This window comes from Vreelandella indica (assembly GCF_037070225.1).
GTDB classification, from domain to species: domain Bacteria; phylum Pseudomonadota; class Gammaproteobacteria; order Pseudomonadales; family Halomonadaceae; genus Vreelandella; species Vreelandella arctica.
In genome coordinates this window covers 284,895-338,493 of sequence record NZ_JBANSO010000001.1, presented here as the reverse complement: position 1 = coordinate 338,493, position 53,599 = coordinate 284,895, and the positions used below count along the sequence as shown (strand labels likewise).

54 protein-coding genes (1 of these 54 running past the window's edge) are annotated in these 53,599 nt (G+C 54.8%); 28 read left to right on the top strand and 26 right to left on the bottom strand.

All coding sequences use genetic code 11. The features are described from left to right. Positions 1 to 177: 177 nt before the first annotated feature. Entirely contained in the window at positions 178 to 954 is a 777-nt protein-coding gene (locus V8L71_RS01620) for a hypothetical protein (RefSeq protein ID WP_336273026.1), read from the top strand. Positions 955 to 1,059: 105 nt separating this feature from the next. Continuing rightward, positions 1,060 to 1,548 (top strand): CreA family protein, encoded by a 489-nt coding sequence (locus V8L71_RS01615; RefSeq protein WP_101146555.1) that lies wholly within the window; start codon positions 1,060 to 1,062, stop codon positions 1,546 to 1,548. Positions 1,549 to 1,563: 15 nt separating this feature from the next. Here the strand turns inward: V8L71_RS01615 and V8L71_RS01610 are convergent, their stop codons facing one another. Both V8L71_RS01610 and V8L71_RS01605 read right to left on the bottom strand, forming a co-directional pair. After that, positions 1,564 to 2,127, bottom strand: a complete 564-nt coding sequence (locus V8L71_RS01610) for a CAP domain-containing protein (RefSeq protein WP_332870634.1) — start codon at positions 2,125 to 2,127, stop codon at positions 1,564 to 1,566. After that, positions 2,120 to 2,608, bottom strand: a complete 489-nt coding sequence (locus V8L71_RS01605) for a pyridoxamine 5'-phosphate oxidase family protein (protein ID WP_101146553.1) — start codon at positions 2,606 to 2,608, stop codon at positions 2,120 to 2,122. The genes V8L71_RS01610 and V8L71_RS01605 overlap by 8 nt, the downstream gene beginning before the upstream one ends. 194 nt (positions 2,609 to 2,802) lie before the next feature. On the opposite strand from V8L71_RS01605, the gene V8L71_RS01600 reads away from it, so the two are divergent. The 4 genes from V8L71_RS01600 to V8L71_RS01585 all read left to right on the top strand — a co-directional run bounded on the left by V8L71_RS01600 (position 2,803) and on the right by V8L71_RS01585 (position 6,379). Continuing rightward, positions 2,803 to 2,898 (top strand): DUF333 domain-containing protein, encoded by a 96-nt coding sequence (locus tag V8L71_RS01600; protein WP_232774878.1) that lies wholly within the window; start codon positions 2,803 to 2,805, stop codon positions 2,896 to 2,898. A gap of 130 nt (positions 2,899 to 3,028) precedes the next feature. Beyond that, complete coding sequence (locus V8L71_RS01595) at positions 3,029 to 4,141, top strand: RNA-guided endonuclease InsQ/TnpB family protein (RefSeq protein WP_101146552.1); 1,113 nt, start codon at positions 3,029 to 3,031, stop codon at positions 4,139 to 4,141. Positions 4,142 to 4,337: 196 nt separating this feature from the next. Further along, on the top strand, positions 4,338 to 5,306 hold the full coding sequence (locus tag V8L71_RS01590; RefSeq protein ID WP_336273025.1) for a GlxA family transcriptional regulator: 969 nt from the start codon (positions 4,338 to 4,340) through the stop codon (positions 5,304 to 5,306). 206 nt (positions 5,307 to 5,512) lie between these two features. Beyond that, complete coding sequence (locus V8L71_RS01585; RefSeq protein WP_336273024.1) at positions 5,513 to 6,379, top strand: ABC transporter substrate-binding protein; 867 nt, start codon at positions 5,513 to 5,515, stop codon at positions 6,377 to 6,379. 68 nt (positions 6,380 to 6,447) lie between these two features. On the opposite strand, the gene V8L71_RS01580 is transcribed toward V8L71_RS01585, so the two are convergent. The 4 genes from V8L71_RS01580 to V8L71_RS01565 are packed head-to-tail and all read right to left on the bottom strand — an operon-like array spanning position 6,448 to position 9,582. Then, positions 6,448 to 7,269 (bottom strand): alpha/beta hydrolase fold domain-containing protein, encoded by an 822-nt coding sequence (locus V8L71_RS01580; protein ID WP_101146549.1) that lies wholly within the window; start codon positions 7,267 to 7,269, stop codon positions 6,448 to 6,450. 14 nt (positions 7,270 to 7,283) lie between these two features. Continuing rightward, positions 7,284 to 7,739 (bottom strand): thioesterase family protein, encoded by a 456-nt coding sequence (locus V8L71_RS01575; RefSeq protein WP_336273023.1) that lies wholly within the window; start codon positions 7,737 to 7,739, stop codon positions 7,284 to 7,286. Further along, positions 7,739 to 8,692 carry an L-carnitine dehydrogenase gene (locus V8L71_RS01570; RefSeq protein ID WP_336273022.1) on the bottom strand — a complete coding sequence of 318 codons (954 nt, stop codon included), beginning with the start codon at positions 8,690 to 8,692 and terminating at the stop codon, positions 7,739 to 7,741. Before V8L71_RS01570 ends, V8L71_RS01575 begins: the two co-directional genes overlap by 1 nt. Then, on the bottom strand, positions 8,689 to 9,582 hold the full coding sequence (locus tag V8L71_RS01565) for a beta-keto acid cleavage family enzyme (RefSeq protein WP_336273021.1): 894 nt from the start codon (positions 9,580 to 9,582) through the stop codon (positions 8,689 to 8,691). Before V8L71_RS01565 ends, V8L71_RS01570 begins: the two co-directional genes overlap by 4 nt. Before the next feature lie 284 nt (positions 9,583 to 9,866). Here V8L71_RS01565 and V8L71_RS01560 point away from each other — a divergent pair, with 284 nt between their 5' ends. Together V8L71_RS01560 and V8L71_RS01555 are read left to right on the top strand one after the other, a co-directional pair. Further along, positions 9,867 to 11,144, top strand: a complete 1,278-nt coding sequence (locus V8L71_RS01560; protein ID WP_336273020.1) for a PQQ-dependent sugar dehydrogenase — start codon at positions 9,867 to 9,869, stop codon at positions 11,142 to 11,144. Between the two features lie 112 nt (positions 11,145 to 11,256). Beyond that, positions 11,257 to 11,574: a c-type cytochrome gene (locus tag V8L71_RS01555; RefSeq protein ID WP_336273019.1), complete on the top strand. Its 318-nt coding sequence runs from the start codon at positions 11,257 to 11,259 to the stop codon at positions 11,572 to 11,574. Positions 11,575 to 11,624: 50 nt separating this feature from the next. On the opposite strand, the gene V8L71_RS01550 is transcribed toward V8L71_RS01555, so the two are convergent. From V8L71_RS01550 to V8L71_RS01525, 6 genes are all read right to left on the bottom strand, one after another. Then, positions 11,625 to 12,812, bottom strand: coding sequence for a lipocalin-like domain-containing protein (locus V8L71_RS01550; protein ID WP_336273018.1), 1,188 nt, complete (start codon positions 12,810 to 12,812; stop codon positions 11,625 to 11,627). Between the two features lie 10 nt (positions 12,813 to 12,822). Continuing rightward, positions 12,823 to 13,881, bottom strand: a complete 1,059-nt coding sequence (locus V8L71_RS01545) for an ABC transporter permease (RefSeq protein ID WP_336273017.1) — start codon at positions 13,879 to 13,881, stop codon at positions 12,823 to 12,825. Further along, positions 13,787 to 15,304 (bottom strand): ABC transporter permease, encoded by a 1,518-nt coding sequence (locus tag V8L71_RS01540; RefSeq protein ID WP_336273016.1) that lies wholly within the window; start codon positions 15,302 to 15,304, stop codon positions 13,787 to 13,789. The genes V8L71_RS01545 and V8L71_RS01540 overlap by 95 nt, the downstream gene beginning before the upstream one ends. Next, a complete protein-coding gene (locus tag V8L71_RS01535; RefSeq protein WP_336273015.1) occupies positions 15,301 to 15,966 on the bottom strand; it encodes an ABC transporter ATP-binding protein in 666 nt (221 codons plus the stop codon). The genes V8L71_RS01540 and V8L71_RS01535 overlap by 4 nt, the downstream gene beginning before the upstream one ends. Positions 15,967 to 16,012: 46 nt before the next feature. Next, the gene (locus V8L71_RS01530) at positions 16,013 to 17,572 is read right to left on the bottom strand and encodes a sensor domain-containing diguanylate cyclase (protein ID WP_336273014.1); all 1,560 of its coding nucleotides are present in this window, start codon (positions 17,570 to 17,572) and stop codon (positions 16,013 to 16,015) included. A gap of 482 nt (positions 17,573 to 18,054) precedes the next feature. Then, on the bottom strand, positions 18,055 to 18,834 hold the full coding sequence (locus V8L71_RS01525; RefSeq protein ID WP_336273013.1) for an OBAP family protein: 780 nt from the start codon (positions 18,832 to 18,834) through the stop codon (positions 18,055 to 18,057). 228 nt (positions 18,835 to 19,062) lie between these two features. Between V8L71_RS01525 and V8L71_RS01520 the strand changes: the two genes are divergently transcribed. Further along, positions 19,063 to 20,271 carry an amino acid deaminase gene (locus V8L71_RS01520; protein WP_336273012.1) on the top strand — a complete coding sequence of 403 codons (1,209 nt, stop codon included), beginning with the start codon at positions 19,063 to 19,065 and terminating at the stop codon, positions 20,269 to 20,271. A gap of 20 nt (positions 20,272 to 20,291) precedes the next feature. Here the strand turns inward: V8L71_RS01520 and V8L71_RS01515 are convergent, their stop codons facing one another. The 5 genes from V8L71_RS01515 to V8L71_RS01495 form a co-directional block, all read right to left on the bottom strand. Further along, entirely contained in the window at positions 20,292 to 20,972 is a 681-nt protein-coding gene (locus V8L71_RS01515; RefSeq protein ID WP_336273011.1) for an HAD family hydrolase, read from the bottom strand. Further along, positions 20,969 to 21,943 (bottom strand): 2-hydroxyacid dehydrogenase, encoded by a 975-nt coding sequence (locus V8L71_RS01510; RefSeq protein WP_336273010.1) that lies wholly within the window; start codon positions 21,941 to 21,943, stop codon positions 20,969 to 20,971. The genes V8L71_RS01515 and V8L71_RS01510 overlap by 4 nt, the downstream gene beginning before the upstream one ends. Before the next feature lie 47 nt (positions 21,944 to 21,990). After that, entirely contained in the window at positions 21,991 to 22,974 is a 984-nt protein-coding gene (locus tag V8L71_RS01505; RefSeq protein WP_336273039.1) for a sugar kinase, read from the bottom strand. Positions 22,975 to 23,066: 92 nt separating this feature from the next. Next, positions 23,067 to 24,077 (bottom strand): LacI family DNA-binding transcriptional regulator, encoded by a 1,011-nt coding sequence (locus V8L71_RS01500; protein ID WP_431313159.1) that lies wholly within the window; start codon positions 24,075 to 24,077, stop codon positions 23,067 to 23,069. A 72-nt stretch (positions 24,078 to 24,149) separates the two neighbouring features. Then, positions 24,150 to 25,889: an HD domain-containing phosphohydrolase gene (locus V8L71_RS01495; RefSeq protein ID WP_336273008.1), complete on the bottom strand. Its 1,740-nt coding sequence runs from the start codon at positions 25,887 to 25,889 to the stop codon at positions 24,150 to 24,152. A gap of 289 nt (positions 25,890 to 26,178) precedes the next feature. On the opposite strand from V8L71_RS01495, the gene V8L71_RS01490 reads away from it, so the two are divergent. The 5 genes from V8L71_RS01490 (at position 26,179) to V8L71_RS01470 (ending at position 30,701) form a co-directional block, all read left to right on the top strand. Further along, complete coding sequence (locus V8L71_RS01490; protein WP_336273038.1) at positions 26,179 to 27,003, top strand: methyltransferase domain-containing protein; 825 nt, start codon at positions 26,179 to 26,181, stop codon at positions 27,001 to 27,003. Continuing rightward, positions 27,000 to 28,004, top strand: coding sequence for a methyltransferase (locus V8L71_RS01485; RefSeq protein ID WP_336273007.1), 1,005 nt, complete (start codon positions 27,000 to 27,002; stop codon positions 28,002 to 28,004). Before V8L71_RS01490 ends, V8L71_RS01485 begins: the two co-directional genes overlap by 4 nt. Before the next feature lie 192 nt (positions 28,005 to 28,196). After that, positions 28,197 to 28,937 carry an SDR family oxidoreductase gene (locus V8L71_RS01480; RefSeq protein ID WP_336273037.1) on the top strand — a complete coding sequence of 247 codons (741 nt, stop codon included), beginning with the start codon at positions 28,197 to 28,199 and terminating at the stop codon, positions 28,935 to 28,937. Positions 28,938 to 28,958: 21 nt separating this feature from the next. Further along, a complete protein-coding gene (locus V8L71_RS01475) occupies positions 28,959 to 29,801 on the top strand; it encodes a fumarylacetoacetate hydrolase family protein (RefSeq protein ID WP_336273006.1) in 843 nt (280 codons plus the stop codon). A 171-nt stretch (positions 29,802 to 29,972) separates the two neighbouring features. Next, entirely contained in the window at positions 29,973 to 30,701 is a 729-nt protein-coding gene (locus tag V8L71_RS01470; RefSeq protein ID WP_336273005.1) for an SIMPL domain-containing protein, read from the top strand. Between the two features lie 43 nt (positions 30,702 to 30,744). Here V8L71_RS01470 and greB read toward each other — a convergent pair whose 3' ends face one another. Further along, the gene (gene greB, locus V8L71_RS01465; protein WP_008957606.1) at positions 30,745 to 31,275 is read right to left on the bottom strand and encodes a transcription elongation factor GreB; all 531 of its coding nucleotides are present in this window, start codon (positions 31,273 to 31,275) and stop codon (positions 30,745 to 30,747) included. A gap of 171 nt (positions 31,276 to 31,446) precedes the next feature. On the opposite strand from greB, the gene V8L71_RS01460 reads away from it, so the two are divergent. The 6 genes from V8L71_RS01460 (at position 31,447) to cysN (ending at position 36,734) form a co-directional block, all read left to right on the top strand. After that, on the top strand, positions 31,447 to 32,106 hold the full coding sequence (locus V8L71_RS01460) for a hypothetical protein (protein WP_336273004.1): 660 nt from the start codon (positions 31,447 to 31,449) through the stop codon (positions 32,104 to 32,106). 72 nt (positions 32,107 to 32,178) lie between these two features. Next, complete coding sequence (locus V8L71_RS01455; protein ID WP_336273003.1) at positions 32,179 to 32,898, top strand: NUDIX domain-containing protein; 720 nt, start codon at positions 32,179 to 32,181, stop codon at positions 32,896 to 32,898. Between the two features lie 2 nt (positions 32,899 to 32,900). After that, complete coding sequence (locus tag V8L71_RS01450) at positions 32,901 to 33,347, top strand: DUF1249 domain-containing protein (RefSeq protein ID WP_101146519.1); 447 nt, start codon at positions 32,901 to 32,903, stop codon at positions 33,345 to 33,347. Then, positions 33,347 to 34,093 (top strand): metallophosphoesterase, encoded by a 747-nt coding sequence (locus tag V8L71_RS01445; RefSeq protein ID WP_336273002.1) that lies wholly within the window; start codon positions 33,347 to 33,349, stop codon positions 34,091 to 34,093. Before V8L71_RS01450 ends, V8L71_RS01445 begins: the two co-directional genes overlap by 1 nt. A gap of 161 nt (positions 34,094 to 34,254) precedes the next feature. Then, entirely contained in the window at positions 34,255 to 35,292 is a 1,038-nt protein-coding gene (cysD, locus tag V8L71_RS01440) for a sulfate adenylyltransferase subunit CysD (RefSeq protein ID WP_336273001.1), read from the top strand. Next, entirely contained in the window at positions 35,292 to 36,734 is a 1,443-nt protein-coding gene (gene cysN, locus V8L71_RS01435) for a sulfate adenylyltransferase subunit CysN (protein WP_336273000.1), read from the top strand. Before cysD ends, cysN begins: the two co-directional genes overlap by 1 nt. Before the next feature lie 81 nt (positions 36,735 to 36,815). On the opposite strand, the gene V8L71_RS01430 is transcribed toward cysN, so the two are convergent. The 3 genes from V8L71_RS01430 to V8L71_RS01420 are packed head-to-tail and all read right to left on the bottom strand — an operon-like array spanning position 36,816 to position 39,111. Beyond that, a complete protein-coding gene (locus V8L71_RS01430) occupies positions 36,816 to 37,625 on the bottom strand; it encodes an ABC transporter substrate-binding protein (RefSeq protein ID WP_336272999.1) in 810 nt (269 codons plus the stop codon). Positions 37,626 to 37,678: 53 nt separating this feature from the next. Then, positions 37,679 to 38,410 carry an ATP-binding cassette domain-containing protein gene (locus tag V8L71_RS01425; protein WP_336272998.1) on the bottom strand — a complete coding sequence of 244 codons (732 nt, stop codon included), beginning with the start codon at positions 38,408 to 38,410 and terminating at the stop codon, positions 37,679 to 37,681. Next, complete coding sequence (locus V8L71_RS01420) at positions 38,407 to 39,111, bottom strand: ABC transporter permease (RefSeq protein ID WP_336272997.1); 705 nt, start codon at positions 39,109 to 39,111, stop codon at positions 38,407 to 38,409. The genes V8L71_RS01425 and V8L71_RS01420 overlap by 4 nt, the downstream gene beginning before the upstream one ends. 138 nt (positions 39,112 to 39,249) lie before the next feature. Between V8L71_RS01420 and V8L71_RS01415 the strand changes: the two genes are divergently transcribed. Next, entirely contained in the window at positions 39,250 to 40,137 is an 888-nt protein-coding gene (locus tag V8L71_RS01415; protein ID WP_336272996.1) for a substrate-binding domain-containing protein, read from the top strand. A gap of 62 nt (positions 40,138 to 40,199) precedes the next feature. On the opposite strand, the gene tnpA is transcribed toward V8L71_RS01415, so the two are convergent. Further along, a complete protein-coding gene (gene tnpA / locus V8L71_RS01410) occupies positions 40,200 to 40,613 on the bottom strand; it encodes an IS200/IS605 family transposase (RefSeq protein WP_336272995.1) in 414 nt (137 codons plus the stop codon). Between the two features lie 56 nt (positions 40,614 to 40,669). Between tnpA and V8L71_RS01405 the strand changes: the two genes are divergently transcribed. From V8L71_RS01405 to V8L71_RS01390, 4 genes are all read left to right on the top strand, one after another. Then, positions 40,670 to 41,845, top strand: a complete 1,176-nt coding sequence (locus V8L71_RS01405; RefSeq protein ID WP_336272994.1) for an RNA-guided endonuclease InsQ/TnpB family protein — start codon at positions 40,670 to 40,672, stop codon at positions 41,843 to 41,845. A gap of 121 nt (positions 41,846 to 41,966) precedes the next feature. Continuing rightward, a complete protein-coding gene (locus V8L71_RS01400) occupies positions 41,967 to 42,530 on the top strand; it encodes a type 1 glutamine amidotransferase domain-containing protein (protein WP_336272993.1) in 564 nt (187 codons plus the stop codon). Continuing rightward, on the top strand, positions 42,530 to 43,648 hold the full coding sequence (locus tag V8L71_RS01395; protein WP_336272992.1) for an App1 family protein phosphatidate phosphatase: 1,119 nt from the start codon (positions 42,530 to 42,532) through the stop codon (positions 43,646 to 43,648). The genes V8L71_RS01400 and V8L71_RS01395 overlap by 1 nt, the downstream gene beginning before the upstream one ends. Positions 43,649 to 43,794: 146 nt before the next feature. Continuing rightward, positions 43,795 to 44,469, top strand: coding sequence for a zinc metallopeptidase (locus tag V8L71_RS01390; RefSeq protein ID WP_176304163.1), 675 nt, complete (start codon positions 43,795 to 43,797; stop codon positions 44,467 to 44,469). Positions 44,470 to 44,533: 64 nt separating this feature from the next. On the opposite strand, the gene V8L71_RS01385 is transcribed toward V8L71_RS01390, so the two are convergent. The 4 genes from V8L71_RS01385 to cmoA form a co-directional block, all read right to left on the bottom strand. After that, positions 44,534 to 45,130, bottom strand: coding sequence for a cyclodeaminase/cyclohydrolase family protein (locus V8L71_RS01385; protein WP_336272991.1), 597 nt, complete (start codon positions 45,128 to 45,130; stop codon positions 44,534 to 44,536). Between the two features lie 54 nt (positions 45,131 to 45,184). Further along, entirely contained in the window at positions 45,185 to 45,499 is a 315-nt protein-coding gene (locus tag V8L71_RS01380; RefSeq protein WP_336272990.1) for a thioredoxin family protein, read from the bottom strand. 64 nt (positions 45,500 to 45,563) lie between these two features. Then, positions 45,564 to 46,589: a tRNA 5-methoxyuridine(34)/uridine 5-oxyacetic acid(34) synthase CmoB gene (gene cmoB / locus V8L71_RS01375; RefSeq protein WP_336272989.1), complete on the bottom strand. Its 1,026-nt coding sequence runs from the start codon at positions 46,587 to 46,589 to the stop codon at positions 45,564 to 45,566. A 2-nt stretch (positions 46,590 to 46,591) separates the two neighbouring features. Further along, the gene (gene cmoA, locus V8L71_RS01370) at positions 46,592 to 47,335 is read right to left on the bottom strand and encodes a carboxy-S-adenosyl-L-methionine synthase CmoA (RefSeq protein ID WP_336272988.1); all 744 of its coding nucleotides are present in this window, start codon (positions 47,333 to 47,335) and stop codon (positions 46,592 to 46,594) included. Between the two features lie 159 nt (positions 47,336 to 47,494). Between cmoA and pgi the strand changes: the two genes are divergently transcribed. The 3 genes from pgi to parC form a co-directional block, all read left to right on the top strand. Beyond that, on the top strand, positions 47,495 to 49,177 hold the full coding sequence (gene pgi, locus V8L71_RS01365; RefSeq protein WP_336272987.1) for a glucose-6-phosphate isomerase: 1,683 nt from the start codon (positions 47,495 to 47,497) through the stop codon (positions 49,175 to 49,177). Positions 49,178 to 49,471: 294 nt separating this feature from the next. Continuing rightward, the gene (parE, locus tag V8L71_RS01360) at positions 49,472 to 51,367 is read left to right on the top strand and encodes a DNA topoisomerase IV subunit B (protein ID WP_336272986.1); all 1,896 of its coding nucleotides are present in this window, start codon (positions 49,472 to 49,474) and stop codon (positions 51,365 to 51,367) included. Between the two features lie 6 nt (positions 51,368 to 51,373). Next, positions 51,374 to 53,599, top strand: partial view of a DNA topoisomerase IV subunit A gene (parC, locus tag V8L71_RS01355; protein WP_336272985.1) — the 5' portion only. Its footprint extends 30 nt past the window's final position; the window shows 2,226 of its 2,256 coding nt (coding positions 1-2,226); it begins with the start codon at positions 51,374 to 51,376; the stop codon falls past the right edge of the window.

Genomic DNA, 53,599 nt, shown 5'->3' with positions numbered 1-53,599 from the left:
GAACCCATCGGAAACGTTCCACCAGCAGAACGAGAAAGGACGTATTATCGTCAATTGGAGGAGTCGGGTGAAGCTGCCTGACTCAAACAAACCGGTCTCCGGAATAACCGGGGCGGTTCAATACTACTTATATTTATCCTCTTGTCTTCAATTAGCGAGGTCTTTGCGCAGGTGCAATTGCAGCATCCTGACCAATTTTACACAAACGGCGATAAAACCGATGGCTGGACCCGTGATTCAGAAAAAAGACTCAGGTCGACGTTTTGGTTCGCGAAGAACCCAGAAAATAGCCTTGAGTACCAACAACAAATTGTGATTGTTTATGATGACGCCCCAGATAAAGCGTACTACTTCGATTCGACTACCAAGAAATTCATTGGTCGATTTGATTTGGCATCCGAACAATATTCGCTCCTCCGCCCAGAATATCGTCGGGGGCGAATCGAGGAAATCGATGAGTCGTGGTTCCCCCCGCCAAGCAATTTACCGACTATTGGCGAAATGTTTGAGCCTCCCCCTGTGTGTGTGCAAGAACATTTTCTCTGCTTGATTGAGACTGACAACGAAATTAACCCAGCTACAGACGTACGGCCAAGTTCAATAAAAATGATGATGCCGCCACCCACTGCGAAGTTCCCGCGGCTTCATGAAAGCTCCTGGGATACGAGTTATACAACTGACGATGGCAGTCATGTTCGAGCACGTGTGGATTTTAAAGGCAGTAGAGGTGCTTACCGGTTGGCTGGCAGTGAAGCCGTTGGAGATCTTTTCAATATACAGTACAGCAGTGGGCAAGACGCGATTTCCATCACAGGGCAGTGGTCGCTCAGTAATAATGGTGGCTATTTTTTATTTAGCGTTCCAAAGGATAACATGGATGTTTTCTGGGGAGAGTGGGGCTTTGTGCGTCATAGTATTTATGGCACTTGGAGTGGTATACGCAGACCACGGTAAGGTCAGCCCCCGTTATCTAAATACTATAAGGAAGCATTTTATGTTGCCTCAGACATACTCCTCTCCTGCCCACCATTAGGCTAATTATTGCAAAGGAAGCTAACCATGTTTTTTTCTAAACGCGCCACTTTCAGGGCGCTCATTCTTATGTCTGCATTGTTCCCACCCGCGCTGCTCGCTCAGGATGCTCACATCGGTAGCGTGCGAACCGAGTTCAAGCTGCTTGGCCCGAACAATACGATCGAAGTGGAGCGCTTCGATGATCCGAAAGTGCAGGGCATCTCCTGCTATCTTTCCTACTCTCAAATTGGTGGGATCTCGGGCGCGGTAGGGCTTGCTGAGGAGGCGAGTGAAGCTAGCGTAGCGTGTCGGCAGACGGGGGAGATTGTGTTTGACCCCGCTGAGGTAGATGAGCAAGAAGTAATTTTTACACAGCGGCGCTCGGCACTGTTCAAAAATATGCGCGTTGTCCGGATGCACGATACCGAAACGCAGACTTTTGTGTACCTCACCTACAGCACCAAACTGGTAGATGGCTCGCCTAAAAATGCGATTACGGCCGTCCACTATGGTGGGTTAGGAGGCGGCCAGTAATTGACTCGTGTGTGCTTAGCGAGGGTTGCCGAGTGTTTGTGTCCAGTAGATTGAATAGCGCGATTCTGAATCTTTGGCTTTCGCCATGCCCATCTCGGTAAAGGCGTCATTCATGATGTTGCGGCAATGGCCGGGACTCTCTAGCCAGCCTTCCACTGCTGCGGACACCGAGGTATGGCCAGCGGCGATATTTTCACCCACGGCTTGCCATGCGTAATTCTGATTATTGACGCGTTGCTCAATTCCCGCGCCATCCGGGCCTGTATGGCTAAAGTAGTCATTCTCGGCCATGTCCTGGGAGTGGCTCTTGGCCGCTGCTTCCAGCTTGCAGCTCCAAACTAACGATCCCACGGCCTCAAACCGTTGATCGCCGCATTGCCGCTGCTGGCTGCGCGCCTCGTTAATCAGCGTGAGCATTTCCCGCTCTTGATCGGTGAGTTCACACTGATCTTGCACGCTGGCCTTATCGCTCTGGGATTCGTCAGTTGCCCATGCGCTATTTGAGCCCATGAGCATGACAAGCATTAGGCTGAAAAGCGCCCCGGCAGTAGGGCGCTTCTTGGTAAGGAGGTTAGCCACCGAATTTTTCATTCTCGCCTAGGTCTGGAGTGGCGTCCTTTTTGAGATTAGCTTTGGCGATCTCATAGAGCTGAAAGGTTTTACTCTCTTTGGCTTTCCAGTGCTCACCCATCTGGACTTTAACTTCAAGCAGTGCGACGTCTGGATCATCCTTGCCTTCAGGAAACCAAGCGCCGACGAAAGGGTTCCAGTATTTTTCGATCAGATCACGGTTATCGATCAGGTTGGCTTTGCCCGAAAGCGAAACGTACACGCCATCTTCCTGATCAGAAAAACTGAGACAAACATCATGATCACTCTTGGTTTCAAACACTTTTTCAGCACTGCGGCGAGTAAAGAACCACAGGGTGCCATCATACTCTTCCTGCACTAAGTGCATCGGCCGAGCTCGCGGCATATCGTGATCCAGCGTAACGAGCATGCCAACTTTAATGTCTTTGATCATCTTCCAGATCTTTTGCTTATGTTCAGGGCTGGACATAGCTTCACTCTCCTTATGAATTAAGTATTGCGAATAGCCATCGACAATGCTTGTACGTCGATGTTGCTAGCTACAGCCTAGCTACCATTGTCGACATCAGCAAACGCCAAATAGTGCAGGTAAGGTGGTTACTAATGCCGTGCAGGATTAAAGTGGATGGCTACACGCTTTAATGTTGATAGCAGGAGGCTGCCATGTGGTTGGGTACCGGACGCTATTGCCACTTGCCGGATGGCCGGGTCGAGAACCAGTGGCGGCTATACCGTATGGAGCGGCTCGACAACGACTAGGGCTTTATTGAAAAGCGCGGAGCACCCCATCCAAGGCACGTTTTGGGCGTAGATGGATAGCACGGCGTCCGAAAGGACGCCTTGTTTCTAATGCTTGCGATCTTACATAAATGCATATAAGTTGTAAGAAATGAAAACCGAACGCGCTTTCAAATACCGCTTTTACCCCACGCCCGAGCAGGCAACCTTGCTGGCACGGACGTTTGGATGCGTGCGGTTTGTCTGGAACGCGGTGCTGCGCTATCGCACCGATGCGTTCTATCAGCGTCAGGAAAAGATCGGCTACAATGACGCTAGCGCATTTCTAACGCAGTTGAAAAAGCAGCCTGACACCGCGTTCCTGGCCGACGTCAGTTCGGTGCCGTTGCAGCAATGCCTGCGGCATCAGCAAATGGCGTTCAAACACTTCTTTGCCAAGCGGGCTCGCTATCCGAGCTTTAAATCCAAAAAGCATCGCCAATCCGCCACCTTTGCTAGTTCGGCATTTTCGTACCGTGACGGACAGATCACGCTGGCCAAGTGCAGCGAACCGCTGAACATTCGCTGGAGCCGCGATCTACCTTCTACCCCTAGCACCGTTACGGTATCCAAAGACGCGGCTGGTCGCTACTTCGTTAGCTGTCTGTGCAAAGTGGAGGCCGACACCCTGCCGATCACGCCGAAGATGGTGGGCATTGATCTTGGGCTGAAAGATTTATTCGTCACCAGTGACGGAAAGCGCGTTAATAATCCGCGTCATACGGCGCGCTATGCCCGCAAGCTGGCGCGGGCGCAGCGGCAATTGAGCCGCAAGCAAAAAGGCTCCAACAACCGCGCCAAGGCGCGGCTAAAGGTTGCTAAATGCCACGCTAAAATTGCCGGTAGTCGGCTTGACCACCTCCATAAACTCACCCGCCAGATCGTCAACGAGAACCAAGTGATCGCGGCGGAGAGTTTGCAGGTTAAGAATATGGTCAAAAACCGACATCTATCCAAAGCCATAAGCGATGTTGGCTGGGGCGAGCTGGTGCGCCAGCTTGACTATAAAGCGGCCTGGGCGGGACGGCAGTTCGTCCAAATCGACCGCTGGTACCCCAGCAGCAAACGCTGTTATGGCTGTGGCTTTGTGATGGCCTCACTACCACTGAATGTCCGCACCTGGGACTGCCCAGACTGCGGCACCCAAGGCATTGATCGTGACCTCAATGCCGCCCGCAATATTCTACAAGCAGGCACCGCGTTGTTAGCCGGTGCCGAGAGTTGAAGTAAATACCGAAGGGCATTCGGGAATTTACGCCTGTGGAGTTTGTGTCAGACCGGCAATGCCAAGGTATTGAAGGCGGCGAACACCGAAGCAGGAACCAGGAAGGTAACAACTTGGGAATCCGCCACTATCATCTCTGATTTAGTGGTCGGAGGATGTCAATGAACGCTTTCCATGACTGATATCGAGCACGAATATGCGTCTTAGTTATACAGGCCCACTACCGGAAATGGTGGGCTTTTTATTGTTGCCCCAGTATTCGATGATGGCATTCTTTGCGGCGGTAGAGCCGCTGCGGATCGCTAATCGCATTGCCAACCGTCCGCTGTTCGATTGGACCTTGATCAGCGCTGATGGTGGGCCGGTGACGGCATCTAACGGTATGACGCTGATGGCGGATCAAGCAACGGCGGATGTCCATCACTTGCCTTCGCTGGCGGTATGCAGCGGGTTTACGCCGGAAGCCCATCTCACTCGACCATTAATGGCCTGGCTTCATCAGTTGGATCAAGCGGGCTGCTGCTTGGGCGGTATTGATACCGGGGCATTTTTGCTCGCGGCCACTGGGTTGCTAAAACACGAGCGGGTGGCGCTGCACTGGGAGAGTTTGCCTGCATTTCGTGAACGCTTTCCGGGTATTGAGACCACGGATGAGCTGTATGAGCTGGGGGAGCGGCGCTTCTCCTGTGCGGGTGGGGCGGCGGCCATGGATATGGCCCTTGAGGTGATCGCGCGCCGGCATGGCGCGAAGCTGGCCATCGATGTGTCTGAGCAACTGATTCATGACCGAATTCGCACTCGCAGCGACCAGCAGCGCATGGCGCTGGTGAAACGCCTTGGCACCCACAACCGGCGCGTGGTTGAGGCGGTGGCGCTGATGGAGCAGAACCTTGAAGAGCCGCTTTCCCTTGAAGAGGTCGCGAGCCGTTTAGAAGTGTCAGTTCGCCAACTTCAGCGCTTATTCGAGCAGGAGCTAAACGTTACCCCGCGGCAGTGGTACTTGCAGCTGCGCATCAAGCGCGCCCGGCGACTGTTAGCGGAAACAGATCTTGCCGTGCTGGCGGTGGGATTAGCCTGCGGGTTTAACTCGTCATCTAGCTTTGCGCGTTCATTTCGTATGTATTACGGCTATTCGCCGCGGCAAGTACGCGAGGAAAACGTTTAAGGCCTAGTGTTCGTCGTGTTATGTCTGGTAAGCGTCGCCTAGTGCCTAGTAGTGGTAAGGCAGCCGCGCATACTAACTAAACCCATCTAATAAGAGGTTTAGCCATATGTCTGTCACTACTAATTCTGGCACTACTCTCTGCCACTACCAAGTCATTGTCGCTGAAAGCGGGGTTTCTACTCTCTGCGTTCGTTGCCACGCCTGCTATGGCAGAGCTCGATGAGCTGCGTTTTGGGGTGCCGCCGTGGCCGGGGGTGACGGTTAAGTCTGAAGTGGCTGCCCAGCTGGTTGAAGTGATGGGCTATGAGACGCGCCAGCAAGATCTGGCCGTGAGCGTCATTCTGGAAGGCCTGTCGAGCAACGACCTGGAAATCTATCTGGGCGGCTGGTACCCGGTACAGACTGATATGGTCGAGCCGCTGGTAGCGGATGGCAAAGTCGAGAAGGTGGTTTCCAATATCAGCGGGGCCAATTCCGGGCTGGTGGTTCCCCAGTATGTCTACGATGCCGGCGTGACCACGGTGGCTGAATTAGCAGCGCATCGCGATCAGTTCGACGGTGAGATCCAGGGGATAGAAGCGGGCACCGGGATCAATGAGGCCATTCTCAACGCCATCGATAACGACCTGGCAGGTCTGGGGGATTGGCAGCTTCGTGAAAGCTCGACCTCGGCCATGCTTGCCCAGGCGGAGCAAAAAATGGCTGACGAGGAATGGGTCACGTTTGTCGGCTGGGAACCTCACTGGATGAACGTGAGCTTTGATTTAGCCTATTTAGCCGACAGCGATGATGCGGGCGTGGCATCCATTGAAAGCACCGTGTGGACTATTACCCCGGCAAGCCTTGCCGATGAGGCACCACAGGTGCACCGCTTCCTGTCGCAATACGTGGTGGCGATCGAGGACCAGAACGAGTGGGTGCACGAGTACAGCTACGAAGAGCGCCCGGCGGATGAAGTGGCGAACGAGTGGATTGGTAACAACCTGGATACCGTTGCCGAATGGTTAGACGGTGTTGAAACCCGCGATGGCAAATCCGCTATTGAGCAAGTGCGGGCCCAGTTTGATTCTTAATAGCTCGGCTCTTAATAGCTCGACGCTTAAAAGCACGTTTTTTACGAACTGAACGACGAAACGGCGCCTTAATGATTAAGGCGCCGTTTTAGTGTGTGGCAAAAGTCCTGCCAAGCGGCACTCATGTCGGGTAGCTGAGTGTGGGCGTGAAGCGCGCCATGTACCATCTGCGGCGCACAGCGGTAGCCAATGGACGCCCCCGCTTGCTGCCAGAGCACCACCGCCGTTTCGACAGGCCGCGTTAACGGGTCGTGCTCCACGGTGAGCACTTCGATGCTGCTCGCAGGAGGGCTACAATCCCGCTGGGTGGCGATAATCTCAGGGCACTGTTGACGAATACTGAGCACATCGCTGCGTGACAGTAGTGGTGCTTCCTCCCCAAGGCAGCTAGTTGAAAGTTCGCCGACCGGTGGGTAGATCAATCCGAGCGGCGGTGCTTCATTAAGCTGATGGGCAAGGTCGATAGCCAGTCGTCCGCCCGCGCTGTCACCCACCAGCGCAACAGGATGAATCGCTTCTAACACCGCTTGGCAGTCTGCCAACATGGCGGGGTAAGCCACCTCTGGCGCCAGCCGATAGTTAACGCTCACCACTTCACGCTCAAGGGTTTGTGCCAAGCTGGCGGCGAGGCCGTGGTGGCTCTCCGCTGAGCCGATCGTAAAACCGCCGCCATGGATAAACAGCACGCAGCCTGGCGTTCGCCGTTGGGGGATAAAGCGGCGCACGCTAACACCCTCACAAATGCTATTGTCGATCCGCATTCCTGCCGGGTCGGGTGGGGCGACGGTGCGACAAAGCTTATCGTAGGCACGCCGCGATTGAGGCAAGGGTAGTTCCTCCATCATGGCCAGCCCTGCGCTAAAGCGTTGAATAAAGGCGTCTACGTTCATCTTTGATGTCACCCTCAGCGTCGAATACCGATGGTGCGGCCAGCAAGCTCCGGCCAGGCATCGCTCTCTGCCCGCGGCAGTGCCGCCACATGATTTGCGACCGTTTCGGGAAACGGGCTTGGTCGCCCGGAAGCTTGCTTCATGCCCATCAGCATCTGTTCGCTGGTTGCCAGCAGGTTGCCTTCGTCATCGAACATGGCGAAAAATACGTGCAGGCGTTTTGCATCGCTATCGAGCAGCGTTAGGTCAATATTGAGCGGCTGACCTTGGTGCGCCTCGCGGCGATAGCAGAGGTGGGTTTCCAGCGTATAGATCGTGTAGCCATAGTGCTCACGGCCTGCTTCGTCTAAGCCTATCTGGTCAATCAGTGCTTCGCAGGCCTGGGAAAAGACGCGGGCGTACTCCGCGTCGTTCATGTGCCCGTTGTAGTCGACCCACTCGGGGGCGACGTGGGTTTCATGGATGATCATTAAATGCGTCCCTTTAGACCTTCGGCTTCCGGCCAGTATTTTTGCACTACTTCCAGCAGCTCGACTAAAAAGTCATCCCGGCGCCGGTCCAGCGTGGCCACTGAACGCCCCGCGGCCTGGTGCTCACAGCCTTCGACCACTTTGTCGATGAGTTCGTCGGTGAGTTCGGGGGCTTCCAGCTTGGTCCAGGGTAGTTTTAATGCGGGGCCAAACTGCTCCAGCATATGACGCATGCCAGGCTCGCCGCCCGCCAAGTGGAAGGTTAAAAAGGTGCCCATCAATGGCCAGCGGAGCCCGCAGCCGTAAACCACCGCCGCGTCGATCTCTTCGGTGGTGGCCACGCCATCGTTGACCAGGTGCAAGGCTTCACGCCACAGCGCTTCCATCAAGCGGTCGGCGATATGGCCCTCTATTTCACGGCGCACCACCAACGGCCGCATGGCGAGCGACTGATACAACTCTTGGGCGCTGGCGATTTGGGCGGGCTGGGTGGCCTCACCGCCAACAAGCTCTACCAATGGCAGCAAATACACCGGGTTGAAGGGGTGAGCGACGATCACCCGCCCAGGTGCTTGCTGGCACTGCTGCTGCAGGTCGGTGGGTTTGAAGCCGGAAGTCGACGAGCCAATGATGACGTCCGGTGCGGCGGCAGCATCGATAGCGGCTAAAATTTCTTGCTTTAGCGGTAGGCGCTCGGGCACGTTCTCCTGAATCAGGTCCGCGCCGTTCACAGCCTCTTCAATCGTGGTCGCAAAGGTTAACCAATCAGGGCTAGCACCGGGCGCAAGGCCAAGCTGGGTTAACGAAGCCCAGGCATTGTCGATAAACGATTGGGTGCGCGCTGGCGCGTTGGGATCCGGGTCGAAGGCGACGACGTCCCACCCTTGAGCGAGGGCGCGGGCAATCCAACCGTTGCCAATCACGCCAGTACCAATCACGGCTAAGCGGCTCATACAGCATCTCCTGACGGGTTACGTAACTTCAGATGTGCCCGGGTTTCTGCAGGTGTCATTACTCGGGCGCCGAGGTTTTCAATGATGGTTGACGCTTTCTCGACCAGTTGGCCGTTGTTAGCCAACACGCCTTTTTCTAAAAACAGGTTATCTTCCAACCCGACCCTTGCGTGGCCACCCAGCAGCACGGCTTGGGCGACCATGGGCATTTGATGGCGACCAATGCCAAAAGCGGCCCAGTTAGCGTTGGTAGGTAATTTGTTACGCATGGCCAGCATGGTTTCGGTGTCCGCTTCGGCGCCCCAAGGAATACCCAGGCAGAGCTGGTAGAGCGGGTCGCCATCGATCAATCCCTCTTGCTGAAGCTGGCGAGCAAACCAGACGTGGCCCAGATCAAAGCACTCCAGCTCCGGTTTAACACCTGCGGCTTGAACGAGGCGGGCGTGCTCGCGCAGCCAGTCAGCGGGGTTGACGTAGACCATGTCGCCAAAGTTGAGGCTGCCGCAATCCAGCGTGCACAGCTCGGGGAGCAGCTCGCCGACCGGGGCGTGACGTTCGGCGGGCGTTTGGATATCGGTGCCAGGGCCACCGCGTGTTGGGTCTGTGGCATCGGGGATCCAGTCGCCGCCGCCGCCCGCGGTGATGTTCATGACGATATCCACATCGGCCTCGCGAACGCGCTCCATTACTTCGCGGAACTGCTCAGAAGAGTGGCTGATGCCGCCGGTCTCTGGGTCGCGAACATGGATATGCGCGATGCTGGCCCCGGCGCGAGCAGCTTCAATGCAGGAGGCCGCGATGGCCTTGGGTGTCACGGGAACGCTGGGGTTTTTGGCGGTAGTATCCCCTGCGCCGGTAACGGCACAGGTGAGAATGACATTGCGGTTCATGGCGTGCTCTCTAGTCAGCAGTTTATTCGCTTACTAGTGTGTCGCGGTGTGCAGACATTGGTTGTCATAAAGCGACATTCGCTATACACAGGGTGCGGTTTTTGATCTCCATTGGTGAATTGACTCCTCCTCACTCCCCACAATGGGGATTGCTCAATTCGCAATGTGCTGATTAGAAACTTGGTTCACGGTAAATATTGACCGCCATGGTTGCCGATCTAAACTAAATAAGCGCGTGCAATGTAAATAAAAATTACAAACAACTTAAGGAAGGAGAGCTTGCCATGTCCCCCAAAACCACTCTGCGACCGCTATGTGCAGCCATCGCCTCTGCGGTTATCGTCGGCTTCCCAGCGGTCACGACTGCCAATGAGCCTGAACTCAGCCAGACTGAGGTGTTAACCGGTCTTGAAAATCCTTGGGATATGGCCTTTCTGCCCGATGGGACGATGTTTTACACCGAACGCTGTCGTGGGCTTTCGGTACGGCTCCCCGATGGTGAGGTAGAGCATCTGCTAGGCATGGAAGGCACGGAGGAGTACGCCACCACTGCCGATGATCTTGTTTGCGAAGGTCAGGCCGGGATGAACGGTGTGGCCATCGACCCCGATTTTGACGAAAACCGCACGGTCTACGTTTACTCTGCCTCCAACATGTCTGAGCCACGCACTAACCGTGTGCTGCGCATGACAGTCAACAGTGAGTTTACTGAGGTATCGGATCGCACCGACATTGTCGAGGATATTCCGTACAAGCCCGCCGCCACCGACCACCCGTTCGGCGATGCTGGCGCACACAATGGCGGACGTATCCGCTTCAGCCCGGAGGATGGCTACCTGTATGTGACCACTGGCGATAACCATAACAGTGAGATACCGCAGTCACCGAAGCTTCTTGGTGGCAAGGTGCTGCGTATCGACCGGGATGGTAAGGCTGCCGAGGGTAATGAACCGCCTGAGGGCTTCGATCCTCGCATCTATACTTATGGGCACCGCAACGTACAGGGCATTACCTTCCACCCAACTACTGGACAACCGATTGTGACGGAACACGGCCCCTGGCATTCGGATGAGATCAATGCGCTAGTTAATGGTGGTAATAGTGGCTGGGATCCGAAACCCAACATGGCGGGCCGTGGCGACTGCCCGGACGATTATTGCGGTTATGAGCCCAATCAGACCGAGGGGATGGATCCAAAAGAGCGTGCGGCCTATATGCCGGTGACCGACACCGAAACCTACCCTGACGCTATGCAGCCCGCTTGGCAGAACGATGGGCTTTCTCAAGGTATCTCGTCTGCCGAGTTTCTTGTCGGCGAGCAGTGGGGCGATTGGGACGGCCGTTTGGTTGTCGGTTTTATGGGCATCGGTTTCGGCGGTACGCCGGTGGGGCAGCGTATTAACCTGATTGATATCGCGGAGGATGGTCTTTCGGTAAATGACGTTGCCGAAATGCCGGTGCCTATGGGAGCGGCTCGCTTCCGTTCGGTGGTACTGGGCCCGGAGGGTGATCTTTATACAGCGGTTGATGAAGGCAGCATTTACCGCATCACTCCGGAATAAGCTAATGGCAGCCGCACTGGCATAGCTCCTGGCATAGCTCAGTGCGGCTGCGCGCTCACCCACACCAACTCATGCTTTTTGATCAAGACCACTCTACTGGGAAAAGGTCACTATGAAGGTATCGCTGTTTTTCATTATTACGATGGCGCTGGCGATGGGGTCGACAAGTGGTCAGGCGGCAGATAAGTCCGCCGGAGAAGCGCTATTTGCCGACGCATGTGCCCAATGTCACGGCCCAAAAGGGAAGGGAATGGCTAGCTTTCCTTCACTTAGCGGGCGGGATGCGGAGTATATTACTTCCCGCCTTGAAACGTACCGAGCTGGTGAAAAGGTGGGATCAAACTCTTTCTTGATGATCCCCAATGCTACCGATTTATCGGATGATGATATTGCTAATCTAGCTGCTTTTATCACAGAGAGCGCCGAGTGACATGGCTGTTTAAAAGAGCCGCATTAATTACGCCACTTGCTTATTGCTTATTAATACCCGGTCATTTCCAGATGTCCGTCGCCAAGCGGCCCGCCGCTGGCGCGGTCACTGATCTCCACTTCGCCCTCCCAGTACGGCACGCTGGTACTCATCCAGCGGTTGGCGTGGGGCGCTTCGACGTTGATATCGACACCTGCTGATGGCACTTCCAGCCGCCAGCGGGTGGGGATTTCTCGCCCGGCGACAGTCGACGTTGCCAGCGGGGTCATGATGATGTCGGTATTTGCTAATGGAGTGGGTTCACCTTGCGGAGTAATCCAGGTGCCCGAGCGGTAGTCAGCGCCTTGCTCTTGATCAGTGTTGTCACCACCGCCCCGTAGTTGAAACGCCATCAGCTTGTGACCGTCGTTAAAATGCAGCGATAGCCAATCCCAACCTGACTGTCGAGCATCGAGTAGCTGGCTGCTCCATTCGCGATCGAGCCAGCCACGACCACTGACGGCTTGGGTCTCGCCATTGAGGGTTACATCGCCTTCAATTCTCCAGAAGGGCTGGCTGTAGTACATAGAGCCCTGGCCATTGGTGGCTTTCTGGCTGAACCCTTGTTCCCCATGCAAAACCAGTGGCCCTTGGGCGGTAAGCGTTAACGTATAGCCAAAGCGCGACTCGCCTTCGCCGCTGTAGGCGGTGAGCGTTAAGGGGCTGAAATCGCTGCTGCCGGCCTCTTCGCTTGCTTTAAGCTGCCAATCATCTAACCAGGCATGGAAGGGGCTGGAGATGATGCCTGCTTGGCTATCCTGGGGAACGCTCAGGTCGGCCTGAGAGTGGCTGCGCCCGAAACGCTCGGCCACTTCGTGTTGTTCTCCTTGGGAGATCGCCATATGGGCCATCCAGAGTTGGTCAGCCGCCCAGGGTGTAGGAGCAGGGCGCTCGCTCGGCGGCGTTAACGCTTGACGAAAAAGTGTCCACTGCAGGCCAAGTGGCTCGCCAGAGGCATCTTCTAAGTTGGCAGTTAAGTACCACCACTCGATGCGGTAATCCGGGTGTGCAGCGTGATCAGTTGGGAATGTAAGCAACTGGTTTGGCTCGGCATGTTGAAAGCCATCAGCCTCCTGGCCCAGCCCGGCAAAGCCTGTGTCAGCAGGCGACGTTGATTCTTCTGAACTGCAGCCGTGAAGCATCAGCGTCGCGGTGAACGCAAGTAGAAGACGGAAGTTTTGCAGTCGACTTAAACTCATTGATTTAGGCTCACTGATTGGCCTCTTCTGCTAGTAACGTGCGCGGTGAGGCACGCCAAAAGCGCAGCGCAGGCAGTGCTGCAGATAACAGCGCCACGGCAACCGCGGTCGCCAAGGTGACAGCCATTTCCCAAGGGAATAGATAGAGCGGTAGGCGCCAACCAAAGGCAGCCACATTAATGATCGCCACCAAGCCCCAGGTGATCGCGATACCCAGTGGCAGTGCCAGCAGGCCGGTGACCAATGCCGCACCCCCCAGCTGCACCAAGCTGAGCTGGGCTAGCTGTGCCCTAGGAACACCCAGCGCCCAAAGCGGTGCTAGCTGTTGGCGTCGGCTGCGTGCCTGGGCAAGAAGGCTAGCCAGCAGTGCCAGGGCCGCGACCGCTAAGGTCAGTACATTCAGGGCACGGGTGATGGTAAAGGTGCGCTCGAAAATCTCGGTGGCGATGCGCTTGATCTCGCGTTGGTCGCTAAGGGCATCGCTGCCCAGGCCAAAGCGCTCGGTAAGTGCTTCACGCAGGGCATCCACATCGGCGTTGGGATGCAGCACCACGCCCATCGAGCTAGGCGGGGCATCAAAACGCGCGGCAAGCTGGGGCGATGCCATGAGAATCTGCCCGCTGGGATTACCGTAATCAGGGTAAGTCGCGGCGATGGTCAGCGTTTCATTGGCGCCCGGCGCGCGAAGGGTTAGCTGGTCGCCGGGGGAAAGATTCTCAGCAGTAGCGAGTTGTTCGTTAATAAAAGCCGCGCCATGTTCAAAGGCTGCCCAGGCAGCGTCGCGGTCTTGCTGGGTCGTCAGGAGAGGCCAGTGAGGTGTCAAAGATTCGCCTGGCGTAATGCCATAAAGCTCGATAGGTGTGCCCAAAGTGCGACTGCCTTTGTGCGTGATGATGGACTCGAGTATGGCCTCGCTTCGCCGAGTGAGCAGGCGATCTGAGACGCCAGGGCGGTCAGCCAGCCAAGCATCAATATCAGTATATTGCTCGGCGGGAGCATTCAAATAGAGGGGGGCGACCAAGCGCTGATCCAGCCACTCTAAAAAGGTGAGACGAAAACCACCGACCATACTGCCGACCCCTAGATTGGTCGCCAGGGCGATGAGTAGGGCCATCATGGCAAGCGAGAGCTTGGGTAGCTGAAGCTGCATATCCGCCAGTGCCCAATGAACTAGCGGGCGTCGTCGGGCGAGATGTGTCAGCACTTTCAATACGAGGGCTAGCAAGGGGGGGGAGCCACAGTGCGCTGGCCAGAAGTAACGCGGCAACCAGCGCAAAGCCTGCCACTAAGCCATCGCCCGGGGGCTGAAAGCGAAGCCAAATATGCAAAGCTAGCGAAACGCCCACTGCGAAAGCGCCGCCGATACTCATCAACATTAACTGTCGACGGTAACCACTTCGCCAAGCCTGCATCTGGCCTAATTCCAGCATGTTTAAGCGCGCAGCGCGCCACAGCACGCCGCCGCCCGCCAGCAGTAGCCCGCCAAGGCTAACCGCTAGCCCGCCGACCCAGTAATGCCAGGGTAAGTTGAGCTCTCTACCAACGCCTGCGCCATACAGCGAGCCTAGGGTGGCCGCTACATCGGGCAGTAATAGGCGTGCCAGCCATACGCCGCTGGCGATGCCAGCAGCGGCACCTATCAGGCCAAGCAGGATGAGTTCTACGCCGAGCGCTAGAACCAGACTACGCCCTGAGACCCCCAGTACTCGTAGGGTACGCAGCATGCCCAAGCGTTGTTCCAAAGCCAGACCTAGCGCGGCCTGCACGATAAATAGCCCTACGACCCAAGCGAGTAGACCCAACGCGGTAAGGTTTAAGTGAAAACTTTCGGTAAGTTGGCCGGGGGTGGCGATGCGTGTGGCACGGGTGAGCGTTAATCCGGCCGGTGCCTTTGCCAGTGCCCCCGGCGCGGCCACAAGGCGTGTGATTTCTTCACCGCTTTCAAGTAGCCGTGCTGCAGCGGCGATATCCATCATTAGCGTGTCCGGCGGTAGCGCTGGCGCTGAGATGAGCGGCGGGAGTGTCTTGCCGTTCGCCAGGGTAGTGGTGGCCGTTAAGGTGTCGGGGGCTGCACGCGTTTGCCACGGCGGTGTCAGGAAGGCGGTTAACGATCCCGAGGAGTCTGCTTGGGCCAGCGGGTTATTATTAGCCAGGGTCAGCGGATCAATGCCGATCAATGTTAGCCGGGTGCCATCTTGAGTGACAACGTCACCCTCTAGCATGGGCGAAACGGGCAAGCCCGCTTGGCGTAGGGCGTGATAGTCCGCACGAGTGAGGGGAGCGCCATCGCGTCGCTCAAGCTGATCCAACTGGGTATCAAACATGGCATCGGCGCGGTCGTAGCTGTCGCGAGCCGTGGCGTTGATGGCTTGAATGCCACTCCATAGAGCGCTAGCTACCCACAGGCCGAGCAGTAGCATGGCTAATTGGCCAGGGTGACGCCGATAGTGAGCGAGCAGCGTCGCCAGCACCGTGGGCAGGGCTTTGATCATAATGCCGTGTTAATCAGTTGTCCGTGGCGTAAACGCAGGCAGCGGTCCAGCGGGGCGGCCACTTGCGGGCTGTGGGTCACGACTAGAAGAGCGCACTGGGTTTCGCGGACAAGGCTTAATAGCAGTTCAAGCACTTCACCTGCGGTGGTTTCATCCAAGTTGCCCGTCGGTTCGTCGGCTAGTAACAGCGGCGGGCGCGGGGCTAAAGCGCGGCCAATGGCCAGGCGTTGTTGTTGCCCGCCGGAAAGTTGTTCTGGGTAACGTTTTTCCAGCCCCTCTAGCCCCAGCCGTGCGATTAAATAGGCTGTCCAGTCGGTATCGTCACGGTTGGCCAGACGCGCCTGAAGGCGCAGATTGTCGATGACCGTTAGGCTGGGGACTAAGTGAAATTGCTGAAATACTAAGCCCAATTTTTCGCGGCGTAGCTTGGCGCGGTCGGGTTCGGCTAGCGTCGATACATTCTTTCCCGAGAGTGTGATGCTGCCCTGATCAGGCAGATCCAAACCGGCAGCAAGATGGAGGAGGGTGGATTTTCCACTTCCCGATTCGCCCATTAGTGCGAGGCTTTGGCCGGGTGCTAAGCGAAGGGAGACATCGTCGAGTACTTTTAGCGGGCCTTGAGGTGTCGTATAGGTTTTATGGACCTGATGAAGTTCCAGCATGGGCTGCCCTTATTGCTGAGGAAAGGCACTAATCGCAAACGCCAGACTAGTCATCAATAGGCGTAATCGGTGCGCCGCGCTCGCCATACACGGCTATGCCGCCGCGCCCTGTGCGCTTGATGAAATACATGCTTTTATCAGCCGCATCAATTAGCTCGCCTGCGCTGCCAAACCCGCCATCATTTAAACAGGCAATACCAATAGAGACGGAGACATGGATGGGAACATTGCCATCGCGACCCATTGGGATTTTTTCTAAACGCTCGCCAATTCGCTTTGCGAAAACATGGGCAGCTTTGGCGTTTTCATCAGGTAAAATGATCAAAAATTCCTCACCGCCCCAGCGGCCGGCCAAGTCACCTTCGCGAATTAACGCTTGAAGCGTCTTGCCGAATTTTTCGAGCACTTGGTCGCCCATTTGGTGCCCGTACTTATCGTTCAGTTTTTTGAAATGGTCCAGGTCAATAAATACGACTGACATGATGCGAGACTGTTGCTGACACAGGGCAAAACGCTTTTGCATCTGCTCTTCTAGCCAGGCACGGTTCGCAAGGCCTGTGAGCGTATCGGTTCGCGAGCGCTCTTCTAACTCATCTTGTCGTTGACGCAGCAAAGCGAGTTCCGCCTGTTGCATCTCAAGACGCGCATTGAGCTGTAACGTCTGCCGAAATAGCAGTTGTTGCGCCTCAGCAAGCAGCGATTCGTTATCTTGTAGCGGAGGGGCTGCCATCTGCAACATGTCAGCCAACGCCGGTAACTGCTGCTGAATATTTTCTAATAAATGCCGCAAAGAGATGGTGTGGGTGCCCCGATAGGTTTCAAATTCCCTTATCACAGTGACTAATGACTGTGCTGGGTTTGAAGAGAGCCAGGCATCGGCGATGGGGCCAGATAACTGAATACATACCATGTCCGGGGCGGCAATGTCGTATTCACCATGGCTATCACAGATACGTTGGGCGAGAGGTGTTGGAACTCCCCATTTAGCGGCAATCCAAGCACCTACTTGAGAGTGGTCACAGCCAAAAAGCCGTTGTTCTGATTCTGATAACTGCCGATGTGATAGAGCGGCTTCAGCATATAAATGACTGCTTTCTATAGGATAAGTTGCACGCAAGGCAATAATGCCAATGTCTTGAAGCAAGGCTGCCGTAAAAACAGGTCCTGCCATGTCGGCGCAGAGATGAATGGCAAGGTGTCGTGCTGCTAACGAGGCAATGATCGAGCGCATCCATACACGCTGATAATGGGTATCGACCGCCCTGTTTTGAAGTAGGCTGAAACTCATTACTGCTGCCAGTGTGGCATCTAACCCCAGGCGGGCAGCCGCTTCATGGCACGTGTGCACTTTAATGTGGGTACGCGAGAAAAAGGCACTGTTCGCAAGCGTAATGATTCGCATGGTTAAGGCTGGATCACGCTCAATGGCGTTGGCATACTCGCTAACCGAAGGGTGCTCTGTGCGTGCTATCTTCAAGACATTAATAGCGACAGAAGGTAGAGAGGGCAGATTAGGACACTTGAGGAGATCAGCTACTAAAAATGCAGGTAGTGCAGTCGCTAAGGCTAGATCTTTCGAATAGTCTTTTCCCTGAATGACCTCCATTACTCTCTCCTTGCTTTTTATTGGCTAGTTTCAGCAGCCTTCAGCCTTTCCTGGCTATTGCGTCGAAGCCGATGATGTTCGTATTCAAGCGTTCGTTTTAATTCATCATAGGTGAATCACGGACAAAATACTTATATTCGGTTCTACTGATTTTTCTTTGTCGATCCCAAAAGTACTCTAATCGGTACTGTTTTGTAAGATATCTCCTAGTTATTTGTAAGTAATTTCTTACGTAGGGGTAGGAAATTAGCTATTTTTAAGAACTTATACCTGGCTTGTTACTTTGAGTTTCTTTTTTTTACTCCCGGTTGCTTTAGATTTCTTTCAATGACAGGCACCATTTATAGAGGAAATTTCAGCCCAATTAGTTAAAGCGCAAGCAATGTGCAGTTAGCCAGCAGCACGTTTAGATATAGGTCTTTTATGTGTGACGCCGCAGTCGGTAACTTGGGTTTTGTACTAGATTTTCTCGCCAAACTATTTTAATAAGAAGGCTTGGCCTCGACGCCAGGGATTGGCTGTGTTGGCCTAGGAAACTCGCCTTTTAAGGCATCAATGCCGCTTTGTGGCTTTGCTAATGGCACTAAATCTTGCCGTGCTCTACGCCGTTCTTCTGTATCAATGCCCATTCGTTGGTCACGTTCCTCAATCAGGCCTGGTTTCGCCTCGCCGTCACGATTGAACGACCACGCAAGAGAGGGCTCTCCAAGGGGTAATGAAAGTTCATTGCCCTCACTATGCGCTGTACCCCACGTATGCCATGTTTTACCGTAGCTGTTCACCTTGCTTTTCATAAGTTCATGTTCGGCAGCTACTGGTAAGTTAGGGGCAACCAACTGGCCGGAAAGAATCTCACCGTTATGCGGATGCCAGTATTGTTTCTCTTCTTCTGGGAGTTGCTCGAAGAGTGTTTCAGAGATGATGTATTCAATACCGTTTAGCTTCGCATCATCAGTATTGCCGTCGTAAAGAGCGCACTGTAAGAAGTCTTCATTTACCTGATCACAGAAGTGATGGGCCTCAAACTGGTGCAGTGGCTCTTTTTTTAACGGGTGAAAACCGACGAGGTAAACATTAAGACGCGATGGGGGAGCGTCTGTTTGCATCATGCTTGCTCCTGCTTCTAATAGTTGAGATTTTGCACTCTCAGCTCTACCAGGAACCTCAGTAGTCGAGTGCGTCTCCCCCATGCCGGTGCAACCAGCTAGAGTAAAGATCGATGCGACAAACGTACCGTAATGAAAGCCATTAATGTTGAGCATAAAACCACCTACTATTTGGCTATAAACATATTGCAATATGTTTTTGAGGTTAGCCTGTTACCGGTGATTTTCAATTTAGTGCGCTATGTTTGACCTATGATAAATGGTGCCAACCACCGCGTGTTTGATGCAACGGGGCGCCTGCGCGGCCTAGCCGAACTGCGCGGTGTGGTGCTGGCGGTGCGGCAGTTAATACTCAGATAAGCGGCCACGTTCTAAAGGAGACGTATGCGTTCAAATGGATTAGCGGTAGATAAAGGTGGGGTGGAGCTCGGCTCCAATTTATTGTCCGGTGTCAGCCTGCCTGCAGCGGTGGTGCATGAGGCTCCGCTCGCGCACAACTTGATGTGGATGCAGCGCTTCGCAGAAGCTCACGGTGCTCACTTGGCCCCCCATGGAAAAACCACCATGACGCCCGCGCTTTTCCATCGACAGCTCCAGGCAGGTGCGTGGGGTATCACACTTGCCACTGCGCCCCAGTGTCGTGCTGCCTTTGCCAATGGCATCACCCGAATATTGATGGCGAACCAATTGGTGGGCCAGGCCAATATGGCCATTATCGCCAGTCTGATCGAGCAGGGCGCTGCGTTTTACTGTGTAGTCGATAGCCATGAGAACGTGCGCCAGCTAGGGCGCTTTTTTGCTGAACGGGGCTTGACGTTATCGGTGCTTATTGAGGTAGGCGTTGAGGGTGGCCGCTGTGGCTGTCGCAATCAGCAGCAAATTCTTTCGCTGGCAGAGGCGATTGGCAATGAGCCAGCGCTCTCCCTCGTGGGGTTAGAGGGCTATGAAGGTGTAGTTCACGGGGATAATCCCGAATCAGGTATTCGTACCTATGCTAACTACCTGGTGGATGTTGCCGTAGAGCTTGAAGCTGCTGGACGCTTTGCTGAAGAAAACCCGATTGTCACCGCGTCAGGTTCCGCCTGGTATGACGTGATTGCGGAGTCCTTTCAGGGCGCACCACTGCAGGGGAAATTTAACCCCGTGCTACGCCCAGGTTGCTACATCGTTCACGACCATGGGCTTTATCGTGAAGCGCAATCGGCCGTATTAGACCGTCGGCCGGATTTGCAACAGGGGCTTGTGCCTGCCTTGGAAGTCTTTGCCCAAGTGCAGTCGCTTCCCGAACCTGGGCTTGCGATTGTGGCGCTAGGTAAGCGTGATATCGGACATGATCAGTTGCCCATTGTCCTGCGTCGCTACCGGGAAGCTGGTACGCCAGCGCAGCCGTTATCGGTGGCTGGCTGGGAAGTGACGAAAATCATGGATCAGCACACGTTCGTGCGGCTATCTGACGATGCCCAGGACGTTCAGATCGGTGACATCGTTGCGTTTGGTGCCTCCCATCCATGCCTGACGTTTGATAAATGGCGCCAACTGCTGCTTGTCGATGACGCCTTGAACGTGAAAGAACACATGGCGACCTGCTTTTAAAAGCCTCCTCGCTCCTGCCGCTAAGCGATAGCGGCGGTCGATAAGCGTGAAATTGCCGCTGGCAGTTCGCTTGCGTGATGAATCCCCACGGCGCCCTCGGGGGTGCTTTCCTCGTTCGGGAAATGGTTGAGATGAATAACGTGCATATCTGCCGCTAGGCCGGCTTCCACTCCCACGGCCGCATCGTCAATCACAATACAGCGTTGGGGGGCAAAGCCCATGGCGGCCGCCGCTTTAAGGTAAAGCTCAGGGTCGGGTTTCCAGACATTGAGGGTATAAGCGCTAAATAAATTACCTGCAAAGTGATGACCCAGCTGGGTGCTTTCCAGGGCGCAGCGAATTTTGCGCTCTGGTCCATTAGAGACCACGGCTTTAGAGTGGCTGCTTAACTGTTCTAACGCGGCGGGCATGCCAGGTATCGCGATAAGTTCAGTGCGCATGCGCGCTTCCATACGTGTTCGCATACCCGCCTCAAGCTGGGGAAAAGCGTCTTCTTCTAAAGCCTGAAAACGGTTTTCCAGCGTTTGGACAATCGTCTGGAAACGTACCCCTCTAAATTCGTCCATATACTGCTGTGCTGAGAAGGGTAAACCGAATTCGGGAAGGATCGCGCCCATCACCTCGGCAAGCAGTATTTCGCTATCCACCAGGGTGCCGTCGCAGTCGAAGAGTAAGCAGAAAGGCGAGGTATCAGTACTCATCGGCAGGCTTCCTCATTCACTAGGCTAATTGGGCGTTCGCCCTGCAGCGCTAGGCGAATATTGTCCACCGCGCGCTGGGCCATGGCGTCGCGGGTTTCATGGGTGGCGGAGCCTATATGAGGTAGGGCAACCACATTCGGCATCTTCAGCAGTGGGGAGGAGGCGGAGAGCGGCTCCTGTTCAAAGACATCCAGCCCAGCGGCTTGGATAACGCCGTTTTCGAGGGCGTGAATCAAAGCGCTTTCATCGACGACTTTGCCTCGGGCGATATTGATAAAAATGCCCGAAGGTTTCATCAGCGCGAACTCCTGGGCACCGACCAATCGTTCGGTTTCGGCCGTGAGTGGGACCGTCACGCAGACAAAATCGGCCTCGGCTAGCAGCTCGTTGAGTTCGCGACGCTGCGCGCCTAATTCGCTTTCTAATTCAAGCTTGGGAGAGGCGTTGGAGTAAATCACTTTCATGCCAAACCCTAGGGCGCCGCGCCTGGCCACCGCCTGACCAATGCGTCCAAACCCGACCATGCCCAAGGTTTTGCCATGTACATCGCTACCAAACAGTGCAGGGCCAATACTCGCTTGCCACTTGTCGGCTTTGACCCACTCGGCTAATTCAACTACCCGGCGAGCCGTGGCCATGATCAGGGTAAAGCCGGTATCGGCGGTGGTTTCAGTGAGCACATCCGGTGTGTTGCATAGCATGATGCCGCGTTTGGTCAGTTCATCAACAGGGATGTTGTCGTAGCCAACAGAGATAGTCGCAATGACTTCCAGTTTAGGCGCTGCGTCTAACAGCTGGGGGGTAATCGCTAAGCCGGAACCGATAATGCCATGAACATTAGCCAGTAGAGCGTGATTAGCAGGATCATTCAGTGCGGTCGTTTTCGGCAGCACCTCCACCTCAAACAAGCCGCTAAGCTCGGCTAACTGAGCGTCGCTGAGTCGTCCTTGAACCGCTAGTTGTTTTTTCATTGTTGTCTCCTGGTTATAAAGCGCTTAACAAAGCATAACGGGGCGAATTAAGCAGTGGGTTGATCGGTTTCAAGCGCTTGAAGTTGCTGGCGGTTAGGTAGGCCTTCCATATCGCCAACCACCTGAATGGCTTGAGCACCAATGAGGTTGCCCCGTTGGGCTGCTTGACGTGCCGAGCAACCGTCAAGCAGGGCGCTGATCACGCCGACAGCGAAACCATCGCCAGCACCTACGGTATCCACAACGTCTGCTACGTGGCAACCGTCTACCGTAAAGCTCTCTTCCTGCCCACCTAGGTTGCCGCGATAATAACTACCTTCCGGCCCCAGCTTGATGATCACCGCCGAGGCGCCTTGATCCAGATAGTAGCCTGCTACGTCGTAAGGCGTCTTCTGCCCAGTGAGAAGTTGGCCCTCTGAAAGCCCAGGTAATACCCAGTCGGAGAGCATGGCAAGGGCATTGAGCGTCTCGCGCATGTCAGCTTCACTGGCCCACAGGCTGGGACGTAGATTGGGGTCAAAAGAAATACTGGCACCCTTAGCTCGGGCTTCTTTAAGCGTATGGTGAGCGAGTTCACGGGCAGAGGCGGAGAGGGCGGGAGGAATGCCCGTTGCATGTACATGGCGCAGGGCGCCGAAGTCAATATCGCTAGCGTCTTGTGGGGATAGGTGGCTGGCCGCGCTGCCGCGACGAAAATACTCCACTTTTGGGTCTGCGCCGCCAAGTGCGCGCTCTTTAAACAGTAACCCAGTAGGGTGCTGTGTATCTGTATGAAGGTGACGGCAATCCAGCCCTTCGTTTTCTAACGTATTGCGAATAAAGTCGCCAAAGCTGTCACTGCCCACACGGCTTAACCAGCCGACATGAAACCCTAAACGCGCCAGACCAATCGCCACATTGGTATCTGCGCCTGCAATCCGGCGCTGAAAATGCTCAACGTCGGAAAGCTTGCCGGGGGAGTCTGCCACGAACATCGTCATGGCTTCGCCAAAAGTGAGGACTTCTGGTGGGTTAGTAAAGGAGTGGGACATATGGTTAGTCATCTCTTGATGTTGTTGGTCGTCGGTTAATGGGAACGATACCATTTATGCTGCTTTTATAAAGCTTGGGCGATCATAAAATGCTAACGCCGGGTGGAGCCTCTTGCGATTAGGGTAGGTGCAAAACTCAATGTTGTCGGCTGCGGCGATGTTTGCGGTGCAATTCTATGCCTCAAGCAGTGAAGCGCCGTTTTCCCGATAGCATCGGTTGGCTGGGCAAGCGTGGTTATGCCAGGAGGCACTAGGTCGCACCAGTCGAGTTCATCAATGCCCATTAATCCGACTTGACCAAGCGGTAGGCCTAGCTGCTGGAAAAGGCGCGTTATCGTCAAGGTCACATTGCCGTTGCCACACAGTACGGCGCAGGCGTGTTGAGGATGGACGGTTAAAAAATGGCTTAGCGCCTGGCGCGTGTTGGTGTCACCTGTTAACAGTAGCGTTGCATGGCTTAACGCACGCTGTTGGGCACGCTGGTTAAAGCAGGCCAGCCGCCGTTGCCGTGTGCTTGACTGTTCAGGGGCTTCGCTGACATACAACACGGCTTGGTAACCCTGGGCAGAAAGGTGATCAAGTGCGCTATCAATCGCTAGCGGATTATCAAGCCCTACTACTTCTGCATCCACATTGCTGACTTCGCGGTCTAGCAGCACGACTGGCGTTCCATGGCTGATGAAAGCCTGTAGTTGAGTTTCGGGGCTGCCGGTGGCATTAACCACCAAGCCTGCCACCTGATACGCACCCAGAAGGTCTAAATGCTGGCGTTCCTGCTCAGAATCGTTGTCGGTATTGCATACCAATAATGAGTAGCCGTACTGACGGCATGCTTGTTCGACACCGTGGGTAATCGCCACGGAAAAAGGGTTGCGGATATCCGCTACCAGCATTCCGATGAGTTTGGAGCGCCCACCCTTCAATCCACGCGCCATTTGGTTGGGCTGGTAATCTAAAGTGCTTGCTGCCTGGGCAATGCGGTCCTGAAGAGTGGGCGATAGACGTTCCCGTTCATCGCCAAAATAGCGCGAAACGCTGGTTTTTGAAGCACCGGCTAAACGAGCGACTTCAAGAATGGTAGAACGCCGACCTGCAGATGACATAATGGACTTCATGAAATGGTAACGGTTCCATTTTGATTATACTTAACATCAAAAGCAACGGTACCTAGTCAATTAGGCGTGATTAACCATATGAATATCGTACTCGGAGGGATTCACCGTGCCCTCCAGTCGACCAATTTGGGTGAAATCATTGTTCTCAAGGACGGTATCAATAGACGTATCTTTGAAAGATAAATTTTTAATAACGTTTACTTTGCAGGGCATACCCTTAGCGTCAACGTCCATAATCCAGGCTAGGAAACCGTTTGAGAATTTAGCCAAGCTGCCGATGGGGTAAAGGCCAAAGTGTTGGATATACTCCACAAGTAATGATTTCTCATAAAGACTAGCAAGGTCATTAACCCAGCGATAGGCATCAAGCGGTTGTCGTGGCTGTTGACTGTTTCGCTCATGGGTCAATTTGTTGATAATTTTTATGACACTGATTAAACGCACCCGCTCTGACAATACATCTGCGGTTTTACCGTCCGGATAGCCACTGCCATCCAGGCGCTCATTAGCATTTAAAATAATGTCACGGCAGGTAGGGCTGGGCGTCCACCCAAGGCTTGAGAGCTTATGATCCAGTGCTTGCACGTGGCTTTTAAGTATTTCCGTTTGTGACGGTGAAATATGCATTTTAAGGGAGGGCAGTTTCTCACTAATCAGTAGTGGCTTGCCCATGGTGTGCAGAAGGGCGCCAGCTACTGCTTCTCGTGTCTGCGAGTTGTGTGGGTCACGACTGATTAATATCATCGCTAGTTGACTCGCCACCTGTACGGCATGGCGTACCCACTCAGGCTCGTTATGCAAAAATGCGAGCGCGTACTTCACTACTTTCTGATCTTGGTTAACCATGTATAGGAGGCTATCAACACACTCATATAGGCTCTCTTCGGGCAGCAAATTTTTGCTTTTAATAAACATTAATATGACTTGTAGCTGATGAGCGATTTCCTGAATGCCTCGCAGTAACGGAGATTTTTGAGTGTTTTGGATTTGCTCCCGCTCTTCTTTGTACTGTAACTTCTTCTCTTTAGCATCGGCTATAAAAAGCCGTGACTTCACCCGTGAGGCATTGTCTTGCAGGCCAGAGCGAAAAGCGGCTTCGAACTCAGACTCCGATACATAATGGAAAAGTGTCTCGGTCATAGTGGCTGACATGTTAATAAACTCAATACCAATGGCCGCATAACCATGGCTACCAAAAGGACGCATATGGCGGATACGCCCCTCGGCCGTAAATGTATCGCTATTGGGGAACTCAAGGGTCACGCCTGGGAGTATCTGATTGACGGTGAGTGCCATGCTATCTTCAAGACTGACATATACCAGACAGCCCCCCACCGATAAATTGCGTACCTTGCCTTCCAGATAAAGCTCATGCAAAAAAACATTAAGGTGCGCGCGGGCCTGCATGCCAAGAATGAAAGGGACACGTAGAGCGCCGCGATTGTCGGAGGCAAAAATCGAATTGGGGAGTTGGCACTCCAAGTGATAAGTGCAGGTATCAATTTTGGTCACGTGAGCAGGCACATGCTCAATATTATAGATTTGCTCCTCTTCTCCGGTGCCGTGCCGAAGCGTTTCAATGTCAAAGCAAATGGTATCGTTTTTTAAGTAAGGAGATAGGGAGTTGCCAGAATAAGTTATTTCTAATGTTATTTTTCCGCCGTCCAGATCTGTTTTTATAGCGGTTGCTTCAATAGCGTAAGCCGCTTCTTTAGAAAATATGGAGATAGAGTGGTCTTTGTGAAGTAGCGACTTTAGTATTTGGCTTGTGGCGTTTGGTATTGCTGTATGTATGGACATGTCATATTCACCATATTTGTTTTTTAGTTAGCTATTGTCTTGGTGATGACTTTTATAAATTAGCATTATTATAGTAGCGCTAACCTCCTTGACCTCCAGAAATGCCTGTTGATGAGTTGATTAGTCATCATTTAACGCCTATTTGCAAATCTATTCATTTTTATTTTTGTTATGTAGGGTAGTTTTTTGATAGTTTTTTGCTATAAGAGGCGTCGTGAAGTATGCCGTTCGGCTGAGCAGGACGAATCAGGTAAACTGCGCCTTTTCTCGCAAAAGCGATGCCCACGGTATGCACCCAAACGATGTACCAAAAAGCTATGACTTAACAGAGGCTGGCGATCGCTATTTCGATGGCTTGGCCGATAAGTTCTCTCGTTCACTCTATCAGGCACCCCGTGGCGAGTTGCGCTTAGCGATGCTCGACTATTTATTGCCGCAAATGTTGCTTTTAAATGAGCAGAACGTCCTCGACGTGGGCGGTGGTCTGGGCCAACAAACGGCGTGGTTTGCCAAGCGTGGGCATAAGGTAACCATGGCGGAGCCTTCGAAAGACATGCTCAGTTATGCCCAACAGTGGCATCACGATGACCCGACGCTACCTCACTCTTCCATTACTTACCGACAAGCGTCCTTGCAGGATCTGCCCCCGCAGGCACCGGGGCCATGGTCGCTGATTACTTGCCACGCAGTGTTGGAGTGGCTGGGTGACCCGCAAGCAGCCCTGGCTAACCTAAATGATCTGCTGGCGCCTGGTGGCCAGCTTAGCTTGATGGTGTTTAATCGCGATGCGCTGCGTTTCTCTAATGTGGTTAAAGGCAATCTTGAGAAGGCGTTGAGTGACCGATTGGAGGGGAAAGGAAAACGGCAACGTTTAACGCCCATTTCGCCGATAACGCACAACGACATTGCCCAGTGGAGCGCAGCAAACGGACTGAAAATAGATGCCGTCGCTGGCATCCGGGTGTTTCAAGATTACTTACGCCATCCCCCCGCAACGCCTGCAGAAAAAGAAACGCTACTGGCGCTGGAGAAACAGTACTGTCGCCAAGACCCGCACTGGCGATTGGGTCGTTACCTACTGTACACATTAACGAAACCGGAGAGCCCTGAATGAGTGCCCAAGCCCCTGCGTGTCAGTTATTAGAGCGCCAAAGAGATAAGTACGCAGCGCTATGGGTCGTAGGCCCGCCTGTGGATAGCTGGCTTATTGACCAGTCAGCGGGCGTGTTGAGCGGTGATTTTGCGGTGCTAAATGAGTGGAAGGCAAAGGGCAAGCAAGCCCGGACACCTTTTGACTTGGCCCCGGGAGAGCCATTAGGGAAAGAAGTGGTGCTGTTTTGGCCAAAAGCCCATCAGTTAGGTATCTGGTGGCTGAAGTGGTTATGTGAACAGCTACCTAGCGGCACCCCGTTAGAGATTGTGGGGGAGCATCAGGGGGGTATCAAGCGCGTGCCCAAGATGCTGGATGAGCTGGGAATGACGTGGGACAAGCGCGATAACGCGCGTCGCTGTTCACTCTTTGCCACCCATACCATTGCGTTAAATTCAGCTAGTGATAGCGCTTGGCAAAACATTGAAGCGCTGGGTTTAACGTTGGCCAGCCATCCCGGTGTCTTTGGCCATGGCAAAGTCGATGAAGGAACGCTGTTAATGTTGGCAAGCATTGAGGATAGCTTGCCGAAAAAACCGCTCAAAGTACTGGATATGGGCTGTGGCGACGGTATTGTCAGCGCTTGGTTGGCCCAGCGAGGTCATCTGGTGACCGCCGTAGACGTTAGCGCCTTTGCAATAGAAGCCTGTAAGCGCACTTTAACTGCGAATGGTTTAGAGGGGCGCGTGCTGTGTAGTGATGTGTTCAGCGCACTTGAGGGCGAACAGTTCGACTGGATTGTCAGCAATCCCCCCTTCCATAAAGAGCGTGATATCAGCTATGGCCCCAGCCAGCGCTTAATTAGCCAAGCGCCTGAACATTTAAGCTCCGGAGGGCGCCTAGTGATTGTGGCGAATGGTTTTCTGCCTTATCCCGATCACTTACAACGCGCTTTTCAAGATTTTCATATCTTGGCGGATAATCGCCGCTTCAAGGTATACGGTGCAAAGCAACTAAGTCGCTAGCCTCAGCCGCCACCAGCTTCGACTAAAAATGAGATTTCATAAGCCGCTATTTGGCCCTAGGTACGCTTGCCAGGGCCAAAGTTGCTCGTCCATACTCGATTTATTGGTCAAGCTATCATACAGTCAGATGTTCCGACTCTAGGCATGTGCCTACCATTCTGGGTCATGCCGCTACCAGGGATGTGCCACATGATGCGACTCAACAACAAAAATGCACTGGTCACCGCCGCTGCGAATGGCATTGGACGCGCTACCGCCGAACGCTTTGTAGCTGAAGGCGCGCGCGTATTTGCAGTAGATATCGATATTGCCACGCTAGAAGGTGTGGAGGGCGTTGATGCCTACTGTCTGGATGTAACGGACAGCAAAGCGATTCATGAACTGGCTAGCTCACTGCCTAATCTGGACATACTCTTCAACTGTGCGGGCATGGTGGCCGGTGGCACCGTACTCGAGTGTGATGAGGCTACCTGGCAGCGCTCGCTGGATTTAAATGTCACTTCCATGTTTCATACCTTGCAGACTTTTTTGCCAGGCATGTTGGCAAACGGCGGTGGCAGCGTTATCAATATGGCTTCTTTGGCATCCAGTGTTAAAGGGGTGGCGAACCGCTGCGCTTACGGTGCTTCCAAAGCCGCCGTCATCGGGCTCACCAAATCAGTCGCCGCCGATTTCATGACCCAAGGTATTCGCTGCAACGCCATCTGCCCAGGCACTGTCGACTCGCCCTCGTTAAAGCAGCGTATTGCAGAGCAGGCGAGTAAAGAGGGGCGCAGCGATGCTGATGTTCTGGCCTCCTTTATTGCGCGCCAGCCAATGGGTAGGCTGGGGCGGGTGGAAGAAGTGGCAGCGTTAGCCACTTTTCTGGCCAGTGATGACGCCCAATTTATTACCGGTACCGCGCAACTCATCGATGGCGGCTGGGCAAACTGATTCTTTAAAAAGGATAACACTATGAAGCTTTTACGTTTTGGAGCGTCTGGTCAGGAAAAGCCGGGCATCCTCGATAGTCAAGGCAAGGTGCGTGATCTTTCGGGCGTTATTGACGATATCGCCGGTGACCTGTTGAGCGATGAAGCGCTGCAGACACTGCGTGATACGGATCTTTCTGCCCTGCCTGAGGTAGCGCCGGATGTGCGTCTGGGGCCCTGTGTGGGTCGGGTCGGCAAGTTTATCTGTATTGGCCTCAACTACTCCGACCACGCGGCAGAAACCGGCGCCGAGGTGCCGCCAGAGCCCGTGATTTTTAACAAATGGACCAGCGCCATTTGTGGCCCCAATGACGATGTGGAAATTCCACGTGGTTCGAAGAAGACCGATTGGGAGGTTGAGCTTGGCGTGATTATCGGCAAGGGCGGGCGTTACATAGACGAAGCCGATGCGATGTCGCATGTCGCAGGGTTCTGTGTGGTCAACGACGTGTCTGAGCGTGAGTTCCAGCTGGAGCGGAGTGGCACTTGGGACAAGGGCAAAGGTTGCGATACGTTTGGCCCCTTGGGGCCCTGGCTGGTCACGCGCGATGAGGTGGCTGACCCCCATCAATTGAGCATGTGGCTGGAAGTGGACGGCAAGCGTTACCAGGATGGCAGTACGCGCACCATGGTGTATCAAGTGCCTTTTCTGATCAGTTACTTGAGTCGTTTCATGAGCCTGCAGCCAGGTGATGTGATTTCAACGGGAACGCCACCAGGTGTAGGAATGGGCCAGAAGCCCCCGGTTTACCTACGCGACGGGCAGCAAATGCGCTTAGGTATCGAAGGCTTGGGTGAGCAGCAGCAGCGCGTCGTACAAGCCTGAACGCGACGAGGCGGTGGTATGCTCACCAATAGCCACGATCGTTAATACTCACCGCTTCCTCAAACTTGCCTCAATCAGCCGCCGACGAATTGACCTTTAAGGTCTATCTTTAAGGGCTACGATGCAAATAAGTAGTCGTTAATTTAACGGCAGTTTGTGGGAGTGGCTGAAATGGCGGGCAGTATTCGAAATACGGCGGTACTGGCAAGTGCCGTTTTGCTTGGTGGGTTGTTAGCGATAGGGCTGGTTGTCGGCGGCAGCTATATCAAGGGGGCTGCCGAAGTGTGGCAGCAGTCGTCCCGCAGCGTGACGGTGCGCGGCTTGTCAGAGCGCGAAGTGCCAGCAGATTTAGTGCTTTGGCCGTTCAACTACAGTGTCAGCGCCAACACCTTGAGTGACCTGGAGCAGCAGCTATCCGATGACGAGCAGTCGATTCGCGCTTTCCTTCAGGCCCAGGGATTTGCGCCGGAGCATGTCAGTTCCACTCCGCCGCGAATTACCGATCAGTTTAGCAATCAATATAGCGGCCAGCGCCCAGACGAGCGTTACCGGGCTGAAGCAACGCTATTACTGCGCTCACCTGATGTCGAGGGCGTGATTGAGGCGATCCCTAGCGCTACTTCGCTGGTGCGTGAAGGCGTGCTGCTTTCACCCAGCTATGAATACCGTACGGAATTCCTGTTTACCGGCCTGGATGCGATCAAACCCGAAATGATTGCAGCGGCAACGGCGGATGCGCGCAACGCCGCACAGCAGTTTGCTGAAGATTCCGGTAGCCAAGTGGGGCAGATTCGTCAGGCCACTCAAGGCTACTTTTCCATTGAAGATCTGGATAGCTATACGCCACAAACCAAACGCGTCCGCGTCGTCACCACGGTGGACTATTCTTTACAGGACTAGTCTTTGCAAGATTAGGCTTAGGAACGCGCCAAGGGAAGGGCGGTCAGCCCGTGTAGTCTAGGGCGGTGATGGTATAAAACATCTCACCATTGGGGGTGAGTACCTTAGCCTCATCGCCTATCTGCTTGCTCAGCAGGGCCTTGGCCATGGGGGCATCGATACTGATCCAGCGTTTTTTAGTGTCGATTTCATCGTGGCCAACAATCCTGAGATGTACCTGCTCGCCGTTTTCATCTTCCAGGCTCACATAGGCGCCGAAAAACACCTTGCTAGTATCGGCAGGCAGCCGATCGACAATTTGCAGTTCGTCTAAACGTTTTGTCAGGTAGGTAATCCGGGCAATAACGCGGTTTAACTCTTTCTTATTGTAAGTGTAATCTGCGTTTTCACTGCGATCGCCCTGAGCGGCGGCTTCGCCGACTTTCTCTGATAGGGCCGGGCGTTTAACCCGTGAAAGATGATCCAGTATAGCGCGCAGACGTGACGCCCCTTCCGGGGTGATCAGGTTGCTCTTAGGGGCTTGACGCGGATCTTTGGCTGGATCGCGCCAGCGGGTCATGTTGCGGCCTTTCATTACCTGTTCCCCTTCGTGTTTCGAGCTACCTACTTTACGTTAATTGCGCGAAGCATACCAAGCAACATGCCACTGTAGATCATTCAAACGTTCGTTACATTTTTTGCTATATTGGGTGAGAGGCCCGCCATTGGTGGGGCTAAGCTGGACAATAATAATTCAGGAGCATGTATGCGAACTCTCTCTTTTTTACCCATGTCTTTACCGCGTTCCCTGATCGCCGCCGCGATGGGTACCGTGCTGGTACTGTCACCGTTGACCGCGACCGCCTTCGAAGGCGAGCTGTTTTCACTGAAAAATCGCTGGGAGCATACCGTGACAGAAATGCCTGCCAATGAGCGGGAAAATACGTTGAAAGCGTTGGCAGGCGAAGTGGAACAATTGGCTGAACAGCACAAAGATGAAGCAGATGTACTTGTCTGGCAGGGCATTATTTTGGCCTCCTATGCCCGGGAAAGGGGTGGCTTGGGTGCGTTGGGAACTGCAGGTGATGCGCGCGATGCGCTAGAGGAAGCGATTGGAATCGATCCGCAAGGGCTGAGCGGTTCGGCCTACGTCACGCTAGGCGCGCTTTACGACCGGGCGCCGGGTCGGCCACTCGGGTTCGGTAATAGTGAGACGGCTGAACGCATGTTTCAGCGTGCCCTGGAAATCCGCCCGGACGGTATCGATGTTAACTACTACTATGCCGCTTTCTTGAAAGAAGAGGGCAATGAGCAGGCAGCGCGTGAGCACGCCCAGCGGGCGGTTAACGGCACTGCTCGCGAGAACCGGCAAGTCTCGGATGAAGCGCTGCGTCGAGATGCCGAGACGCTGCTCAATCAGCTTTAATCCGCTAACTGGATTGGCATTCCCGGTGGCAAGCACTGATAATAGAGCGATTGTCACCACCGGGAGTGCCCCATGGCGTCTAGCCCTAAAAACGCTGAGTTTGGAAGTTCTCCATCTCAAGAGGCCCCTTTTCGAAGCACATCGCTTAGCGTTCCGCAGTTAAAGCGCAGTGATGTTGAGCTGCTCAAGCGTGAGGCTTTGCATCAGGGGTTTTTCCGCCTGGAAGGCCTAGAGCTTCGTCACCGCCTATTCGAAGGTGGCTGGAGCGAACCAATACGCCGAGAAGTACACAGCCGTTTTGATGCAGTGGGTGTGCTGCTTTACGACCCCGCCCGCGATTTAGTGGTGTTGATTGAGCAGTTTCGCGCAGGCGCCATCGATGATGCCGTGTCTCCCTGGAAGCTGGAACTGGTGGCGGGCTTGGTGGAAGATGGCGAGTCGCTGGAAGACGTGGCCCGCCGTGAAGCGTGGGAAGAAGCGGGTTGTAAAGTGGCCGAACTGACCAAATTACACACTTATTATCCAAGCCCTGGCGCCTGCAACGAGCAAGTGACCCTATTTTGTGGTTTGGTGGATTGCCAAGGGCTAGGTGGGATTCATGGCTTAGACGAAGAGCATGAGGACATTCGGGTACATGTCATGCCGTTTGCCAATGCCTGGGGGCTCTTGACGCAAGGACGACTCGACAACGCCATGTGTCTGATTGGACTACATTGGCTTAATAGTCAACGAGCCTCACTTCGCGCCGCTTCACAGCGGGCGATGACACAAAGCGAAACAAACGAGGAGTGAATATGGCGAGAACGGCCTATGTCACCGATTTAAAATCGCTCCAAGGGGAGTGCAGCGCCAACTATTTGCGTTTGGTGCGCCTGGTGGGCGATATGGAGGCCGGCCAGCGTCGTGATATTGCCCTGCGCGGTGATAAACAGCATTTCGGTGATCTGCACCTCTATATTCAAGAGCAGGCGCCTTATACCACCATGGTGAATGTTTCCCAGACCGGTCCGTTAGACACCGTTATTGAAGGGCCGCGGATGCGCGTGCACCTCTATCATGATGTCCGCATGGCAGAAGTGACCGACTTTCAGCGCGAGCGCCACTTTAGCGGTCGCTACCGTTATCCAAATGCGCGCATGCACCAACCGGATGAGAAGCTCCAGCTCAACCGCTTCCTGGGCGAGTGGTTGGCTCACGGCCTTGCCCACGGCCACACCGTTGACGTGCCGGAGATGCCCTAATGCGTGTGGTTCAGATTACCGACGCCCATCTCTATGCGGACACCGAGGCACGTTCCCGTGCCGGTATTCCTTGGCGTCAGTTTCAGCAGGTAATCAGTGCGGTTGTAGATGAGCAACCTGAAATTGTGCTGTTTACGGGTGATATCAGCCAGGACGAATCCGCTGCTTCATACGCCTTGGCGGTGCAGGCGATGGAGCAGCTGCCTTGCCCCTGGTACTGGCTGCCAGGTAATCACGATCAACCCGAGTTCATGGCTGCCGAGCGTCCGCTGGTGGATGAAGTCGACTTGAATGCCTGGCGCATCCTGCTGCTCAATACCCAGGTAGAGGGCAAGCCTTACGGTGAACTCGGGAGTGAGCAGCTTGCTGCGCTGGCGGAACGTTTACAAGCGGACACTCGGCCCACCTTGATTGCCATGCACCACCCGCCGGTGAATGTGGGAGCAGTGTGGATGGATGCTATTGGCCTTCAGGATCGTGATGCTTTTTGGGCGTTGCTAAGCAAACATGCGCACGTTCACATCATCCTGTTTGGCCATGTACATCAAGCCTACGCCGAACACCGCAGCGTGGGTGAGACCACTATTGACGTTTACGGTTGCCCAGCCATGGCGGATCAGTTCCTGCCCGGTGCCGAGCACTTCGCTATTGATGAAGCATCCCGCCCTGGCTACCGCGTTATCGATTTACAGTGGAGTGAGCGCCTAGGCAGCGAGTGGCAGAGCTGGATTGAGCGTATTGATTGACAGATCGGTTCCCTTACTTAGTCTTCGTTAGGTGATTAAGGAATAAAAAGATAGTTATTAATTCTTTTGGGTTATTATCGTCTCGGCGTTACCCTACCCGCATTCGAACATAAAATACTTCTAGCTTGTGTAACGAGCTTGTTCTTGCGAGGTAAGGGGCTATGACCCAATTGTCTACACTGTCTTTAAAGGAAGGGTCTTCAAAGGAACGGTCTTCAAAAGAGCAGTCTTCAAAGGCAAGTTCTTCAGAGACGCGATCTTCAGCGCTACAGCAGGAGGCTTTTAGTGCTCCTGATGCCGCGCGCTTGACCCACCTCAAGCAATTAGAAGCCGAATCTATTCATATTATCCGTGAAGTCGCCGCTGAGTTCTCCAACCCAGTGATGATGTACTCCATAGGTAAAGACTCGTCGGTCATGCTGCATCTAGCGCGTAAAGCCTTTTATCCAGGTACACCGCCATTCCCGCTGATGCATGTAGATACAACCTGGAAATTTCGCGAAATGATCGAGTTTCGTAACCGCATGGCAGAAGAAGCGGGTATGGAGCTAATCGTGCATACCAACGAAGAGGGGCGGGCGGCCAATATCAACCCGTTCGATCACGGTAGTGCCAAATACACCGATATCATGAAAACCCAGGCGCTCAAGCAGGCGCTGGATAAATACGGTTTTGATGCAGCCTTTGGTGGCGCCCGCCGCGATGAAGAAGCCTCGCGTGCCAAAGAGCGCGTTTACTCGTTTCGCGATAAATACCACCGCTGGGATCCCAAGAATCAGCGCCCAGAGCTTTGGAACGTGTATAACGCCAAGGTCAATAAAGGCGAATCAATCCGCGTATTCCCGCTCTCCAATTGGACTGAGCTGGATATCTGGCAGTATATCTATCTGGAATCGATCCCCATTGTTCCTCTTTACTACTCTGCCAAGCGCCCGGTAGTCGAGCGCGACGGTATGCAGATTATGGTCGATGACGACCGCTTGCCTTTAGCGCCTGGTGAAGTGCCGGAAGAGAAGTCGGTGCGGTTTAGAACGCTAGGCTGCTACCCGCTGACCGGCGCTGTGGAATCGGAAGCTGCGACGCTTCCGGAAATTATTCAAGAGATGCTGCTGACTCGAACCAGTGAGCGAAGTGGTCGTGCCATTGACCGCGATCAAGTAGGTTCGATGGAGAAGAAAAAGCGCGAGGGGTACTTCTAATGTCTCATCAATCCAATTTAATCGCTGATAATATCGAGCAGTACCTACACGAGCATGAAAACAAAGATCTACTGCGCTTTATTACTTGCGGCAGCGTGGACGACGGAAAATCGACGCTAATCGGTCGCATGCTCCATGACTCAAAAATGATCTTTGAAGATCAGCTAGCGGCGATCACTCAGGCCTCTAAAACCAGCGGTACTACCGGTGATACCGTTGATTTGGCGCTATTAGTGGATGGCTTGCAGTCAGAGCGCGAGCAGGGTATCACCATCGATGTGGCGTACCGCTTTTTCTCTACCGATAAGCGCAAGTTTATTATTGCCGATACGCCTGGGCACGAGCAGTACACGCGCAACATGGCCACCGGTGCTTCCACCGCCAGCCTGGCGATTATTCTGATCGATGCCCGCTACGGGGTACAGACTCAGACCCGGCGCCATAGCTTTATCGCCGATCTGCTGGGTATTCAGCATCTGGTGATTGCGGTTAACAAGATGGATCTGGTGGGATTCTCCGAGCAGCGTTTTAATGAAATTGTTGCAGAATACCGTGCCTTTGCTGAGAACCTGCAAGCGCCGGATATTCGCTTTGTGCCAATGTCGGCGCTCAACGGCGACAACGTAGTGAATCGCAGCGAACAAACACCCTGGTATTTTACCAACAATTACCAAGGGGAAACGCTGATCGAGCTATTAGAGAGTGTCGAGATCACACGCGATCAGAACCTCAGCGATCTGCGTTTACCGGTTCAGTACGTTAACCGGCCCAATCTCGATTTTCGTGGCTACTGCGGCACCCTGGCTGCAGGTGTCATTCGCCCTGGGCAGGCGGTCAAGGTGTTACCTTCGGGCAAAACCTCTACCGTGGCGCGGGTCGTTACCTACGATGGTGATCTTGCCGCCGCTTATCCAGGCCAAGCAATTACTGTGACCTTGGAAGACGAAATCGATATCTCCCGCGGTGATTGGCTGGTGGCAGCGGATAGCGAATTGCCGCTTTCCAATACTTTCAAAGCCGATATTGTCTGGATGCATGAAGAGGTGTTAACGCCAGGCAAGCTTTATGATTTTAAGTTGGCGACGCGCGATCTTTCCGGGCAGGTAAGCGCCATTGATTACCAAATCGATGTCAATACGCTGGAAAAGCATATGACGCATTCGCTGGGCCTTAATGCGATTGCTCGCTGTGATGTGGAATTGACCGCGGCCATTCCGGTGGATAATTATCGCACCAGTCCTGGCACCGGCAGCTTTATCATCATTGATCGTCTGACCAATGTCACCGTAGGCGCCGGGATGATTCGTGGCACGGCAAGTGAGGTAGGCATTGCCACGCAGTCAACCGATTGGGCCGCCTTTGAACGCGAACTGAATGCGCTGGTGCGTAAGCATTTTCCCCATTGGGAAGCCAAAGATATCAGCGGCTTATTCAACCGCTAAAAAGCTTTGACACACCAGCACAGCGCCAAACACAACGGCCCGCTTTAAAAGCGGGCCGTTGTGTTTGGATGAGTTTAAATATTACTCAGCGTTAGGGAAAAACAGCTGCTGGCCGTCTACCTCAAAATCCGCAATCGCTTGCTGACCCTCTTCAGAGACCAACCACTCGTGCCACTGAGCCGCAAGATCGTGTTTCAGATCTGGGTGGCGCTCTTCAGAAAGCAGTAGGCTGCCGTACTGGTTAAACAGCGCTTCGTCGCCTTCAAACAGCAGCGTCAAATCCTGAGGATTTTCAAACGCGACCCAGGTGGCACGGTCGGTAAACGTATAGGCATCCATACCCGCCGCGGTGTTCAGTGTCGGCCCCATGCCGCTGCCCAGCTCACGATACCACTCGCCCTCAGCCGTCACTCCCGCATCTTCCCACAAACGCAGCTCAGCGCGGTTAGTGCCGCTGTCATCGCCGCGCGAAGCAAACGGGGACTCGCTTTCCGCTATGCGCTGCATGGCCTCAATGACGTTTTCACTGTCACTGATGCCCGCCGGGTCATCACTCGGCCCAACGATAACGAAGTCGTTGTACATCACGTTCAGGCGTTCAGTGGCATAGCCCTCCGCCACAAACTTCTCTTCACCCGCAGTGTCATGCACTAAAAGACTATCGGCATCGCCACGGCGACCGATTTCAAACGCCTGGCCGGTGCCGACAGCCACCACACGAACCTCGATGCCCGTTTCTTCGGTGAAGGTGGGGATGATCGCGTCGAACAAACCTGAATTTTCAGTGGAGGTGGTGGAAGCCAGGGTGATGTAATCATCGGCCGCCATCAGCGTGCCGCTAAAGGTCATACCCAGGGCGCCTGCCGTTATCAATGCGGTGGATTTCTTCATTTTATTGCTCCTTGCTCATTTTTGATTAGTCACAGAGTTCATGCTTTTCAGGGTTACCAAACCAGCTCACCCCGAATAAATGCCCCTGCCTCGGGTGAAGAGGGGGCAGTAAAAAAATCATTGGCTGGGGTATGTTCGAGTAATTCGCCGTTATGTAAAAAAAGCACATCGTTGGCTAAGCGACGCGCTTGATGTAAATCATGGGTAGTCATCACGATACGGGTACCGCTGTGATGGAACTCAAGCACCGCATCTTCCACTGCTTTGATGGCAGCGGGGTCTAGCGCGGAGGTAGGCTCGTCTAGAAACAGCACTTGGGGATTGAGCAGCCATGCTCGCGCCAGCGCCAAGCGCTGCTGCTCGCCGCCGGAAAGTACCCGCGCCGGGCGTCTGGCTAAATGGGCTAAGCCAAACTTCTCAAGTGCACTCATTGCCTGCGCTTTACGAGATAGTCCTTTTAGCTCGGGGCGCGGCGTTTTGTTGATGGCTAGCACAAAGGTGAGATTGTCCAGCGCTGAGCGACGCAACAGCACCGGGCGCTGAAACACCATGGCTTGTGGAGGTGGCTCGCCTTGCCAACGAACCGTGCCGTTAGTAGGCGTTAACAGGCCGTGGGCTAAGCGCATGAGTAGGCTTTTTCCCGCGCCGTTAGGGCCCATAATTAGCGTTCGCTGGCAGCCTGCCAAACGCAGGGTGGTTGGCTTGAGCAGCGTGTGACCACGATGAATAAAACTCACACTATCGAGTTCCAGTGCCGCGACGGGAGGAGTGTGGTGTGCATTCATCCCAACCGCCTTTTCGCCGTTTCGCCGATGACATGGGCAATTGCGTTAATCATGGTGACTAGAGTGAGCAGAATAATCCCCAAACCCAACGCCATGGGCAGGTTGCCCTTGCTGGTTTCCAGCACGATGCTGGTAGTCATTACACGCGTAACGCCATCGATATTGCCACCCACGATCATTACCGCGCCTACTTCCGCACTGGCGCGGCCAAAGCCAGCTAAGATCACCGTCAATAGCGCAAAGCGGGCATCCCACAACAGGGTAGGGATCATGCGGCTGCGTGTTAGACCCAAGGAGTTCAACTGTTCGGCATACTCGCCATGCAGTGCCTCGACTTGTTGGCGAGTAAGAGCGGCGATAATCGGCAGTACCAGAATCACTTGAGCGATGACCATCGCCGTGGGGGTAAACAGCAATCCCCATTCACCCAGCGGCCCTGCGCGTGAAAGCAGCAAATAAACGCACAACCCCGCAACCACTGGCGGTAAGCCCATCAGGGCATTAAGGGCGACAATCACCACGTTACGCCCGGGAAAGCGCCATAACGCGAGGGCGGCACCTAAGGGCAGTGCCATTAGGCTGGCGATAAACACCGCCATCAGCGATACCTGCAGCGACAGCATCACGATTGAGATTAAGGCGCTGTCCATGCTCATAATCAAAGCGAGGGCAGTGCTGAAGGCGTTGTCACTAGTCAGCATTGAGTATTGGCGTCGTTGTTAGGTTCGTTTCGGCATAATGTACCCAAAAATGACCGATTGCACTCTAGACTGAAATTGATGCAGTCTTATGCAAGGAAAATCATTGATGGCGTAACCGCAGCGAAGGAGCTTATCGCTATGACTGAACGGCATGCTTACTTAACCACTGCGGAAGTCGCCGACTACCTGCGCCTGAAGGAGCGCAAGGTGTATGACTTGGTCAGTCAGGGGCAGATCCCCTGCAGCCGGGTCACCGGCAAATTGCTGTTTCCACGTCAGCAGATCGATTTATGGGTACTGAGCCATTTGGAAGGGGATCAGGCGCAGCGGTTAACCGTGCCGCTTGTGGTGGCGGGCAGCCAGGATCCGCTATTAGAGTGGGCCGTGCGAGAAAGTGGTTCAGATTTGGCCATGCTGTGCCAAGGCAGCGGTGACGGCGTGCGTCGCCTGCTGGATGGCAAGGCCATGCTGGCAGGTATCCATTTACTGGACCCATCAACACAGCGCTATAACGAACCTAGTGCGCTCGGCTTAAGCGGAATGCGTGATCTGCTAATCGTCCGCTGGGCCACACGACGTCAAGGGCTGCTGGTGCCCACTGATAATCCGCTGAAGATCAAGGCGCTCAACGATTTAAAACGCCCACACTTGCGCGTGGCGCATCGTCAGCCTGAGGCGGGCGCGGCCCGCTTGCTTGGCTTTTTATTGCAGCAAGCGGGGATCGATAGCTCAGCGCTTAATTGGGCGCCGCATGCTTCTTTAAGTGAAGATGATTTGGCATTGAGTATTTGCCAGGGCGAGGCCGATGTGGGCCTGGGGGTAGAAGCCGCCGCCCATCGCCAGCAATTAGGTTTTGTTCCTCTCTGCGAGGAACCATTTGATTTAATTATGCAACGGCGCAGCTATTTCGAACCCGCCGTACAGCGGCTGATGGCGTTTGCTCAACAAGCCCGTTTCGCAGAGCGTTCAATCCAGTTGGGTGGTTACGCTATTGCTGAAACAGGCAAGATTATGCATAGCGCTTAGCGAAAATCCGCGTAAACCCTCGCCCATTCGGCGGGGATACAAGCGGGAGCCGCGCAGCGGCTCTATTCGGGGGGCTTTTGCCCTTGCACATAGGTCTTGAGCATTTCGATAGTTGCCCCACCTGCACTACAAGCAAAATACGACCGCGACCACAGAGCAGCGCTTTTGCTCAACCTCGGGATATGCGTATTCAAGAAGCGCACCCGTCGGGAGGATGTGGATTTCAAGTTGTTGACCATCACGCTGATCGACAGCTTCGGCGGATATTCAACAAGCAGGTGAACATGGTCTTCTTCACCATCGAACTCCAGGATGCGGCAGTCTAGTTTCTTGCAAGCAGAGTCAAACGCCTCTCGGAGCTGCCCGATCATATAGCCGTCGAACACTTTGCGCCGATACTTCGTCGTAAAAACAAGGTGAACCACTAGACGAGTGACACTATGTCGTCCTCGCCGATAGTCGTCATGCGCACTCACTTGTCATTCTTCACTGTAGCCCTTAATCTGTAGGCATCATAGCAGTGAGCACTGACATGCTGAAGGCCACCAAGATACGCATCTACCCCACGGCCGAGCAGAGGGAATTTTTGAATCGCCAGTTCGGCGCGGTGCGTTTCTGCTACAACACCGGCCTGCGTATCATGTCTCACCGCTACAAGCGCCACGGCCAGTCGCTAAGCGCGAAGCACGACCTCAAGAAGTTGCTGCCGGTTGCCAAGAAGTCCGGCAAGTATGGGTGGCTAAAAGAAGCGGATTCCATCGCTCTCCAGCAGGCATGCTTCAACCTCGATCATGCCTTCCAGTGCTTCTTCGACGCCAAGCAGAAAGCGGGTTACCCGCGCTTCAAGAGCAAGCGGGGAAAGCAATCCAGCTACCACTGCGTCGGCGTCAAGGCCGGCGACGACTGGATCAAGGTGCCCAAAGTCGGGCTGATCAGGGCCAAGGTTCATCGTAAGCTCGAGGGCAAGCTGAAAAGCATTACCCTGACGCGAACGGTCACTGGCAAGCACTACGCTTCGCTCCTCTTTGATGCCGAGCAAACCGTCCCTGAACCGACCCAATGCATTGAAGGCAGCCAAATCCTCGGCCTCGACATGGGGTTGTCGCACCTGTCGATTGACTCCACGGGACGTAAGGTCACGAATCCCTGCTTTCTCAAGGAAGCGCAGAAAAACCTTCGCCGCAAGCAGAAGGCGTTATCGCGCACGAAGAAAGGCAGCGCTCGCCGAGCCAAGGCACGACTGCTTGTCGCCAAGGCGCATGAGCGGGTCGCCAATGCCCGCAACGACTTCCAGCACAAGCTCTCTCGACAGATCGTTGACGACAACCAAGCGGTGATCGTTGAGACACTCCACGTCCACAACATGATGAAGAATCGCAAGCTCGCCAAGCACATCGGCGATGCGTCCTGGCATGCCCTGGTCACCAAGCTCGTCTATAAGGCCGAGCAGGCAGGCAAGCGCCTGGTCAAGCTCGACCCCTGGTACCCCAGCAGCAAGACCTGCCACGCATGCCGGCACAAAATGGACGCCATGCCGTTGAGCATGCGGTCGTGGGAGTGCCCCTCCTGCCATACCCTCCACGACCGGGACATCAATGCGGCGCTTAATATCAAACACCAAGGCATCATCCAGTTAAAGGCGGAAGGGCTGTCCGTCTCTGCCCATGGAGGCTCGCGTAAATCCGTCATGTCGCCGGTTGCTGCCTGAGAAGTGGGAAGCCTCGTCCGCTAGGAGGGGGAGCAGTCACCAGGGTAGCTTGACGCTGTTACTATATGCGCCACAATAGTGAAGCGTTACTGACGCAAATCATCACGAAAAGGAGAGCATGATGAAACAAGCACTGAATGGTAAACGAGTAGCTATTTTAGCCGCCGCTGGTTTTGAAGAGTCTGAGTTGAGCGTGCCGCGTGCCGCCTTGCAGAAAGAGGGTGTAGAGGTTCACATTGTAACGCCTGATGGTAAGGGCATTCGCGCTTGGGCGGAAACTGAGTGGGGCGATACCTACGAGGCTGATAAAGCTCTTGCCGATGTCAATGAGTCTGACTATCACGCGCTGGTTCTGCCCGGTGGCTTATTCAATCCCGACGAACTGCGCACTAACGATGAAGCGTTGAGCTTCGTAAAAGCGTTTTTCCAGGCAGGCAAGCCTGTCGCCGCTATATGCCATGCCCCATGGATTTTAATTAACGCAGGCGTGGTTGAAGGGCGTCGTATGACCTCTGTTCCTAGCGTTGCACAAGACCTTCTTAATGCTGGCGCTGAATGGGTGGATGAACCCGTCGTTGTCGACAGTGGCCTTGTGTCCAGCCGCACGCCAAAAGACTTGGATGCCTTTAATACCAAGTTACTCGAAGAATTGCAGGAAGGTCGTCACTCCGGTCAGCACGCTTGATGGGGCTATTGCGTCAGTGGGCAAGCTTTGCCAAAAGGCTTGTCCACGTTATTTCCAAACCCATCAAAGGAGACAGTAGCCGTGGGGGGATGGTGGTTCATCCTTACCGCGGCTATGGTTCCCAGAATGAAATATTTGTCATGGGCAGGGTTTTTCGTCAAGCCGCGCTGGGTCGGGCGATTCCCCGCCATGGTATGTTGCGTGATACGGCTGATGTCGCGCGGCGTATTTTTCGCCGTGGGCTTGCCGATGCGCAGGTAGAGGTTCGAATTGGTGATAATCAGCTTTGTGTCAGCACAGATCGCGATGGCTATTTCGATGTCCATTTGCCGATCAGTCATACCCTGCCGATTGATGTCTCCTGGCACCGCGCTGATATTTTGGTACATCGTGCGGACCAAACGACGGTGCGAACTCATGTAGAAGTCTACGTGCCACCGCCAGAAGCGGATTTGCTGGTGATTAGCGATATCGATGACACCGTTATGTTTACCGGTGTGGCAGAAAAGCTCAAAATGCTTTATCGCCTATTTGTAAAAAAACCCCACCGTCGCACTGCCTTTCCCGGCGTCGCATCGCTGTATCAGGCGTTGTATCGAGGCGTTAGTGAGCGCGCCGAACGGCCCATTTTATATGTCTCACGCGGGCCTTGGGCGATTTACGAAATGCTCGAAACGTTTTTTCAGATCAATCGTATCCCAGTAGGCCCCATCCTTTTCTTACGCGAATGGGGTATCTCATGGCGCCGTCCCTGGCCACGGCGTGCAGAAGAGCATAAACGCGAATTGATCGACCGCATGCTGACCCTCTACAACGATTTGCCGTGTATATTAATTGGTGACAGCGGCCAGCATGATCCAGAAGTGTACATTGAAATCGTTAAAGCCTACCCGAACCGTATTAAAGCCATTTATATACGGCGAGTGGATAAAGACCCCAAAAGAGAGGCGGCGATTCAGCGGTTGCGCGATGAGTTGGTCGGCACTCAATGTGATTTGGTACTAGCTGCCGATAGCGTGCTGATTGCTGAACATGCGCACGCCCAGGGCGATATTTCTATTCATGGTTTGCAGGCAGTCAAGCGCGATGTGGAAGAACACCGCAATAATCCCGCCTAAAAACCATCCAGCCTAACAATATGTCCGCTTAACAGTGTTGCCAAGCCAGCCCCCATGGTAAAAGCTACGCATCGGAGAAGTTTGTTTGACGACGGCTGTTTTTAGATGGTTGTTTGTACAAAGCTTTTTTGTGGACAGGAACTGCCATGGTTATTCTACTGATCATTTTTGCACTGGCTGTTTTTGTGCTCCCAAATATCTGGGCCAAGTGGGTGCTTAAGCGCTACACGAAGGGCCGTGACGATTATCCCGGTACAGGGGCCGAACTTGCCGATCATTTGCTACGCCGCCTGGGTGTTGAGGGCGCTAGCGTAGAGCGCACGGAGTTCGGTGACCATTACGATCCTGAGACACGCTGCGTGCGGCTTTCCCCGGATAACTACGATGGCCGTTCGCTTACCGCCGTCACCGTGGCTGCCCATGAAGTGGGGCATGCCATTCAGCATTATCAGGGGTATGCGCCATTAATAGCGCGCAGCCGGTTAGTTAGCGTAGCTCAAAAAGCCGAAAAACTCGGTGCTCTACTGATGATGGCCGCACCGTTTCTATTTTTATTAACACGCCTGCCGGGAGGCTTGGCAATCGTGATTGCCATGGCCGTCATTAGCTTTGGCACCGCAGCGGTGGTGCATCTAGTGACGCTGCCGGTGGAGTTCGATGCCAGCTTCAATCGGGCGCTACCGCTGTTGAAAGAGTACGTGCCGCCTGCCGACATGGCAGGTGCCCGGCATGTGCTCACCGCCTGCGCATTTACTTACGTGGCCGCTTCGCTGGCAAGCGTAATGAATCTGAGCCGCTGGCTGGTGATTTTGCGGCGGTAAGTAACGCTATCTCTTCAGCCCGTAGATTGTGTTAAATCCTGCCCCAGGGCTGCTATCGATGCCGCTAGCCAGTGATCGCAGCCAGCTGCGCATCGGCACGCTGAGCGAGGCCATCGCGGGAAAGTCTGGCCCTGTCACGGGCGTCGTCGCTGCCGAGTTGACTGGCATTGGCATCCACGTTGAGCAGCACGCTGTGCAGCGAGGCATGAATCAACCTAGCCCCAGCATGCGCGTCGCTAACAAACTGCTGCTCGATGTGTTCTCCCGCCTGCCGCGTCAGTGCCAGCGCCGCAGCACACAGCTGCGCCGTTTTCAGCGGCACTTCAACGGCAGTTTCGGCCGCCGCATGAAGGGCGCTTTGACGCCCTTCGTCCTCCTCATCCCGGCCGACGGCTGCCATGAACGCCTCAAAGGCAGCCACGTCTTCTTGGGCCAGCGGCGCTAGGCGCTGTTTAAGTGAGGCACCTTCATCAATCAACGCCTGACGCGGCGCCGCGGCGTCATGGCGCTGGCTCAGATGCAGCCCCTTGAGCACGAGCGCCAGGCCCAAGTCGGCACTCACCACGGCCACGGCGCCGCAGCCAGGCATCGGCTCGCGGGCCACGGTGTCGCGAAAATCGCTCAGTCTGTGCTCCCAGAGCGGTGCGGTGTTATCCGGCATGCGTCCTATCCTTTTTACATAGGGTAGTGGTTATACCCCAGCACGTTTCATGCTTTACACAATGCGCTCAAGTGCGGTTTTCAATGCTTGGCGCGTCTCGGGGCGCACGCAGCGCGACTGTTCCTGGCCATCCCTTAGAAAGATCAGCGTCGGCCAGAGCTTGACCCGGTATGACCGTCCCAGTCGTTTTCCCTTGCCATCCTCGACTCGCACATGGCGTACCCCAGGTGTCTGATCAATCACTTCCCTGATCAGTGGCTGCGCCGCACGACAGTAGCCGCACCAGGGCGTGCCAAATTCAACCACTACCGGCCCCTGACTGGCATCCAGTTCGCTTCGCTTTGGTACGATGCTATCGGGTAGGGTCATGTGTTCTCTCCTGAGAGAATGACAGGCCCCGCATCCCTGAAGGCCTGGTTAGTTTAGCGAATGATCAAGATAAACGCGATAAACCCGGTTTATTCGCCAATATCACCGCGCGACGCGGTGCGGGGTAGCCTTCAATGGTGCGGCTGCGGTCTTTCGGGTCAAGAAAATCGGCCAGCGATTGGTAGGTCATCCATTCTGTCGAGCGCTGCTCATCCAGCGTAGTGACCGCTTCATCCACCACGCGTACATTGGTAAAACCGCAGCGTTCCAGCCAGTGGCAGAGCGCTTTTGAAGAAGGCAGAAAGTAGACATTCGGCATGGCCGCATAACGTTCGCCGGGCACGAAGACGGTCTGCTCGTCGCCTTCCACTACCAGCGTTTCCAGCACCAGCTCGCCGCCCGGAACTAACGCGGCTTTTAACTGCTGCAGATGTTCCAACGGGGCAGGGCGATGGTAGAGCACGCCCATGGAAAATACCGTATCGAAAAAGCTCAGGTTCTCCGGCACGTCTTCTATACCCACGGGTAAGAACTGCGTTCTACCGTCATCGGCATCGCCGACGAAGTGGCGTACCGCCTGAAACTGCCAGTAGAAGCGCGGCGAAGGGTCGATCACCAGCACAAACGCAGCCCCAGCCCCTGCCATCCGCCAGGCGTGGTAACCGCTGCCACCGCCCACGTCGAGTACCTTACGGTATTTTAGCGGCGCCAAGTGGGGAGCCACTCTCTGCCACTTCCAGTCTGAGCGCCACTCGGTATCGATGTAAATCCCGCCCAGTTGAAAAGGGCCTTTACGCCAGGGGGCAAGCTTTCTTAGCAGGTTAAAACACTGGCGCTGCTGGCTATTGCTAAGAGCAAGATCAACGCTGACGGAGTCGCTGTTTAAGTCCACGCGCCGCTCGGCGGGCAGCACCGGAAGCTTAGCCACGGCTTTTTCCCAGGCGGATAAATCGCCGTGGCGGTTACGGTCAAGCCCGTGAGCTAACTGCTCGGGAAGCTTCGCTAGCCAGGGTGTTAGCGAGGCATCAAGCGTCGCTTGATCTAAAAACGCTTGATAAATTGCGCGATGATCGTCGGGTAACGGCGCCACCTTTAACCCTCCTTAAACGCAATTAGCGAGGCAAAGTTAAGGTACTGGAACCAGGTCATCGAGCGTGGAAAGCCAGCCTGCTTCAAGCGGCCATGGAGGGCGTCGAGGGTATCCGGTACCAGTACGTTTTCAAGGGCGGTGCGCTTTTGGCTAATTTCCAGGTCGCTATAGCCATTGGCACGCTTGAAATCATGGTAGCGCTCGACCCGCCAGGCATTATCGCGCTCGTCGGCATCCACGGTTTTCTCCGAGAGAATCAGCACGCCGCCGGGTTCCAGTGCTGTATAAAGCCGCGCCAGTAGCGCATCGCGGTCGGCGGCGGGTAGAAACTGTAGGGTAAAATTGAGAATGATCATGCCCGAAGGTGCATACTCTAGGGTACGAATGTCGGCTTCTTCGACCTGCATAGCGTACGCTGGGCACTCATCGGCAAAAGTTTGCCGAGCCTGGGCGACCATGGCGGGCGATAGGTCAACGCCCGTATAGCGAAAGGCGTCGGGTGCCAGCGCCCCTGCCAGCGCAAGGCCGGAAGCGCCCAGTGAGCAGCCCAAATCATAGACATGGGCGCCGTGGCGCAGGTGGCGCTGGGCAATTAAGCTCAGCATGCCAAGAATTTGCCCGTAGCCGGGTACCGAACGGCGGATCATGTCAGGAAAGCAGGCGACTACCTTTTCGTCGAAAGAGAACCGCGCAACTCGGTCAAGGGGTGTCGAAAAGATAGCGTCACGGTAAGATGCATCACTCATGGGCAAGCCGGGATCATGGAAAAGGCGTGCTAGTTTACGCGCCCTTAATTGACGAGAACAGGCCTGTCTAGCACAGACTCACATAGAACAGCCCTGTTTAAGGTTATTAACCTGTTTAATGAACCCCGCTGCAAGGATTGACGCCACTGGAGAAGCTAAATGGCCTCAGCATCAAGCGCTACACCCGATACGTTACCGGCATGGCAAACGCTAAAGCATCACGCTGAAACGCTGCAGCACGTTCACTTGAAAACGCTGTTTGGCACCGAGCCCTCCCGCTGGGAAAGCTTTACTCGCCAGGTGGCGGGTTTGACGCTGGATCTTTCCAAGCAGCGCTGGGATGACGATACGCTCGAGCATCTGTTTACGCTGGCTAGCGAAGCGGGCGTCCCCTCTGCCATTGAGGCGCTGCTGAGCGGTAAGCGAGTGAATGTCAGCGAAAACCGCCCGGCGTTACACACGGCGTTGCGTTTGCCTGCCGATGCGACACTGGAGGTTGAGGGTGAAGATATCGTTGCCGCTGTGCACGAAAGCCTTGCCCAAATGGAACGCTTGGTTAGCCGGCTGCACGCAGGGCAGTGGCGTGGTGCCACCGGCAAGCCGATTCGACATGTGGTTAATCTAGGCGTAGGCGGTTCAGATCTGGGCCCACTAATGGTGACCCATGCGTTGACAGATTTCCGGCCCAAAGATATTCATCCGGTTGAGGTGCATTTTGCTTCCACCATGGATGGCTCCCAGCTAGCGGACTATCTGAGCCGGTTGAATCCTGAAACCACTATCTTTGTGTTGTCATCCAAGTCGTTCACCACCATTGATACGCTCTCCAACGCTAACACTGCTCGCGAATGGCTATTGGGCCGCTTAACCCAGCATGGCGCGACGCCGATTAGCGCTGAGCTGGTGGTGCGTCAGCACTTTATCGGTGTGTCGGCGAGCCCTGAGAAAATGACCGAGTGGGGCATCGCTGACGATCACCAGTTAACCTTCTGGGAGTGGGTAGGCGGACGCTACTCGCTGTGGGGCACCATTGGCTTACCGATTGCGCTAGTCGTGGGGATGGATAATTTTCGCGAATTTCTAGCCGGTGCCCACGCCATGGATCGCCACTTTTCTGAAGCGCCCATGGAAGATAACTTACCCATACTGCTTGGCTTGGCGGGCATCTGGAACGTCAATTTTCTGGATATCCGTGCGCACTCCATTCTGCCCTACGACGGTCGGTTGGAGTATTTCGCTGCCTATCTTGAACAGCTTGAGATGGAGTCCAACGGCAAATCGGTTACCCGTCAAGGCCAGCCGATTAACTACTCTACCTGTCCGGTGCTCTGGGGGCAGCTTGGCCCCAATGCTCAGCATGCTTTTTATCAGCTACTGCATCAGGGCACGCAAGCGGTAGTGTGTGATTTTATTGCGCCACTCAAGCGTTACGACGAGGTGGAAGACCCGGATACCCGCCGCCATCTGAAAACTCAGCACCGTCTGGCGCTGGCTAACTGCTTTGCTCAGTCCCGGGTGCTTATGCTGGGCGATGACGCCTTGGAAGATGATGGCCCGCGGCCAGAACACAAGCGCTACCGTGGCAACCAACCTTCGACGACGGTGCTGCTTGACCAGCTGACGCCCGCAACCCTGGGCTCACTTATCGCTCTTTACGAGCACAAGGTCTTTGTTCAGGCGGTGATTTGGGATATCAACCCGTTCGACCAGTGGGGCGTTGAGCTGGGCAAACAGATTGCCACGGATACCCAGAAAATTATCGACCATGAGGGAGATCTATCGCGGATGGATGCTTCCAGTAAGGGATTGATTGAGGCATTTTGGGCGGCAGAGCAGGAGTGAGCCGTGCAATTTTGTCGCTAGTATATTGTGGACACATACAGAAAGGGCGCCGTGGATAAGTCGTAGAGGGGGTCATTTGCCATGGCCGGCAAATGTAGCGCCCAGGGATGGGTTTACAGCGCCCCCTCGTAGACTTATCGACGGGGAAGCCCTTTCTGCTTCGCCATTGATAAGCATGGCTAGATATACAGCTTTTTGCTTTTCCGCTATCCTGTGCGTCTTTGCAAGCCGCCAATTACGCGTTTCAGCATTCAATATGGCTGCCAGTACGATTTTTCAGGGAACCGACGTTACATGACCCAGTTTGATGCCTCTCAGTACGGCGCGAGCTCCATCGAAGTCCTGTCGGGCCTCGAGCCGGTACGTAAGCGTCCCGGTATGTATACCGACACCACTCGCCCCAACCACCTTGCCCAGGAAGTCATTGATAACAGCGTCGATGAAGCGCTGGCGGGCCATGCTACCGAGATTAACGTCGTGCTACATAGCGATGGCGGTATTGAGGTGCAGGATAATGGCCGGGGTATGCCGATTGATCTGCACCCAGAGCACGGTGTTTCAGGCGTTGAGCTGATCTTTACCAAGCTGCACTCGGGCGGCAAATTCTCCTCCACCAGCTACCGCTTCTCGGGTGGCCTACACGGGGTGGGGGTGTCGGTGGTTAATGCGCTATCGCGCCGGCTAGATGTCGAAGTCACCCGTGATGGCGCACGCCATGCCATGGCGTTTGAGTTCGGCGAGAAAGTCGAAGAGCTACATGAGATTGGTAAAGCTCCCAAGCGGGCAAGCGGAACTCTGGTGCGTTTCTGGCCGGATGAAAGCTACTTCGATAGCCCCAAGTTAGCGCTAACCCGGCTGAAGCACCTGCTGCGTGCCAAAGCGGTGCTGTGTCCCGGCTTAAAAGTCACGCTGGTAGAACCTGACGGCACCTCCACCGAGTGGGAGTTTGCCGATGGCCTGCGCGACTATCTCGTCGAAGCCACTGATGGCTATGAAGTGCTGCCCCGGGAGCCTTTTGTGGGCCACTTCAACGACGACGAGCACGGTGTCGATTGGGCGATTCAGTGGCTACCGGAAGGCGGTGAAGCGCTGCTGGAGAGCTACGTTAACCTGATACCCACCCCCCAGGGCGGCACCCATGTAAACGGCTTTCGTTCCGGGCTGCTGGACGCGCTGCGTGAGTTCTGCGAATACCGCAGCCTGTTGCCCCGCGGCATCAAACTCACCGCCGATGATCTTTGGGAGCGCACCTCCTTTGTGCTCTCGGTCAAAATGCTCGACCCACAGTTTGCCGGACAAACCAAAGAGCGGCTCTCATCGCGTACGATTGCCGGTTTTGTTTCTGGCGTTGTTAAAGACGCTTTCTCGCTCTGGCTGAATCACCACGTGGATCAAGCCGAAGCGATTGCCGAGCTGGTCATCAGCGCGGCGCAAAACCGTCAGAAAAAAGCCAAAAAAGTGGCCCGTAAAAAAGTCACTTCCGGCCCGGCCCTGCCCGGTAAGCTGGCGGACTGCTCCGGCCAGGATCCTGCCCAGAGCGAACTGTTTTTGGTCGAAGGGGACTCGGCAGGCGGCAGTGCCAAGCAGGCGCGTAACCGCGAGACCCAGGCGATACTGCCGCTACGCGGTAAAATCTTAAATACCTGGGAAGTGGAAACCCACGATATCTACGGCTCCCAGGAAGTGCACGATATTGCCGTCGCCATTGGTGCCGACCCCGGCAGCGCTGATCTGGAAAAACTGCGCTACCACAAAATCTGTATTCTCGCCGATGCCGACTCCGACGGCCTGCACATTGCCACGCTGCTCTGCGCGCTGTTTGTGCGCCACTTCCCGAGCTTGGTAGATGCAGGCCATGTGTACGTGGCAATGCCGCCACTGTACCGCATTGATCTAGGCAAAGAGGTGCACTACGCCCTGGACGAGAGCGAAAAAGCCGCGATTCTCAAGCAACTGGCCAACAAGCGCGGTACGCCTAATGTGCAGCGCTTTAAAGGCCTCGGTGAGATGAGCCCGCTACAACTGCGTGAAACCACCATGTCGACGGAAACTCGACGCCTCGTCCAGCTCACTTTAACGGAGGGCGACGGCACCATGGAAATGATGGATATGCTGCTGGCTAAAAAACGCGCCAGTGACCGCAAAAAGTGGCTGGAAGATTACGGCAACCTCGCAGACATTGAGGTATAACCCCCGATGACCATGGATATTCAAGTAGCGGAGGGCGACGTCGAACGTCTCTCCCTGCGCGACTACACCGAAAAAGCGTACCTCGACTACTCGATGTACGTCATTCTAGACCGTGCGCTGCCCAATATCGGCGACGGTATGAAGCCCGTTCAGCGCCGCATCATTTACGCCATGCGGGAGCTGGCGTTGCATGCCAACGCCAAGTACAAAAAATCGGCGCGTACCGTTGGTGACGTGCTGGGTAAGTTTCATCCTCATGGCGACAGCGCCTGCTATGAAGCCATGGTGCTGATGGCGCAGCCGTTTAGCTACCGCTATCCGTTGGTGGATGGTCAAGGCAACTGGGGTAGTCCCGACGATCCCAAATCCTTCGCCGCCATGCGCTACACCGAGGCCAAGCTTTCCAAGTTCGCCGAAGTGCTGCTGGGTGAACTGGGCCAAGGCACCGTCGATTGGGCCCCCAACTTCGACGGCACCATGCAGGAACCGCTGGTACTGCCAGCCAAGTTACCCCATGTGCTGCTCAACGGCGGTACCGGGATTGCCGTCGGCATGGCCACCGATATTCCGCCGCACAACGTGTCGGAAGTGGTCGAAGCCACCTGCCATCTGCTGCGCAACCCCAAGGCGACCACTGCCGATTTAATGGAATTCGTGCCTGCGCCGGATTTCCCTACCGATGCGGAAATTATTACCCCGCCTGCGGACCTGCGTAAGCTCTACGAATCAGGCCGCGGCTCGGTCAAACTGCGCGCCCGCTACATCCGCGAAGAAGCCAATATCGTTATTACCTCGGTGCCCTATCAGGTTAGTGGCGCCAAGGTGCTAGAGCAGATCGCCGCGCAAATGCAGGCCAAAAAGCTGCCCATGGTGGCCGACCTGCGCGATGAGTCGACTCATGAAGAGCCGACCCGGCTGGTCATTGAGCCGCGCTCCAACCGCATTGACGTTGAATCGCTGATGGCGCACCTGTTCGCCACCACCGACTTGGAAAAAAACGTGCGGGTGAACATGAACGTGATCGGCCTGGATGGGCGCCCACGGGTCATGCCGCTGCCGGAAATGCTGGGCGAATGGCTACAGTTCCGCCGTAGCACGGTGCGTCGCCGTTTAGAGCACCGCCTAGGCAAAGTCGAAGATCGCTTACATATCCTGGAAGGCCTGCTGATTGCCTACCTCGATCTTGACGAAGTGATCCGCATTATTCGTGAAGAGGATGATCCGAAAGCCTCGCTGATGGCGACCTTTAGCCTCTCCGAGCGCCAAGCGGAAGCCATTTTAGAGCTGCGCCTGCGTCATCTTGCCAAACTTGAAGAGATGAAAATTCGCGGTGAGCAGGATGAGCTGGAAAAAGAGCGCAAATATTTAGAAGGTCTGCTGGGCAGCGAAGCCAAGCTCACAACGCTGATCGAAAAAGAGATTCGCGCAGCGGGTAAAGAGCATGGTGATGAGCGCCGCTCACCGTTGGTTGAACGGGCAGAGTCCAAGGCCCTGTCTGAAGTAGAGCTGCTAGGCGCTGACCCGATTACCGTGGTGCTCTCGGATAAAGGCTGGATTCGTGCGGCCAAGGGGCATGATATCGACCCCGAAGGGCTCTCCTATAAAGCCGGGGATAGTTTCCAACTGGCGGCAAAAGGTAAAACCAACCAGCCGCTGGTGCTACTGGACGATACCGGGCGTGCCTATACGCTGTCTGCGCATAACTTACCCAGTGCGCGGGGCCAGGGTGAGCCGGTTACCGGGCGTGCTAACGTTGCCGCTGGAGCGAAAATGGCGGGGCTGATGTTTGCGCCACCGGAACGGCGCTTCGTACTTGCCACTGATGGCGGCTATGGCTTTGTGGCGCGGCTTGATACGCTCACCGGTAAAAACAAAGCCGGTAAAGCGGTACTTAGCCTGCCCAAGGGCTGCAATGTCATGGCGCCAGTGGAAGTGCCTGAGGGCGACGAGGAACTGTGGGTGGCTTCTGTTTCAAATGAGGGCCGACTGCTGCTGTTCCCCTTGGATCAGTTACCCGAGATGTCTAAAGGTAAGGGCAATAAAATGCTCGATATCCCAGGCCCACGAGCCGCCCGCCGGGAGGAGTTTGTTACCGGCATTGTGGTGCTTGCCGCCAGTGATGCGCTGTTGATCCATGCAGGCAAGCGCAAGCTGACACTAAAAGCCGACGACTTGGCATACTATCGCGGTGAGCGTGGTCGGCGAGGTAGCAAGCTGCCCCGCGGCTTCCAG

Coding starts and splice junctions, on each gene's coding strand:
- V8L71_RS01615 (WP_101146555.1), top strand. CDS start 1,060: ATGTTTTTTTCTAAACGCGCCACTTTCAGGGCGCTCATTCTTATGTCT.
- V8L71_RS01605 (WP_101146553.1), bottom strand. CDS start 2,608: ATGTCCAGCCCTGAACATAAGCAAAAGATCTGGAAGATGATCAAAGAC.
- V8L71_RS01600 (WP_232774878.1), top strand. CDS start 2,803: ATGTGGTTGGGTACCGGACGCTATTGCCACTTGCCGGATGGCCGGGTC.
- V8L71_RS01595 (WP_101146552.1), top strand. CDS start 3,029: ATGAAAACCGAACGCGCTTTCAAATACCGCTTTTACCCCACGCCCGAG.
- V8L71_RS01590 (WP_336273025.1), top strand. CDS start 4,338: ATGCGTCTTAGTTATACAGGCCCACTACCGGAAATGGTGGGCTTTTTA.
- V8L71_RS01585 (WP_336273024.1), top strand. CDS start 5,513: ATGGCAGAGCTCGATGAGCTGCGTTTTGGGGTGCCGCCGTGGCCGGGG.
- V8L71_RS01580 (WP_101146549.1), bottom strand. CDS start 7,269: ATGAACGTAGACGCCTTTATTCAACGCTTTAGCGCAGGGCTGGCCATG.
- V8L71_RS01575 (WP_336273023.1), bottom strand. CDS start 7,739: ATGATCATCCATGAAACCCACGTCGCCCCCGAGTGGGTCGACTACAAC.
- V8L71_RS01570 (WP_336273022.1), bottom strand. CDS start 8,692: ATGAGCCGCTTAGCCGTGATTGGTACTGGCGTGATTGGCAACGGTTGG.
- V8L71_RS01565 (WP_336273021.1), bottom strand. CDS start 9,582: ATGAACCGCAATGTCATTCTCACCTGTGCCGTTACCGGCGCAGGGGAT.
- V8L71_RS01560 (WP_336273020.1), top strand. CDS start 9,867: ATGTCCCCCAAAACCACTCTGCGACCGCTATGTGCAGCCATCGCCTCT.
- V8L71_RS01555 (WP_336273019.1), top strand. CDS start 11,257: ATGAAGGTATCGCTGTTTTTCATTATTACGATGGCGCTGGCGATGGGG.
- V8L71_RS01550 (WP_336273018.1), bottom strand. CDS start 12,812: ATGAGTTTAAGTCGACTGCAAAACTTCCGTCTTCTACTTGCGTTCACC.
- V8L71_RS01545 (WP_336273017.1), bottom strand. CDS start 13,881: ATGGTCGGTGGTTTTCGTCTCACCTTTTTAGAGTGGCTGGATCAGCGC.
- V8L71_RS01540 (WP_336273016.1), bottom strand. CDS start 15,304: ATGATCAAAGCCCTGCCCACGGTGCTGGCGACGCTGCTCGCTCACTAT.
- V8L71_RS01535 (WP_336273015.1), bottom strand. CDS start 15,966: ATGCTGGAACTTCATCAGGTCCATAAAACCTATACGACACCTCAAGGC.
- V8L71_RS01530 (WP_336273014.1), bottom strand. CDS start 17,572: ATGGAGGTCATTCAGGGAAAAGACTATTCGAAAGATCTAGCCTTAGCG.
- V8L71_RS01525 (WP_336273013.1), bottom strand. CDS start 18,834: ATGCTCAACATTAATGGCTTTCATTACGGTACGTTTGTCGCATCGATC.
- V8L71_RS01520 (WP_336273012.1), top strand. CDS start 19,063: ATGCGTTCAAATGGATTAGCGGTAGATAAAGGTGGGGTGGAGCTCGGC.
- V8L71_RS01515 (WP_336273011.1), bottom strand. CDS start 20,972: ATGAGTACTGATACCTCGCCTTTCTGCTTACTCTTCGACTGCGACGGC.
- V8L71_RS01510 (WP_336273010.1), bottom strand. CDS start 21,943: ATGAAAAAACAACTAGCGGTTCAAGGACGACTCAGCGACGCTCAGTTA.
- V8L71_RS01505 (WP_336273039.1), bottom strand. CDS start 22,974: ATGTCCCACTCCTTTACTAACCCACCAGAAGTCCTCACTTTTGGCGAA.
- V8L71_RS01500 (WP_431313159.1), bottom strand. CDS start 24,077: ATGTCATCTGCAGGTCGGCGTTCTACCATTCTTGAAGTCGCTCGTTTA.
- V8L71_RS01495 (WP_336273008.1), bottom strand. CDS start 25,889: ATGTCCATACATACAGCAATACCAAACGCCACAAGCCAAATACTAAAG.
- V8L71_RS01490 (WP_336273038.1), top strand. CDS start 26,179: ATGCACCCAAACGATGTACCAAAAAGCTATGACTTAACAGAGGCTGGC.
- V8L71_RS01485 (WP_336273007.1), top strand. CDS start 27,000: ATGAGTGCCCAAGCCCCTGCGTGTCAGTTATTAGAGCGCCAAAGAGAT.
- V8L71_RS01480 (WP_336273037.1), top strand. CDS start 28,197: ATGCGACTCAACAACAAAAATGCACTGGTCACCGCCGCTGCGAATGGC.
- V8L71_RS01475 (WP_336273006.1), top strand. CDS start 28,959: ATGAAGCTTTTACGTTTTGGAGCGTCTGGTCAGGAAAAGCCGGGCATC.
- V8L71_RS01470 (WP_336273005.1), top strand. CDS start 29,973: ATGGCGGGCAGTATTCGAAATACGGCGGTACTGGCAAGTGCCGTTTTG.
- greB (WP_008957606.1), bottom strand. CDS start 31,275: ATGAAAGGCCGCAACATGACCCGCTGGCGCGATCCAGCCAAAGATCCG.
- V8L71_RS01460 (WP_336273004.1), top strand. CDS start 31,447: ATGCGAACTCTCTCTTTTTTACCCATGTCTTTACCGCGTTCCCTGATC.
- V8L71_RS01455 (WP_336273003.1), top strand. CDS start 32,179: ATGGCGTCTAGCCCTAAAAACGCTGAGTTTGGAAGTTCTCCATCTCAA.
- V8L71_RS01450 (WP_101146519.1), top strand. CDS start 32,901: ATGGCGAGAACGGCCTATGTCACCGATTTAAAATCGCTCCAAGGGGAG.
- V8L71_RS01445 (WP_336273002.1), top strand. CDS start 33,347: ATGCGTGTGGTTCAGATTACCGACGCCCATCTCTATGCGGACACCGAG.
- cysD (WP_336273001.1), top strand. CDS start 34,255: ATGACCCAATTGTCTACACTGTCTTTAAAGGAAGGGTCTTCAAAGGAA.
- cysN (WP_336273000.1), top strand. CDS start 35,292: ATGTCTCATCAATCCAATTTAATCGCTGATAATATCGAGCAGTACCTA.
- V8L71_RS01430 (WP_336272999.1), bottom strand. CDS start 37,625: ATGAAGAAATCCACCGCATTGATAACGGCAGGCGCCCTGGGTATGACC.
- V8L71_RS01425 (WP_336272998.1), bottom strand. CDS start 38,410: ATGAATGCACACCACACTCCTCCCGTCGCGGCACTGGAACTCGATAGT.
- V8L71_RS01420 (WP_336272997.1), bottom strand. CDS start 39,111: ATGCTGACTAGTGACAACGCCTTCAGCACTGCCCTCGCTTTGATTATG.
- V8L71_RS01415 (WP_336272996.1), top strand. CDS start 39,250: ATGACTGAACGGCATGCTTACTTAACCACTGCGGAAGTCGCCGACTAC.
- V8L71_RS01405 (WP_336272994.1), top strand. CDS start 40,670: ATGCTGAAGGCCACCAAGATACGCATCTACCCCACGGCCGAGCAGAGG.
- V8L71_RS01400 (WP_336272993.1), top strand. CDS start 41,967: ATGAAACAAGCACTGAATGGTAAACGAGTAGCTATTTTAGCCGCCGCT.
- V8L71_RS01395 (WP_336272992.1), top strand. CDS start 42,530: ATGGGGCTATTGCGTCAGTGGGCAAGCTTTGCCAAAAGGCTTGTCCAC.
- V8L71_RS01390 (WP_176304163.1), top strand. CDS start 43,795: ATGGTTATTCTACTGATCATTTTTGCACTGGCTGTTTTTGTGCTCCCA.
- V8L71_RS01385 (WP_336272991.1), bottom strand. CDS start 45,130: ATGCCGGATAACACCGCACCGCTCTGGGAGCACAGACTGAGCGATTTT.
- V8L71_RS01380 (WP_336272990.1), bottom strand. CDS start 45,499: ATGACCCTACCCGATAGCATCGTACCAAAGCGAAGCGAACTGGATGCC.
- cmoA (WP_336272988.1), bottom strand. CDS start 47,335: ATGAGTGATGCATCTTACCGTGACGCTATCTTTTCGACACCCCTTGAC.
- pgi (WP_336272987.1), top strand. CDS start 47,495: ATGGCCTCAGCATCAAGCGCTACACCCGATACGTTACCGGCATGGCAA.
- parE (WP_336272986.1), top strand. CDS start 49,472: ATGACCCAGTTTGATGCCTCTCAGTACGGCGCGAGCTCCATCGAAGTC.